This window comes from Thermithiobacillus tepidarius DSM 3134 (genome assembly GCF_000423825.1).
Lineage (GTDB): Bacteria > Pseudomonadota > Gammaproteobacteria > Acidithiobacillales > Thermithiobacillaceae > Thermithiobacillus > Thermithiobacillus tepidarius.
The window spans coordinates 1-52,217 of sequence record NZ_AUIS01000017.1; the positions used below are offsets into that span (position 1 = coordinate 1).

The following is a 52,217-nucleotide window of genomic DNA, read 5'->3' on the forward strand; positions in this document are numbered from 1 at the left end:
ACCGTGATCCGGTGCGCGCGCCCCAACGCCGCCCGCAGCTCATACGCCGCCGGCATCCCCCCCGTCCCCGCTCCGACAATGACTATGTGCGCCATGATTGTCCTCCTTTATGCGTTAAACGCTGAAAACCGGGATGCGCCTTGTCGCAGGCAATCGAAGGCCCCGGCGCCTTGGGTCGCGAGCCGATGGGCGTGCCTGGTCTGCATTCCCGCATGTTGTCTGCCTGATTGCGGCAGAGTGGGATAGCAAAGCGCGTGCCCATGGAAAACCCATTGATTTTGCAGTGATTCATGTTTTTGCCTGGCGGCGTGCTTGACAAGGATGTCAGTTGTTCATGACATTGTGGCAGACAACCCTGTCCGATAATGTCAATGCTTGCCCCGGGGGAGGAGAGCGCCATGAGCCCGCACTGGTCGCGCGTCATTCAGTCCATCATCGACGTGCAGGAAGATCCCTTCGTACTGATCGACGAGCAGTACCGCATCGTCGCTGCCAACGCGGCTTACAGCCGGGCCTATGGCGTGGCGCCGGCGCAGGTGGTCGGGCGGCATTGCCATGCCGTGTCCCACCACCTGGCCCACCCCTGCCACATGCATGGCGAGGACTGCCCGCACCAGCGGGTCTTCCAGCGGGGCGAGGCGTACCAGGCGTTGCACACCCACTATGACCAGCATGGCGAGGCGGAGCACGTGCGCATCAAGGGCCATCCCGTCCAGGGCCCGGATGGGCGCCTGCTGCTGGGTGAGTCGGTCCAGCAATTGGCCTCCGCCCAGGAACTCGATTGCGATGAGATGAGGCTGATCGGCCGTTCTCCTGTCTTCCTGGCGACCATCGAGCAGCTGGGCAAAGCAGCGGCAAGCAGCGTCAGCATTCTGCTGCACGGGGAGAGCGGCGTGGGCAAGGAGCTGGCAGCCCGCTACGTGCATCAGCGCAGCCGCCGCAGCCAAGGGCCCTTCCTGGCGGTCGATTGCGCCACCCTGAGCGAATCCCTGTTCGAAAGCGAGATTTTCGGCCATGAACGCGGCGCATTCACGGGCTGTACGGGCCGCAAGCAGGGATTGTTCGAGCTGGCGGACGGCGGGACCCTGTTCCTGGACGAACTCGGCGAAATTCCGCTGAGCGTGCAGGCCAAGCTGCTGCGGGTGCTGGAAACGGGCGAATTCCGGCGGCTCGGCGGACGCGAGCTGCTGCGCGCCGACGTGCGGATCGTAGCCGCCACCAACCGCGACCTGCCGCGGATGGTGGCCGAAGGCCGCTTTCGCGAGGACCTGTACTACCGCCTGGCCTGCCTGAGCGCGCGGCTGCCCGCTCTGCGCGAGCGGCGCAGCGATATTCCCGCCTTGGCGCAAATGCTGCTGGCGCGCATCAACCAGGCGAATGGCTCCCATGCCCGGCTGAGCGAGGCCGCGCTCCAGCGCCTCATGGGTCACGATTTCCCGGGCAACGTGCGCGAGCTGCGCAACGTCCTGCAGCGGGCGGCGGCGATGTGCAGCAATGGCCTCATCGGCGAGCCGGAGCTGGGGCTGCCGCCCGCGCCGGCGCTGCCGGCGACGGCAGTGCCCGGCGCCGGCCGCGCCCTGGATGCGCTGGAAAGGGATTACCTGCGCGAGTTGCTGGCGCGCTTCGGCGGCAATCGCAAGCAGGCAGCCGAGGTGATGGGCATCAGTGAGCGAACCGTGTACCGCAAACTCAAGCGCTACGGCCTGTCATGATCCGCAGCGGCCCAGCCGCGTTCCGCGGCATTCAATCCTGCCGGCGCGCGGTGCGGCGGTGCTGGAGCAGCATGATTTCCGCTTTCGCTCCCAGGAAGACGTAGACCCCAAGGCCGAGCAGCAGGCCGACGGCGGCGAAGATGAGCCACGCGGCATCGCGCAGGTGGTCCGGCTTGTCGATGGCGAACTTGAAGACCAGCATCAGGGCCTCGATGGAAATGGCGATGAGGATCGCCGCGATGAAGCGGGTCAGGGTCCGGCGCGTGGCGCTGTGCCGGCGCACGTCCTTGTGGATCAGCACCTCTTCCTCGAAGATGGTCTTGGCCAAATCGAAGATGGCCAGGGCCAGGGTGAGGAGGATGGTCGCCTGGAAAGGCGCGGCATAGGTGTTGGCATCGCTGAAGCTGCTCCACATGGCGCCCAGCGCCAGCAGCGCGTGGGCACCGAGAGCCAGGCTGATGACCAGCAGGCCCAGGGAGAAGAGGGCGTAGATCGCCTTGAAGACCGGCTCTAGGCGCCGCCGCCCGCGATCGCCCTCGAGCAGGGCCAAGGCGCGCTGGAAGTCCACGTCGGCCACCAGCACCCCGACGAGTCCGCCGTCGCGTCCGCGCACCGGGACGGCGGCGGTGACGCACATTTCCCGCGTGGCCGAGGACAGGTAGGGTGCGGTCAGGACGGCGCCGCCGTCGAGCGCCTGCCGGTAGTAGGCACGGTGGCTGCGGTCGGCGCCGGCGCCGGCAGCGGCGATGCGCTTGCGGTGGCGGGCGTGCACCACATTGTCGCAGACCTGCCGGCCCTCGCCGTCGAGGGCGTAGCACAGATCCAGAAAGGGGTATTTCCGCAGCAGGCAGCGGAGGGTTTCCGTCAATCGGGTCCGATCGGCGAAAAGCTCGGGCCTGCCCGCGCCTTCCAGGATCGCGCCCAGAAAAGTGGAGAGCTCCTGGCGTGCTTCGTAGAATCTTTCGAAAGGGTTCATGGGCGCCTGCTGTTGTTGTGATGTCGACAACTGAAGCAAGGCGCGTGCCTGGCGCCGAAGCACGGAAAAGCGCGGCCGATGGGCCGCAGGCCGCACCGACGGCGGGCAAGCGGGCTGTTCTGATGCAGGGCTTCGGGCAGGGCAGGGGGCGCGAGCCCGAGGAAAGGCCCGCGGCTGTCGTCAGCTGGCTTCCGGCAGGCTGTAGGGCAGGTCCAGCAGTTCCAGGAGCGGGCCCTTCTCGCTGCCGAGGCGCAGATCCTCCGTGGCATTGTCGATGCGCAGCACCGCCAGGCAGTCGTAGGTGCCCCGTCCGGTGGGCGCGCAATCGACGATCTGGCCGATGGCCTGACCCTCCAGCGTCGTGCCGACGATGGCGGTGCCGGGATCGGCGGCGATCGGACTTTCCAGGCGATAGGCACGGCTTTTCAAGCGGCCCAGATACTTGGTGCGGGCCACGATCTCCTGGCCGGGATAGCAGCCTTTCTTGAAGTTGATGCCGCCCAGGATCTCCAGGTTCAGCTCCTGCGGGATGAACTGCTCGGCGGTGGGCGCGCTGACGAGCCCGATGCCGGCGCGAATCCGCAGCAGGCGCCAGGGAGCCATGCCCGCGGCGTGCACGCCTTGCGCCTGCAACTGCTCCCACAGCGCCTGCAGGCGCTCCGCCGTGCCCATGACCAGGAAGGCCGGGGTGTTGCTCCAGGGCAGCCGGATGACGGTGCAATCGGCCTGGGACCGGCTGGCGTTGGCTTCCGGCGGGACCGCTTCGGCGCCCAGCGCCTGGGCCAGTGCGCTTTCGGCCTGCGGCCCGGCCACGCCGAGGCGCACCCACTGCGCGCCGGCTTCTTCCAGGTCCACCTTGGCCATCAGCCGGTACTTCTTCAGGCGCTCGACCAGGCCCTCGCTGAGATCGCCGGCAGGGTGCAGCCAGTAGGCGTCCTGCCAGCGGTGCACGAGGAAGTTGGCCAGCATGCGGCCCTTGGGATTGCTGTAGCTGCTCAGTTGCGCGCGGGCGTCGCTTACCTCGCGGATGTCATTGGAAAACTGGCCCTGCAGGAATTTCTCCGCGTCGGGACCGGCGACCCGGATGAGGCCGTAGCAGGACAGGTCGGACATGATGGTGCCGTGGGCGGCAGCCTCCAGCTCCCTTTGCGGTTGGCCGAAGTCCAGCACCTGGTCCTCGAGGTCAAAGCGTGCGTCTTGCTTCTCCAGAAAGTTGCGCCACACTGTGTGCATGGGTGGTCCTTTTTTGGCTGAGGAGTCAGACTTGATGGGCGAGGTGCAGGGGGGTAGGCGCAGTGCGGATCTGCCGCCGGAGATCAGCGGGCGCGGCCCGAATCGTAATGCCGGCGCCGCTCCCGAGCTCTCGCGCCCCGGCCCTCGTGCTTTTGACGTTCATCATACCCAAACGAATTACTCGGGAAAAGCGCAGGACTGGACCGACTTGCCTTTGTCGCCGGCGCGCTCGGCCTTGGCGGTGCTGCCGCCGGGGCTGCTGCTGATCAGCCTGTGCCTGCCGCCCTGGTGGGCGCACTGGCCCCTGGCTTTGGGGGTGGGCATGCCGGTGCTGCTCTGGGGAGGGTTGGTCTGGGCCTGCGCGGGCGTGCGCCCCTGTTCTCGCGCGGTGACGGCGCTGGCTTGGCTCGAAGCGGACCGCTTCGCCTTGGCCCTGGGCAGCGGGCGGCGTCTGCACGCCCGGCTGCTGCCGGGTGCCTTCGTGCATCCGCGCCTACTGGCCTTGCGCTTCCGCGGCGAGGATGGGCGCGTCTACCGGCTGCTCTACCCGGCCGCTAGCCGGGAGCGGCAGCGCTTGCGGCCGTTGCGGGTGCTGCTGCTGCATCGATCCCGACCAGCCGCGGCGCCGGCCAGTCCTTCTGCATGACCGTGTCCAGCGGCGGCAGGGCATTGGGAGCGTAGTCCAGCGAGAAGTGCAGGCCGCGCGACTCATGCCGGGCCTGGGCCGACTGGATGATCAGGTCGGCCACCAGCACCAGGTTGCGCAGCTCGATGAGGTCGTTGCTCAGGCGGAAATGCGAGTAGTACTCGTCGATTTCCGCCTTGAGGAGATCCACCCGGCGCTTGGCCCGCGCCAGGCGCTTGTTGCTGCGCACGATGCCCACGTAGTCCCACATGAAGCGGCGCAGCTCATCCCAGTTGTGGGACACCACCACCTCTTCGTCTGAGTCGGTCACGCGGCTCTCGTCCCAGGCCGGCAGGGCGGGCAGGGGCAGGCGCGAGAGATGGTCCCACTGGGCGCCGATGTCGGCGCACAGCGACTCGGCATAGACGACGCACTCCAACAGGGAGTTGCTGGCCAGGCGGTTGGCGCCGTGCAGACCGGTATGGGTGACTTCGCCGATGGCGTAGAGACGCGGCAGGTCCGTGCGTCCCTGCAGGTCCACCATGACGCCGCCGCAAGTGTAGTGGGCCGCCGGCACCACCGGAATTGGGCCTTTGGTCATATCCAGGCCCAATTGCAAACAGCGCTGGTATATATTGGGAAAATGGGTTTTGATAAACTCGGCTGGCTTGTGCGAAATGTCGAGGAGCACGTGATCGTCTCCCCGGCGCTTCATTTCCGCGTCGATCGCACGGGCGACGATGTCGCGGGGCGCCAGCTCTGCGCGCGGGTCGTAGCGCTGCATGAACGGCTCGCCGTTGATCAGCTTGAGCCGGCCGCCCTCGCCGCGCACCGCCTCCGTGATCAGGAATGACTTGGCCTGCGGGTGATACAGACAAGTGGGATGGAACTGGATGAACTCCATGTTGGAGATCCGGCAGCCCGCCCGGTAAGCCATGCTGATGCCATCGCCGGTCGCCACGTCCGGGTTGCTTGTGTACAGATACACCTTGCCCGCTCCGCCGGTCGCCAGGATGGTGACCTTGGCGGCAAAGGTCCTGACCTGCTGGCGCTGCTTGTCGAAGGCATAAGCACCCAGGCAAGCGGCATCAGGCAGGCCCAGCTTGGTGCCCGTGATCAGATCCACGGCCAGGTGCTGCTCAAAAATGCGAATGTTGGGGTGGCTCCGTGCCCGGCTCGCCAGGGAAATCTCGATGGCCCTGCCCGTGGCGTCGGCGGCATGGAGTACCCGCCGCTGGCTGTGGCCTCCTTCCCGTGTCAAGTGATAGGTGTCCCCCTCTTCGGCGAGGCCTTCGGCGTGCTCGCGGGTGAAGGCGACGCCTTGGCTGACCAGGCTGCGGATCGCCTGCGGGCCGTGCTGCACCACGTGGCTGACCACGTCCGCGTGGCACAGGCCCGCGCCGGCCACCAGCGTGTCCTGGATGTGCGCGGCAAAAGAGTCCGTATCCGCCATGACCGCCGCAATGCCGCCCTGGGCCCACAGGGTGGCCGTGTCGGTGAGGCCGCACTTGGCCAGTACCGCGACGCTGCCCAGTTCGGCCAGGCCGAGGGCGGCGGTCAGGCCGGCGACGCCGCTGCCGATCACGAGGAAGTCACTGGCGTATTGTGTCATCGAGTCATCCTGCTTCTCTTGCAAAGGTGCGAAGGTCTCTTGGTGATGCGTTCAATTTTGCTACTATACCCGCTACAACAACGAAAGGGCACTAGACAGCCTCTTGCTTGCGCCCCTACGGCTGACGGGCCCGTCAGCCCCTCCGGTGCTGCCCTACGAACCGAATGAGTGCACGAGGAATGCCGGCAATGGCCGAACACGAGAGCGATCGCCTTTTAGTCGAGCGCGTCCAAAAGGGCAACAAAGGGGCCTTCGACCTGCTCGTGCGCAAGTACCAGCACAAGGTCCTGTCCCTGGTCTCGCGCTATGTGCGCGATCCGGAGGAGGCCGAGGACGTGGCCCAGGAGGCGTTCATCAAGGCCTATCGTGCCCTGAAAACCTTCCGGGGCGAGAGCGCGTTCTATACTTGGCTCTACCGTATTGCGGTGAACACGGCCAAGAACTATCTGGTGGCTCAGGGGCGTCGTCCCCCCACGGCCGACTTTGAGTCGGAGGATGCGGAACAATTTGAGGGTGCCGATGCACTAAGGGAGTATGATACGCCCGAGGGTATGTTGCTGGAGCGCGAACTGGCTCAGCGTATCACCGAGGCATTGGATCATCTGCCTGCAGACTTGCGCGTGGCCATCACCCTGCGCGAGTTCGAGGGTTTGAGCTACGAGGAAATCGCCCAGGCCATGGATTGTCCCATCGGCACCGTGCGATCCAGAATATTTAGAGCCAGAGAGGCCATCAGTAGGGAGCTGGAACCGTTGCTGGAAAGAAAGGACATTTAATATGTCGATAAACAAGGAAGAGCTGTCTGCCTTTGTGGATGGAGAATTGACGGATGCCGAGGTTGAGCGCCTCTTCGAGCGGTTGATGCGAGACGAAACGCTCAGAAAGGATTGGTCCCGCCTCCATACCACCGCTTATCTGCTGCACTCCCGTCAATCTGCCACCCTGGCCAGTGCCGGCTTTGCCGACCGCGTTGCTGCGGCGGTCGAGCTGGAGCCCACCATACTGGCCCCGGCTGCCCTGGCACCCAAGCATGCCCCATTGCCTCTCTGGGGCAAGGTGGGGGCGGTTGCCGTGGCCGCCAGCGTAGGCGCCATCAGTTTCCTGCTGCTGCAGCCGCAGGACACGGCGACCACGCCGTTCACGACCAGCGTGTCGGCGCCGGTCGCCGGTCCCGTGCGCCTGCCGGACGGCATCAGTCCGGCAGCCGTGAACGACATCAGTACCTACGGCGCCCGCCAGTGGTCGCCTTTGCAGCTGCAGCCGGAGAACAGCCTGGAGGCGTACCTGGCACAGCAGCGGGCCCTGGAGGCGCATCTCCAGCAGTCGAGAAGCAAGCCGGTGGCTGCCGCTGAAGCCGTGCAGTAGCTGTTCCGGCAGTCGGCAGTCATGAGTGCGCAACTGCTCGAAGAAGAGGCCGAAGTTCTGCGTGTCGAAGGCGAGATCGCCTGGATCGATGCGCAGCGCCGGTCGACCTGCGGCAGCTGCGCCGTGCAGAAAGGTTGCGGTACCGGCGCCTTGGCCAAGGTGCTGGGCCAGCGCAAGCTTGAAATGAGCGCCCTCAATCGGGTGGGCGCCAAGCCGGGCGACCGCGTGGTGGTCGGCATCGCCGGTGCCGCGTTGCTGAAAGGCTCTCTGGCCGTCTATACGGTTCCTTTGCTGCTCTTCTTCGCCATGGCCTTGTTGGGCCAGACCATGGCGCACAATCTTCAGGCAAGCGCTGTCGAGGGCTGGGTCGTCCTGTTCGCGCTCGGCGGCCTGCTGCTCGGCTTTCTGTGGGTGCATCGCTTCGGTCAACGCATTCGTCACGATGTCCGCTATCAGCCCGTGATCCTGCGCGTCGTCCGCAGTGGGCAAGCGGTTCCCATTCGCCCGCTCTCCGAAGGTCCCCTCCCTTGAAAACAAAAAAGTCTTTTCGGCGGCAGCCGTTTGGGCCATATTTATAAGCTTCCAATCAAAAATTTGCTTCAACCATCCGATGCGAAGGAGTCCGACAGTGAACAACCGTGTAAAGGCGCTCTGGTTCCGGCCTTATGCTTTCCTTTTGGCCGCTTTCCTCACTTTGCTGCCGGCCGCGCAGGCGGCGGAGCTGCCGGACTTCGCGCGCTTGGTGGAGCAGTATGGCCCCGCCGTGGTGAACATCAGCACCACGCAGACGATCCGGGGACGGGTCATGGGCCCGGACATGGACCTGCCCGAAGGTACGCCTTTCGATGATTTTTTCCGCCACTTCTTCGGCATTCCCAACGGGGGCGCGCCACGGGAGTTCAAGGCCCAATCCCTGGGATCCGGTTTCATCATCAGTCCGGACGGCTATGTGGTCACCAACGCCCATGTGGTGAAGAACGCGGACAAGATCGTGGTGCGGCTGACCGATCGGCGCGAATTTGAAGCCAAAGTGATCGGCAAGGACGAGCGCACCGACATCGCCCTGCTCAAAATCCCCGGCCAAGCCCTGCCGGTGGTCAAGATCGGCGATCCGAGCCGGCTCAAGGTGGGAGCCTGGGTGGCGGCGATCGGTGCACCCTTCGGCTTCGAGAACAGCGTGACGGCCGGCATCGTGGGCGCCAAGGGACGCAGCCTGCCCAACGAGAGCTACGTGCCCTTCATCCAGACCGACGTGGCCATCAACCCCGGCAATTCCGGCGGCCCGCTCTTCAACATGGATGGCGAGGTGGTGGGGGTGAACTCGCAGATCTACAGCCGCACCGGCGGTTTCATGGGGCTGTCCTTCGCCATTCCCATCGACGTGGCCATGCAGGTGGTCAACCAGCTGCGCAGCACCGGCAAGGTCAGCCACGGCTGGCTGGGCGTGATGATCCAGGAGGTCACCCGGCCGCTGGCCGAGTCGTTCAAGATGAGCAACCCGAACGGCGCGCTGGTTGGCGACGTGGTGCCCAATGGCCCCGCCGCCAAGGCCGGCATCCGGCAGGGGGACGTGATCGTGGCCATCAATGGCAAGGCCATCAACACCTCCGGCGATCTGCCGCCCATCGTGGGCATGATGCCGGTGGGCAGCCGGGCCGAGCTGACCGTGATCCGGGATGGCAAGCCGGTGAAGGTGAACGTGGTCATCGAGGAGTTGCCCAAGGAGCCGGCGGCGCTGGCGAGCGGCAACCTGCAGTCGGATCGCTTGGGTTTGACCGTCGGTCCGTTGCCGCAGGCGCTGCGCCAGCGCCTGCGCGTGGAAGGCGGCGTGCAGGTGCTCAAGGTCACGGAAGGGCCGGCGGCCGACGCCGGTTTCCGGCCGGGCGACGTGATCCTCGCCATTGCGCAGCAGCCCGTCGCCGGTCTGGAGCAGTTCCGCCGCCTGGTCGCCAGCCTCCCCGTGGGTCAGCCCGTGCCGGTGCTGGTCAAGCGCGGGCCGGGCAGTCTGTACCTGGCCCTGCGGCTGGACAAGTGATGGCGGTGTCTGGTGCTGTCGCGCCGGTCACCCTGCGCCTGCTGGGCCGGCCGGAATGTCACCTGTGCACGGACATGTTGGCGCTCCTGCAGCCCTATCTGGCCGGCGGCCAGGTGCAATTGGAGCTGGTGGACGTGGACAGCGATCCGGCACTGGCCGCCCGGTACGGGCTGCTGATCCCGGTGCTGCTGGCCGGCGAGCAGGAGCTTGCCCGCTACGTGCTGGATCCGACGCGGCTCAGCGCCTTTTTGCAGGCTGCCGGCTGCGCGCCCGCCGCGAATGCGGCGATGCCTGAATGAGGGAACTTTGCTAAAATGATCGATCCCGTCGAGCAACGGAACGCCAGCCCTTGCCGCAGCCCGAACGAGGCGGCTTGAAGGCTTGTCAAAGTTTTTCACTTTTGCAAGAAAAGGGAGCGGATCGCTCCCTTTTCTTGTATTTTGCAGCGATGCCGCAGCTGTCATAAGATGGCGGCTCCCGGCACTTGGCAGATCCCGAGATGACTGATACCAGCAAGATTCGAAATTTTTCCATCATCGCCCATATCGACCACGGCAAGTCCACCCTGGCCGATCAGTTCATCCGCCTGTGCGGCGGCCTGAGCGAACGGGAGATGAGCAGTCAGGTGCTCGACTCCATGGACATCGAGCGGGAGCGCGGCATCACCATCAAGGCGCAGAGCGTGCGCCTGCATTACAAAGCGGCCGACGGCAACGTCTACACCCTGAATCTCATCGACACGCCGGGGCACGTGGACTTTTCCTACGAGGTGAGCCGCTCCCTGGCCGCCTGCGAGGGCGCGCTGCTGGTGGTGGATGCCTCCCAGGGCGTGGAGGCGCAAAGCGTGGCCAACTGCTACACCGCCTTGGAGCACAACCTGGAGATCCTGCCGGTCCTGAACAAGATCGATCTGCCGGCCGCCGATCCGGAACGGGTCAAGCAGGAGATCGAGGAGATCATCGGCCTGGACGCCGGCGATGCCGTACTGGCCAGCGCCAAGGAGGGGGTGGGCATCACCGACATCCTGGAGCGCATCATCGAGCGCGTGCCGCCGCCCGCCGGCAGCGCCGACGAGCCCCTGCAGGCGCTCATCATCGATTCCTGGTTCGACAACTACGTCGGCACCGTGGTGCTGGTGCGCGTTTTCAACGGCAGCCTGCGCGCCGGCCAGAAGATCCTGACCATGGCCGGCAAGCGCCAGTACCTGGTGGAAAAGGTGGGTGTCTTCACGCCCAAGCCGCTGGTGGTGGGAGAGCTGGGTCCCGGGGCGGTGGGCTTCGTCATCGCCGGGATCAAGACGGTGGACGGCGCCAAGGTGGGCGACACCCTGACCGAGGCCGCCCGTCCCGCCGCCGCGCCGTTGCCGGGCTTCAAGGAAGTCAAGCCGCAGGTCTTCGCCGGCCTGTATCCGGTGGAGTCCAGCGACTACGACGCCTTCCGCGATGCCCTGGAAAAGCTGCGCCTCAACGACGCGTCCCTGCATTTCGAGCCGGAGACCTCGCAGGCTCTGGGCTTCGGCTTCCGTTGCGGTTTCCTCGGCATGCTGCACATGGAGATCATCCAGGAGCGCCTGGAGCGCGAGTACGGCCTGAACCTGATCACCACCGCGCCGACCGTGGTATACCAGGTCGAAACCACGGACGGCAATGTGATCGAGGTGGAGAACCCGGCCAATCTGCCGCCGCCGCAAAAGATCGCCGAGATGCGCGAGCCCATCATCGAAGCCAACATTTTGGTGCCGGAAAAGTACCTGGGCGCGGTGATCGGTCTGTGCGAGGAAAAGCGCGGGGTGCAGAAGAACCTGCAGTTCATGGGCGGGCAGAGCATGCTGACCTATGAGCTGCCCTTGAACGAGGTGGTGCTCGATTTCTTCGACCGGCTGAAGTCGGTCAGCCGCGGCTATGCCTCGCTCGATTACGAGTTCAAGCGCTTCCAGCCCTCCAACCTCGTGAAGATGGACGTGCTTATCAACGGCGACAAGGTCGACGCCCTGTCCCTCATCGTCCACCGCGACCAGGCCAACTATCGGGGCCGCGAGCTGGTGGCGCGATTGCGCGAACTGATCCCCAGGCAGATGTTCGACGTGGCCATCCAGGCGGCCATCGGTTCGCAGATCGTGGCCCGCGAGACGGTCAAGGCGCTGCGCAAGAACGTCACCGCCAAGTGCTATGGCGGCGACATCACGCGCAAGCGCAAGCTGCTGGAAAAGCAGAAGGAAGGCAAGAAGCGCATGAAGCAGGTGGGCAGCGTGGAAATTCCCCAGGAAGCCTTCCTGGCGGTGCTCAAGGTGGAAAAATAAGCGCGCGGTCGGCGCACGCGCATGCCTGATTGGGAGCGGGACGCCGGACAGGATCGGCGTTTCCGGGCCGGCGGTTTTTCAAGGGGAAAAGAAGCATGGATTTCAGCTTGTTGATGTTCGTTTTGCTGCTGCTCACCGGTATGATCTGGCTGCTCGATATTGTGCTGCTGCGCCGGCACCGGGCTCCCGAGCGTCCTGAACCCTGGCCGGTGGAGTACGCCAAGAGCTTTTTCCCGGTCATCCTGGTGGTCTTCGTCATCCGCTCCTTCGTGGTCGAGCCCTTCAAGATCCCGTCTGGCTCCATGATTCCCACCCTGCTGGTGGGCGACTTCCTGCTCGTCAACAAGTTCACCTACGGCTTGCGCCTGCCCATCGTCAACCAGAAGGTCACCCAGGGCAGCCCGCTGCAACGCGGTGATGTGGTGGTGTTCCGCTACCCCGAAGACCCCAGCAAGGACTACATCAAGCGCGTGGTGGGTTTGCCCGGCGACACGGTCGCCTATATTAACAAGCAGATCGTCGTCAATGGCCAGCCGGTGCCCATGCAGTATATGGGCGACTACAGCTATGTGACCGAGCAGGGGTATATCCTGGATACCCAGAAATATCAGGAGTCCCTGGGCCATCATGTGCACGACGTGCTTATCGTGCCCAACAGCGGCATGAGCGAGATGGATCCGATCACGGTGCCCGCCGGCCAGTATTTCATGATGGGCGACAACCGGGACAACAGCAACGACAGCCGCTACTGGGGCTTCGTCCCCGATGACAAGATCGTTGGTAAGGCCATGTTGATCTGGTGGTCCTGGGACGGGCAGCGCAACCGGGTGCGCTGGGATCGCATGGGAGAGTGGATTCCATAACTATAATGAGGGGGAGGAGGAATGCAGCAGGTGGTTGGCATGACGGGGCCGATGGGAGAACGGGGCGCGACATTGATCGGCCTTCTGTTTTGGGCGGTGCTGCTGGTCTTGGTGGCCGTGCTCACCGCGAAGATTTTTCCGGTTTATTACGAGTACTGGTCCGTCATTACCGCGGTCCGCTCCCAGGCGCAAAGCACCGACAGCGTGGCCAGCGACAAGGACGTGCGCGATTCGCTGCTGAAGCGCTTCGAGGTGGCGGACGTGGACCACGTCGAACCCGAGGACATCCAGGTCGAACGGGATTCGGAAAACAACCTGGTCATTCGGGTGAACTACGGGCGCAAGGTGAAACTCTTCGGCAATATGAGCGCATGCTTCGATTTCAGTACTCAGGCAAGCACAAGGCAGGTGGACGGGACTTGAGTTTGGACAGCCTACAGCAAAAGCTCGGGTACGCATTCCGGGACCAGAATCTGCTGCGCCAGGCGCTGACCCATCGCAGCTCGCACGTGTTCAACAACGAGCGGCTGGAATTCCTGGGCGACGGCGTGCTGAATTTCGCCGTGGCGGAGATGCTGTACCGGCGCTTTCCGCAGGCATTGGAAGGCGATCTGTCGCGCATGCGGGCACGGCTGGTGCGCGAGGAGACCCTGGCCGAGGTGGCGCAGAGCCTCGATCTGGGCAAGCATCTGATTCTGGGCATCGGTGAGCAGCGCAGCGGCGGTTTTCGGCGTGCCTCGATCCTGGCGGACGCCCTGGAAGCGGTGCTGGGCGGCGTCTACCTGGACAGCGGTTTCGATGCCGTGCACGCGGTGATCCGCCGCCTCTTGGGCCATCATCTGTCCGACGAGCTGATCAAGGCGCAGCTGAAGGACCCCAAGACGCGCCTGCAGGAATATCTGCAGGCCCAGGGCAAGTCCCTGCCGCGCTACGAGCTGGTGCTGGAAAAGGGCGAGGCCCACAACAAGCGTTTCGTGGCGCGCTGCCATGTGCAGGGGCAGGAGCCGGTGGACGCCGAGGAGGGCAGCCGCCGCAAGGCCGAGCAGGCGGCGGCTGCCCTGATGCTGGAGCAAATGGGCAAGGTGGGCTGAGTGGACGAAACGACCCATAAAAGCGGCTATGTGGTGTTGGTGGGGCGGCCCAACGTGGGCAAGTCGACCCTGCTCAACCATCTGGTGGGCCAGAAGGTCAGCATCACGTCACGTCGACCGCAGACCACCCGTGACCGCATTCTGGGCATCAAGACCCGCCCCGACGCCCAACTGCTGTACGTGGACACCCCGGGCATCCACGTGGCCAAGTCCCAGCTCAACCGCTACATGATGCGCGTGGCCAAGAGCGCGCTGACCGACGTGGATGTGGTGGCGCTGGTGGTGGAGGCCGGGGTTTTCCGCGACGACGACCAGCGCGCCCTGGATTTGGCGCGCCAGGGCACGGCACCGGTCATCCTGGTGGTTAACAAGGTGGATCGGCTCAAGGACAAGGCGGCATTGCTGCCCTTCCTGGAAGCCATGGCCCAGCGGCACGACTTTGCCGAGATCGTGCCGCTGTCGGCGCGCCGGCCCGAGGACGTGCAGCGCCTGGAAGACCTGCTGGTCCGCTATCTGCCGATGGGCGAGCCCTTCTACGGCGAGGACGAGATCACCGACAAGTCCATGCGCTTCATGGCGGCGGAGCTCATCCGCGAGCAGGTCTTCCGCAGCTTTGGGCAGGAGGTGCCCTACGCCATGGCCGTCGCCATCGACGAGTTCAAGGAAGAGGGCCGCCTGACGCGCATCCATGCCACCATCTACGTGGAGCGGGAGGGGCAGAAGGCCATCCTGGTCGGCGCCGGCGGCGAGCGGCTCAAGCAGATCGGCCAGGCGGCCCGCCTGGAGCTGGAGAAGCTGTTGGACCGACGGGTGTTCCTGGGGCTTTGGGTCAAGGTCAAGAGCGGTTGGTCCACGGATGCCCGCGTGCTGCACAGTCTCGGCTATCATGACGGAGAGAGCTGATGACCGCGCCGGAGGCGGTACCCGCCTATGTGCTGCACCGCCATCCTTATCAGGAGAGCAGCCTGCTGGTGGAGTTGTTCACTGCCGAACACGGGCGCATCGGCGCCGTGGCGCGCGGCGCGCGGCGGCCGCGCAGCAGCTTGAGCCGTCTGCAGCCTTGGCAGAGATACCTGGTGAGCTGGCGGGGGCGCGGGGAGCTGGTGACCCTGACCCAGGCCGAGGAAAGCGGGCCCATCCTGGCCTTGTCCACCCTGCCGACCCTTTGCGGCTTCTACCTGAACGAACTGCTGCTGCGCCTGCTGGCCCGCTGGGATCCCCATCCGGCGCTTTTCACCGCCTACGAGACGGCCCTGGCCGATCTGGCCGCCGGCCGGGAGCCCGACTGGGTGCTGCGGCGCTTCGAGCTGGAGCTGCTGCAGGCCATCGGCTTCGGTCCCGATCTGACCCACTGCCGCAGCTGCGGCAAGACCCTCAATGACGCAGCGGGAAAATGGTACTATTTCCCGCAGGAAGGCCTGTATTGCGAGGAGCACGGCGCCGGCCGCTTCGGCGGCTTCGCCCTGAACGCGCCGACCCTCCTGCAGTTGCAGGGCGCGCCGGGGCTGCCCGACGCAGCCGAGCGGCGGATGGCCAAGCACTGGCTGCGCGGCGAGCTGGCCGCGCTCCTGGGCAGCCGGCCGCTGCAGAGCCAGGCCCTCTTGCGGGCCTACTGGCGCGGCCATCATGCCGCGGATGCTGCCGGCACGCGCAATCCCGACGGCGAACCGTCTTCCCTGGAGGCAGAGAACCCGGATGATTAAACTAGGCGTCAACATCGATCACATCGCCACCCTGCGCCAGGCGCGCGGCACCCGCTTCCCGGACCCGATCCAGGCCGCCTTCGAGGCGGAGCAGGGCGGCGCGGACAGCATCACCCTGCACCTGCGCGAGGACCGGCGCCACATCCAGGTGCGCGACGTGGAACTGCTGGCACAGACGGTGCAGACCCGCATCAATCTGGAAATGGCGGTCACCGAGGAAATGATCCAGACCGCCCTGCGCGTGCGTCCCGCCGACTGTTGCCTGGTGCCGGAGCGGCGCGAGGAACTGACTACCGAGGGCGGGCTGGACGTGGCCGGGCAGCTGCAGAAAGTCGGCAAGGCCTGCAAGCGCCTGAAGGAGGGCGGGGTGCGCGTGTCCCTGTTCGTGGACCCCGATCCCTTTCAGCTGGAGGCCGCCGCAGAGGCCGGCGCGCCGGTGGTGGAGATCCATACCGGCCGCTACGCCGATGCCGCCGACGCCCAGGCCCGCCAGGACGAGCTGGCGCTGATCGAAAGCGCCGTGGCCCTGGCCCAGTCGCTGGGCTTGCAGGTGAACGCCGGGCATGGCCTGAACTACCATAACGTGCAGGCGGTCGCCGCCATCCCCGGCATCGCCGAGCTGAACATCGGCCATGCCATCGTCTCGCGTGCGCTCTTCAGCGGCCTGCGCCAGGCGGTGCAGGAGATGAAGCGCCTGATGCGCGAGGCCGCCGCCCGTTGATCGTCGGCATCGGCACCGACCTGGTGGAAACCGCGCGCATGCAGGCTTTGCACGCGCGCTTCGGCAACCGGCTGGCGCAACGGCTGCTCGGCCCATTGGAACTGGCGGACTTCGTCGCGCACGCGCATCCAGCTTCCTTTCTGGCTCGCCGCTTTGCCGCCAAGGAGGCCGCCCTCAAGGCCCTGGGCACGGGCCTGCGCGACGGCATGCGCTGGCGGGACGTGCAGGTGACGCATACGAACCTGGGGCAGCCGCAGCTTCTGTGGGCGGGCCGCGCGCAGGCGCGGTTGCTGGCTTTCGGCGAGGGTATCAGGGCGCATTTGAGCATCTCCGACGAGCGGGGCCACGCCCTGGCCTTCGTAGTGCTGGAAATCGCCCCATGAGCGCCCCGGCGAACGGATCCGGCCGTCGATTTTCGTTGCAAGAAGGAACTGGAATGTCATCGTTTGCCGACAAGCTGCCGCCCCTGGCCAGCCTGGGCCGCGCCCGGGTGCTGGTGGCGGGCGACGTCATGCTCGACCGCTATTGGCACGGCGCCGTGGAGCGCATTTCCCCCGAGGCGCCGGTGCCCATCGTGCGCGTGCAACGGGAGGAGGAGCGGCCCGGCGGCGCCGCCAACGTGGCCATGAACATCGCCGCCCTGGGGGCGGGCGTGAACCTGCTGGCGCCGGTGGGGCTGGACGAGGCGGCCGGACGCCTGGAAGCGCTGCTGGCCGGGCAGGGCGTGTCTCACCAGTTGCTGCCCGATCGCGCCTGCCCGACCACGGTCAAGCTGCGCGTGATCAGCCAGCATCAGCAGTTGCTGCGCATGGATTTCGAAGACCAGCCGGCGCCGCATCACATCGACGGCCTGATGGAGGCGGTGCAGCAGGCCTGCGGCCAGGCGGACCTGCTGGTGCTGTCCGACTACGCCAAGGGCGCCCTGAGCGAGGCGCCGAGCCTGATCGCCCACGCCCGGCGACAGGGGTTGCGGGTGCTGGTGGACCCCAAGGGCCGGGACTTCGCCCGCTATCGCGGCGCTTATCTGCTGACGCCCAACCGCTTGGAATTCCAGACGGTGGTGGGCCCCTGGCGCGACGAGGCGGATTTCCTGGCCCGCGCCCTGGCCCTGATCGAGGATCTGCAGTTGCAGAGCCTGCTGGTGACCCTGGGCGAGGGGGGCATGACCCTGGTGCTGGCCAGCGGCGAGCACTTTCATCATCCGGCCCGGGCGCGCGAGGTCTTCGACGTGACCGGCGCCGGCGACACGGTGATCGCCACCCTGGCCGCCGCCCTGGCGGCGGGCTGGGCGCTGGACGACGCCGTCACCCTGGCCAACGAGGCGGCGGGGATCGTGGTCGGCAAGCTGGGCGCCGCCGCCGTCAGCCCGGCGGAGCTGGCGCAGGCGCTGGGACGGACGGAGTAGGCGCGGCGGCACGGCGCATCGGGAATCACAAGCAAGCGGGAAACGGCATGTATATCGTAACGGGTGGTGCAGGCTTCATCGGAGCCAATATCGTCAAGGGGCTGAACGCGCGCGGCGAGCGCGACATCCTGGTGGTGGACAATCTGAGCAGCGGAGACAAGTTCCGCAACCTGGTAGACTGCGAGATCGCCGACTACCTGGACAAGGAGCTCTTCCTGCAGACGCTGCAGCAGGGCAAGCTGCCCAAGGCCGCGGCCGTGTTCCACGAGGGCGCCTGCTCCGACACCATGGAGCCGGACGGCCGCTACATGATGCAGAACAATTACGAATACTCGAAGGCTTTGCTGGCCTGGTGCCAGGACCAGCGCGTGCCGCTGCTCTACGCCTCCAGCGCCTCCGTCTACGGCGCCGGCCGGGTCTTCGAGGAAAGGCGCGAGTTCGAAGCCCCCCTCAACGTCTACGGCTACAGCAAATTCCAGTTCGACCAGTTCGTGCGCCGCGTCCTGCCCGCGGCCAGCGCGCCCATCGTCGGCTTCCGCTACTTCAACGTCTATGGGCCGCGCGAGCAGCACAAGGGCCGCATGGCCTCGGTGGCCTTCCACTTCTTCAACCAGTACCGCGAGCACGGCTACGTGCGGCTGTTCGAGGGCAGCGACGGCTATGCCCACGGCGAGCAGCGCCGCGACTTCGTTTTCGTGGACGACGTGGTCGAGATCAACTTCCACTTCCTGGATCATCCCGGGCAGGGCATCTTCAATCTGGGCACCGGCCAGGCGCAGAGCTTCAACGAGGTGGCGGTGGCGGTCGTCAACGCCGTCGACGCCCTCCGGGATCCGCAGCACCGACCCCGCGACCTGCAGACCCTGCAGCGGGAGAACGTCATCCAGTACATCCCCATGCCCGCCGCCCTGCACGGCAAGTATCAGAGCTACACCGAGGCCAACATCGCCGCCCTGCGCCGGGCCGGCTATGGGGCCCCCCTGCAGCGGGTGGAGGAAGGCGTGGGCAACTACGTCCGCTGGCTGGCCGCGCGGCAGGAGGGCTGAGCATGCCGCGCAAGGTGCTGGTAACGGGCGCGGCCGGCTTCATCGGCTATCATTTGAGCCAGCGCCTGCTGGCCCGCGGCGACGCGGTGGTCGGCATCGACAACCTGAATGATTATTACGAGGTGGGCCTGAAGCAGGCGCGCCTGGCGCGGCTGGAGGGGCAGGCGGGCTTCCGTTTCCGGCGCCTGGATCTGGCCGACCGGGCCGCCGTGGCCGAACTCTTCGCCGAGGGCGGCTTCGACGTGGTGGTGAATCTGGCCGCGCAGGCCGGCGTGCGTTATTCCCTGGAGAACCCCGCCGCCTACATCGACAGCAACCTGGTGGGCTTCGGCAACGTGCTGGAGGGGTGCCGCCAGGGCGGCGTCAAGCACCTGGTTTATGCCTCCAGCAGCTCCGTCTATGGCGCCAACACCCGCATGCCCTTCAGCACCCATGACAACGTGGATCATCCCGTGTCCCTCTATGCCGCCAGCAAGAAGGCCAACGAGCTGATGGCGCACAGCTACAGCCACCTCTTCGGCCTGCCCTGCACCGGCCTGCGCTTCTTCACCGTCTACGGGCCCTGGGGCCGGCCGGACATGGCCTACTTCAGCTTCACCCGCAAGATCCTGGCCGGCGAGCCCATCCCGGTCTTCAACCACGGGCAGATGCAGCGGGACTTCACCTACATCGACGACATCGTCGAGGGGATCGTGCGGGTGATGGAGCACATCCCGTCGCCCGATCCGGTGTGGTCGGGCGACGCCCCCGACCCGGCGAGCAGCTACGCGCCCTACCGGGTGTACAACATCGGCAACAACCAGCCGGTGGCACTGCTGCATTTCATCGAGACCCTGGAGCAGGCTCTGGGCCGCAAGGCGCAGCTGGAGCTCCTGCCGTTCCAGCCCGGCGACGTGCAGGCGACCTACGCCGACATCAATGATCTGGAGCAGGCCGTCGGCTTCCGGCCGGCCACCCCCCTGGCCGACGGCCTGGCCCGCTTCGTCGCCTGGTACCGCGACTACTACCGCTGACAGCACGGCGGGAATTCGCCCAGGACCGACCATGCCCGCCAGCTCCCGCTCTCCCGCAGAACTCGCCCGTCAGACCCTCACGCGGCTGGCGGCGCTGCGCCTGCCCCCGACCCCGGCGCACTATGCGCGCATTTACGCCGAGGTGGCCGGCGAGCCGGCGCCGCCGGCCGGGCCGGAGCCGGCCGCCCTGCTCGGTGAGATGCTGCGCGACGCCGCCGCCCGCCATCCGGAGCTGGCGGGCGTGCTCCAGGAACTGGAGCAGTGGCGCAGCACGGCCAATTGGCAGCCGCTGCTGGAGCGGCTCCTGCAGGGGCTGGCCTTCAGCGCCGGACCGGCCGGCGTCTGGGGCGATCTGTGCAAGCGCCTGGTCCGGGAGTGGGAGCGGCGCCAGGCTGGGCTGACCTATCTGCAAAAGCAGGAGGCCTTGGATCGGCTGGTGAGCAGCCGGGGGGCAGATCCCCAGGGCTTTGCCCTGGCGCTCGCCACCCTGCTGCAGCAGTGGGCCGCCCTGCCGGAGCGCTCGCCGGCCGTGTTCCCGCCGACGCCGTCCGAGGTGTCCGAAGCGGCGGCTGGGCCGGGGGGGCGTTTGCGCCGCCTGCTGCCGTATGGACCGCAAGCGTCGCCCGCAGCGCAGGTGGAAGCTTTCCAGCAGTGGCGGGAAGTGCTGGTGCAGGCGCTGCGCTTCGGCGTCGTCCCGCGTCTGGGGTGCTGGCCGCACCTGCAGAGCGAGGCCGAACGCCTGCTCCGCGCCGCCGAGCGGGTGGATGACGGCGCCGCGCTGGCGGCCTTCGCCCGCGAACTCAAGCAATTCTGGATCCGGATCGAGCTGCAGGGCAACGTCGATGCCCAGCTGCAGGAGGGCCTCATCGCGCTCTTGCGCCTCTTCACCGAAAACATCACCGAGCTGCTCATCGAGGACCAGTGGCTGGCCGGGCAGATGGCCAGCATCCAGGGCCTGATCCAGCCCCCGCTGGATCTGTCGGCGCTCAAGCGGGTGGAGGAGCAGTTCAAGGAAGTCATCTACAAGCAGGGCTTCCTGAAGCAGTCCATCCTGGAGGCCCGCGAGGCCCTGAAGTCCATGGCCGGGCTGGTGATCGGCAGCATCGAGCAGGTGTCCCTGGCCACGGGCGAATACTATCAGCTGGTCCAGGCATGGGCGGCCGAGCTGGAGCGCACCGAGGACCTGAACGAGATCAACCGCATCCTGCGCGACATCCTTCAGCAAAGCAAGGGCATCGAGGAGCAGACCCGGCGCCTGCACACGGAGCTCCTGGCCGCGCGTCAGCAGGTGGAAAGCGCCGAGGGCCGTATCCGCAGCCTGGAGCAGGAGCTGGAGGAGGTCAGCCAGCTCATCCAGGAAGATCCCCTGACTGGCGTGCTCAACCGTCGCGGCATGGCATCGGCCTTCGCCCGCGAGTTCAGCCGGGCCCAGCGACTGCGCACGCCGCTGAGCGTGGCCCTGCTGGACATCGACCACTTCAAGAGCCTGAACGACAGTTACGGCCACGACTTGGGCGATCAGGTGCTCAAGCACTTGGTCAAGGTCTTCGGTGGCGCGCTGCGGCCTACCGACATCCTGGCGCGCTCGGGAGGCGAGGAGTTCGTGATCCTGCTGCCCGACACGGATCTGGATCGGGCTGAGCAGGTGCTGACCCGCCTGCAGCAGGTCCTGGCGCGTGCGCCGTTTCCGCACAACGGCAGCCCGTTGCCCATCACCTTCAGCGCCGGCATCGCCCGCTGGCACGCGCCGGAAAGTATGGAAAGCCTGCTGGAGCGGGCTGACCAGGCCATGTACCAAGCCAAGAAGGCCGGGCGCAATCGGGTAATGGCGGCCAACCAGGCCGGGCCCTTATCCGCTGGCAGCTCTTGAAATGGCCGTGCCCTGACCCCAACTAAGCAAGTGGAAAAGCAACATGATCCGTCAACCACTTGATGAACAGGAGGTTATCATGGCTAACATCACCCAGAGACCCGCAGGCCGGCAGGTGGCGCGTGGCATGGCCGATCCCTTCGATCAGATTTTCGAGAGCATGATGCCGGCCTTCTTCCGTCCGGTGCGCATGACCGAGCTCATGGGCGAAGGCGTGGGACGCGCGCCCAGCATCGACATCGTCGACCGCGACAACGAAATCGTGGTCAAGGCCGACATTCCCGGCATCAAGAAGGAGGATCTGGACATCCAGGTGCAGGGCAATCAGGTCTTCATCAGCGGTCAGGTGCAGGACGAAAGCGAGCAGGAGCAGGGCAATTACCTTTATCGCGAGCGCCGCTTCGGCAGCTTCTCCCGCAGCATCCAACTGCCCGAGGAAGTGGACAGCAACCAGGCCAAGGCCACCTGCCACGACGGCATCCTGGAGCTGGTGCTGCCCAAGGCGGAGTCGGCCAAGCGCAAGAAGATCGAGATCCAGTAAGCGCGCGCCCTCCCGCGGCAAAACCCGGCTTCGGCCGGGTTTTCTTTTATAGATAAAGGAGATAGCTCATGCCGACGGCGATGACGATGAACAGCACGGACATGATGCCGCCCGCGCGCATGAAGTCGGCGTTGCGATAGCCGCCCGGCCCCATGAGCAGGGCATTGACTTGGTGAGTGGGCAGGAAGAAGGAGTTGGAAGCGCAGATGCCCACCAGCAGCGCCAGCGCGCGCGGGTCGATGCCGGCCATCTGGCCCATGCTGATGACCAGCGGCACCAGCAGCACCGTCGCCGCCACGTTGGACATGAACAAGGAGAAGAGGGTGGCCAGCACGGCTACCGCCAGAAGGAGCAGCAGCACGTGGGCGCCGTGCAGCCAGCTCATCAGCTGGGTGGCCACATAGACGGCGGCCCCGGATTTTTCCATGGCCAGCCCGAGCGGAATCAGCCCGGCCAGCAGGAAGACCGTGCGCCAGTCCACCGCCTTGTAGGCCTCATCCATGGGCAGGACCCGCAACAGCACCATCGCCAGGGCGCCGCTCATGAGCGCCAGGGACAGCTGTACGCCCGCCAGCGCCAAGCCGATGGCGCCGGCGAAGCAGAGCAGGGCCAGGTTGGCCTTGGACTCGTCCATCAGCTCCGCCTGCACCGGGGTCACCGGCACGAAATTCTGCTCGTCAGCCAGGCCCTTGATCCGCTCCCAGCGCCCATAGACGATGAGCGCATCGCCCGCTTGCAGGGGCTCGTCGGAGAAATCACCACGCACCTGCTCGCCGCGGCGGACCAGCACCAGCGGTTCCACACCGTAGTGGCGGCGCAGGGCGATCTCCTCCAGGGTCTGGCCGATGAGCGGCGCCCGCGGCGCGACCACCACCTCGGCGAAGCCGGCGGCATGGGCGCCGAGGCGCTCTTCGAAGGTTTCCGGGGCGGCGCGCAGCTCCAGGCCGAAGTCGCTGGCAAAGCGCCGCGCATCCGCCTCGTCGCCGATCACCGCCAGCACCTGCCCGCGCGCGAAATGGGCGTGCCGCCAGGGAGCGTAGAGCACTTCGCCGCCATCCTCCAAGGCTACCAGTGACAAATGGTAGCGCCCATGCATGCCGACCTCCTCGCGGGTCTTGCCGATCAGCGGGCTGCCGGCGGCCACGCGCAGCTCGAAGAGGGTGCCCGGCAGCTGATAGCTCTGCATGAGGGCCTGCTGCAGCTGGGTGCTGCTGCTGGTGCCGCCGGCGGCCGGCAGCACCAGCTTGCCGAAGAGCACGAAGTACAGGATGCCGGCGGCCAGCAGCGCCAGCCCGATGGGCGTGACGGCGAAGAGCCCGAAGGTTTCCTGGCCCCCGCTGCGCATGAGATCGTTGAGGATGATGAGCGGGCTCGAGCCCACCATGCTCAAGGTGCCGCCCAGGATGGCGGCGAAGCCCATGGGCATGAGCAGGCGCGAGGCGGGAATGCCGCTTTGCCGGGAGATGCGCATGAGCGCCGGCAGGAAGAGGGCGGCGGCGCCCACGTTCTGCATGAAGGCGGAGATGCCGCCCACGGTGGCGGAGACCAGCGCCGTCAGGCGCGACTCCCGCCCGCCGGCCAGCCGCAGGATGGGTCGGGTCACCCGCTGCATGACGCCGGTGCGGTCCACGCCGTAGCCGAGGATCATCACGGCGACGATGGAGATCACGGCGTTGCTCGCGAAGCCGGAAAACACTTCCTGCGGGCTGACCAGGCCCAGCCAGCCCAAGGCCAGCATCACCAGCACCGCCACCACGTCGACGCGCAGCAACTCAGTCACGAAGAGCAGGATGGTCACGGCGAGCACGCCGAGAACGAGCATGATTTCAGGCGTCATGGAAAGGGTGGCTCCGGATCGTGAAGCGGCTGCGGATGCCGCGTTACGCAACGGCGCATCGCTTGCAAAGAAACAAGCTTGCTTATATTGTTATTAGATAATTCAGGTGTGCCCATCCGCTAGCCGTGAGTATAATTATAAGGCATTTTCTCGAGCTTCATTTTTCAAGGAGACTTAGATGGCTGACAAACTGTTGATGATGATGGTGAACACGGATCCCTCCAACCCCCAGGAGCTGGGCGCGCCTTTCTTCCAGGCGACCGTGGCCGCCGCGATGGACTACGAAGTCGAAGTCATTCTGACCGCCCGCGCCGGCGAGCTGGCCAAGAAGGGCGTCGCCGAGAAACTGTTTGTCATGCCGGGCAGCCCCAAGAGCGTGTACGATTTCATCAAGGACGCCCATGAGGCCGGCGTGAAGTTCTACGCCTGCACGCCCACCTTGGAGCTGTGGAGCGCCACCAAGGAAGACCTGATCCCCGAAATCGAGGACGTGGTCGGCGGCGCTTACGTCATCGAACAGGCCATGGACGACGACGTCGTTACCTTTACCTATTAAGTAAAGGCCTGCATGGACAAGTCAACCCTGCCGGGCCCGGTATCCATCATCCACAGCCCGGCAGCCGTTGACGCAGCGGTGCGCGACATTGCTGCACGCATCAACGCCGACCTGGCGGCACTGGCGCCGGTCGAGCCTCCTCTGGTCATCTGTGTGCTTACGGGTGCCATCGTTTTCACGGGCATGCTGCTGCCCCATCTCGCCTTTCCCCTGGAACTCGATTACCTCCACGCGACGCGCTACGGCAGCGCCACGGTGGGCGGCGAGCTGCGCTGGATCGCCCGTCCCCGCAACAGCCTGAAGGACCGGGTGGTGATCCTCGTCGACGACATCCTCGACGAAGGCGTGACCTTGCACCAGATCCAGGCCCACTGCCGGGCCGAGGGCGCCAGCCGGGTGCTGACGGCGGTGCTCATCAACAAGGTTCGCCCACGCAGCCTGACGGTGCCGGTCGACTACATGGGGCTGAACGTGCCCGACGTGTACGTGTTCGGCTACGGGATGGACTGCAGCGGCCTATGGCGCAATGCCCCCGGGGTCTTTGCCCTGCACGAGGGCATCTCCGCCGAGGTAAATACATGAGTTTAGTCGGCATCATAGGCGGCAGCGGCCTGACCAAGCTGAAGAACCTGGAAATCGTTCACCGCCGCATCGTCCGCACACCCTACGGCGAGCCCTCCGGCCCGCTGACTTTCGGGCGTCTGGGCCACACGGAAGTGGTGTTTCTGGCGCGGCACGGCTACGGCCACACCATCCCGCCGCACCAGGTCAACTATCGGGCCAACATCTGGGCCCTGCACTACGTGGGCGTGCGCCAGATCATCGCCGTCGCCGCCGTGGGCGGCATCGCGGAGGCGATGCAGGCGGGCGTCATCGCCTGTCCGGACCAGTTGATCGACTACACCCACGGCCGCCATCACACCTTCTTTGAAGGCGGCGACAAGCAGGTGGTCCACATCGATTTCAGCTTTCCCTACTGCGAGCGGCTGCGCCTCGACTACCGGGCGGCGGCGGAGCAGCTCGGCAAGCCGCTGCTCATGGCCGGCGTCTACGCCGCCACCCAGGGCCCGCGCCTGGAGACGGCCGCAGAAATCCGCCGCATCGAGCGCGACGGCGGCGACATGGTCGGCATGACCGGTTCGCCCGAGGCGCAGCTGGCCCGCGAACTGGGCCTGTGCTACGCCCCCATTTGCCTGGTGGTCAACCCGGCGGCGGGCAAGACCGAGGGCGTGATCAGTCTGGAGAGCCTGCAGGAGGTCATGGTCGAGGGCATGGGGCGGGTGCGCCAATTGCTGGAAACCATCGTGCCCCTGACCAGCCACCACGAGGGTCCCTGCCAGTATTGCGCGCCCTCGGCCGCCCAGGCGATGAGCATGCAGACCCAGCAGACGGGCAGCGAAGAGGTGCTCGATTCCTACAGCAGCGGCAACAGCAGCATACCGAATTGACGGGGCGCGGTTGCGCTGGATTGAGCCGGGGCGGTGGGCGTGCAGTCGTGGCTTGGGCTGAGCGGCGCGAAGCCCAACGGGGTTAGGAGCGGGTTGTGCCCGCGGGTTGGGTGTCGGGGGTTGCCCGACGGCAACCTGCTTTGCCACTCCCGCTGGTCGCTCTCGCTGCGCTCGCGAAAACGGGCAGGGCCCGTTTCCTGAGGCGCCATAGGCGCCGACAGCGCTGCGGTAAACTCCCTTGGTCGTTTTGCCGATCACTGCGTTCGCTTTCGCTACGCTCACGAAACTTCGCTGCGCTCGTTTTGCCGCTCCCGTTTTCCCGCCCCGCGCAGGCGCGGGGTGCCCGGCGCGACTTGCGGGACAACGGGGTGGAAAACCCAGAACCTCGGAACCCACTGCACGGTGCAGCAGCATCGCGTGGGCCTGCCCCAATACCCTCTCCATTTGAGAGCGGGCAGGATGAGGGCTGTAGGAGCGAGCTTGCTCGCGATTTCATCTACCGGCAGAGCGGCTCGCGAGCAAGCTCGCTCCTACAGCCCGTGAACCAACGCGGCCAGGCACGCTGCCGGAGCATTGATGGCGCGGCGCTCGCCTGCCACGAACACCCTCTCCCTCGGTGAGAGGCCGGGATGAGGGGGCGGTGCGGCGAACGCCCCCAGGGCCATGCGGCTGGACCGGACATGGGCGCGAGCTGACTCGCGCTTCCCTGCCGGGCGCTCCAATCCATCGCGAGCCAGCCCACGCCTGTATACCCTCACTTGGCATTCGCCGCATACCCGCTCCCCAGCCTGGACTCCCGTTCAGCATTCTGCGCCTGCTCCATCCCCCATCAGCGCCAGCACGCCGTCCAGGCCCGTGTGCTGGATGCTGTAGTCGGCCTGGGCGCGGACCACGGGTTTGGCGCGGTAGGCGATGCCGAGGCCGGCTTTCTGCAGCATGGGCAGGTCGTTGGCGCCGTCGCCCATGGCGATGCAGCGGCTCAGCGCCAGGCCATTTTCCCGGGCCAGGGCTTCCAGGATGCGGGCCTTGCCCTGGGCGTCCACGATTTCGCCCAGGACGCGGCCGGTCAGCTTGCCGCCCTTGATTTCCAGCGTATTGGCGAAGGCGTAATCCAGCCCCAGCCGCGCCTTCAGCCGGTCGGTGAAGAAGGTGAAGCCGCCGGACACCACGCCCACCCGGCAACCCTGGGCGCGCAGGCCGGCCACCAGCCGTTCGGCGCCGGGATTCAGCCGCAGGCGTTCCTGATAAACCCGCTCCAGCATGCTCTCCGGCAGGCCTGCAAGCAGGGCCACGCGCGCCTTGAGGCTGGCGGCGAAGTCCAACTCGCCCTGCATGGCCCGCTCGGTGATGGCGGCCACCTGCGGCTTCAGTCCGGCCATGTCGGCCAGTTCGTCGATGCATTCGATGCTGATGAGGGTGGAGTCCATGTCCGTGAGCAGCAGGCCGAAATGGCCGGGCTGCCAGTCGGCGGGACAAACGGCGGCATCCACGCTCAGGTCGGCCACGGCTTCCGCCAGGCGATGGTTGAGCAGACGCAGGTCGGCGGCCGCGCCCGCCACATTGATCTGCAGGACTGCGGCGCCGTTGGCGCGCAGCGGCCCGGCGGCGGCGAAGCCGGCCAGGTGCAGCGCATCCAGTGCGCGGCGCAGCACGCGGCCGTCCAGCTGCGGGCCTTGCAGCACCAAGCGCGCCGCCGCGGGGGCCTCTTCCAGGAGCAGGCCACGAAAGATCTGGTCGGTGGCGGCCTGTTGCTGGCTCGCCTGCTCCAGCCAGTTCCGGGCGGCGTCCAGGGAAGCGGCGTCGGCTTCCATCTGCCAGGCGCGCAGGCGCAGGCCGGCCCATTGCTGCGCGGCGAGATCGTCGAGACGCAGGCCGGCGGGCAGGGCGGGCAGCGCCAGGGGGGCGGCATCCTGGGGAGCGAGGCAATTGAGGAGCAGGCGCGGCATGCTTCAATCCTTGAGTGTGCGAATGAGGTCGATCATGGCTTGGCAGCGGGCCAGGCCCTCGGGCAGCGCCTGGGTGAGGCGCAGCTTGTCCTGGCCTTCCAGGCGATAGTGTTGCTGCCGGGTCTGGATGAGCTGGATGATGGTTTCGGGTTTGACCTTGGGCTCGGGCCCGAAGTGGATGCGCCCGCCCGCCGGGCCGGCGTCGATGCGCAGGATGCCGGTGGCCGCGGCCAGCAGCTTGAGCTCCGCCTGGCAGAACAGGGTCTTGACCGGCTCGGGCAGCAGGCCGAAGCGGTCGATCATCTCCACCCGCAGCTCATCGAGCTGGTGCTGGTCCTCCGCCTGCGCGATGCGCTTGTACATCTGCAGGCGCAGGTGCACGTCCGGCAGGTAGTCGGCCGGGATCAGGGCGGGCACGTTCAGGTTGATCTCCGGACCGGTCTCCCGGCTATCGCTCAGGGCCTGCGGGTCGCGGCCGGCGCGGATGGCTTCCACCGCCTCGCTCAGCAGTTCGGAGTAGAGGGTGAAGCCTACTTCGTCGATGCGCCCGCTCTGCTCCTCGCCCAGGATCTCGCCGGCGCCGCGGATCTCCAGGTCGTGGCTGGCCAGGGCGAAGCCGATGCCGAGGTCCTCCAGGGACTGGATGGCCTCCAGGCGCTTCTGGGCGTCGCTGCTCATGGCCCCCGGCTCGGGCGTGATGAGATAGGCGTAAGCGCGGTGGTGGGAGCGGCCCACCCGGCCGCGCAACTGGTGCAGCTGCGCCAGCCCCAGCTTGTCGGCGCGGTTGATGACGATGGTGTTGGCCTGCGGGTTGTCGATGCCCGACTCGATGATGGTGGTGCAGAGCAGCAGGTTGAAGCGCTGGTGGTAGAAGTCCAGCATGACCGCTTCCAGCTCGTGCTCGCCCATCTGCCCGTGGGCGATGCGGATGCTGGCCTCGGGCAGGAGATTGGCGAGCTTGTGGCCCATGCGCTCGATGCTCTGCACCTCGTTGTGCAGGAAGTACACCTGACCGCCGCGGCGGATCTCGCGCAGGCAGGCTTCGCGGACCAGGGTATCGTCCCAGACGTTGACGAAAGTCTTGACCGGCAGGCGCCGCTCGGGCGGGGTGCTGATGATGGACAGGTCGCGCAGGCCGGCCAGGGACAGGTTGAGGGTGCGCGGGATCGGCGTGGCGGTGAGGGTCAGGATGTCCACCTCGGCGCGCAGTTCCTTGACCCGATCCTTCTGGCGTACCCCGAAGCGGTGCTCCTCGTCGAGGATGAGCAGGCCGAGATCCTTGAATTTCACGTCCTTTTGCAGCAGCCGGTGGGTGCCGATGACGACGTCAACCGCGCCGGCCGCCAAGCCCTCCAGTACCGCCTTCTGCTCCTTGGCGCTGCGAAAGCGCGACAGCAGCTCCACCCGCACGGCGCTCTCGGCAAAGCGGTCGCGGAAGTTCTCGAAGTGCTGCTGGGCCAGCAGGGTGGTGGGCACCAGCACTGCCACTTGGGCGCCGCCGTGCACGGCCATGAAGGCGGCGCGCAGGGCCACCTCGGTCTTGCCGAAGCCTACGTCGCCGCAGACCAGGCGGTCCATGGGTTGCGGCGAGTTCATGTCGGCGATGACGGCATCGATGGCGGCCTGCTGATCCGGCGTCTCCTCGAAGGGAAAGCCGGAAACGAAGTCCCAGTAGGCGTCGTCCGGCGCCGGGAAGGTGCGGCCCTGGCGTGCGGCGCGCCGGGCATAGATGTCCAGCAGCTCGGCGGCGGCATCGATGGCCTTGGCCCGGGCGCGGGCCTTGGCCTTGCTCCACTGGTCGCTGCCCAGCTTGGACAGGGCCGGCAGCTCGGTGACGTTGCCCACGTAGCGGCTGATGCGATCGAGGGCGGCGATGGGCACGTAGAGCAGGTCGTTGTCGGCGTACTCGAGCATGACGTACTCGTTGACGTCGCCGCGCTCGGCAAAGGGCATGGCCAGTCCCTTGAAAAGGCCGATGCCGTAGTCCTCGTGCACCACCGGATCGTCGAGGTTGAGCTCGCCCAGATCGCGGATCACCGCTTCCAGGCTGTGCTTCTGCTGCGCCCGCTGGCGACGCTGGGCGAAGACCCGGTTGCCGAAGAGCTGGGCCTCGGAAACGAGCGCGAACTCCGCCACATCGCCCGCGGCGGCGAGTTGCAGGAGGCCGCGCTCCAGCGGCGCGGTGACCAGCGCCAGGCGAACGTCGCCGGCCAGGAATTCGGCCCAGTCCTTGACCGTCACCGGCACATGCTGGCGCACGCGCAGGCTCTCGTGCAGGGCCTCGCGCCGGCCCTTGGATTCGGCGGCGATGAGCACGCGCGCCTCGGCGGGCAGGGCGTCGACCAGGGCGAGCAGCTTGGCGAAGGGGTCCTGGCCATGGCTGGCCGCCAGATCCGGCGGCGGGGCGAAGGCGGCGTCTAGGCTGGTGGGCGGCGTCTGTTCGACCGCGCGGGTTTCGAGCTGCACCAGCGCTTGCCGATCGAGGGTTTCCTGCCAGGCCGCCAGGGGCAGGCACAGCCGTTCGGGTGCGAGCACCGGGCGGTTGCGGTCGTGCTGGCGGTCGGCATATCGGGCCTGCCATTCGTGCCAAACTTCCTGATAGGCCTGCTCCCAGCTTGGTTCCAGCACCACGGCGCTGCCCGCGGGCAGGTAGTCGAAGAGTGAGGCGGTCGTGTCGAAGAAGAAGGGCAGGTAGGCTTCGATGCCGGCCGGCAGCAGCCCGCGGCTGACGTCCTTGTAAATGCTGCTGCGCTGCGGGTCGCCGGCGAATTCGGCGCGGAAGTTGGCGCGGAAGCGCTGCACGGCCTCCTCGTCGCTGGGCACCTCGCGCGCGGGCAGGAGCGCCACGCGCTCGACCTTGTCGCTGGACAGCTGGGTTTCGGGATCGAAGCGGCGGATGCTGTCGACTTCGTTGTCGAAGAGGTCGATGCGATAGGGCGTGGCACTGCCCGTGGGGAAGAGATCCAGAATGCCGCCGCGCCAGGCGACTTCCCCCGCCTCGCCCACCTGGCCGACTTGCCGGTAGCCGGCGTTGACCAGGCGCAGGCGGAAGGCTTCCGGATCGAGCAGTTCTCCGCGCGACAGCATGAAGGCGCGCTGCTCCAGGTAGCTGGGCGGCGGCAGTTGCTGAATGGCCGCCGACAGCACGGTCAGGACGATGCCCTGGCCGAGGCCGCGCATGGCATAGAGGGTACCCAGGCGCTGCGCGGTCAGGTCCGCCGGCGGCGAGAAGAGGTCGTAAGGCAGCACTTCCCGGTCAGGAAAGTAGAGCAGCGGCAGATCCTCGCCGCCGGCACCGAAAAAGCGCAGCTCGGTTTCCAGTTGCCGCAGCGTGGTCGCCGAGTTGGCGATCACCAGAAGCGGGCGGCGCCAGGTCCGGGCTGCCGCCACCAGGACCGGTGCCGGCGCGCAGCCGTGCAGGCTGCCGATGACGAGCGGCAGGCCGGCGGCGGGCGGGGAGGGGGGCAGGGCGGGCAGTGCGGGTATCATGGAATTCGTGTCATCGCTTCTCGGTTTGGGCGCCAATATTAGCCCGATCGACCGCCTTTGACTATGCGCCGCGGATGCAGGAAGATGCGCGGATTGTCGATCGGAGTGGCACGTCGTTATGACATTGGATTCTTCGCAAGCGGAGCGGGCCTGGGCGCTGGTGCCCGCCGCCGGCGCGGGCAGCCGCATGGGCGCCCCGCTGCCCAAGCAATACCTGACCTTGGCCGGGCGGCCGGTGCTGGCGCATACCCTGGCCCGGCTGTGCCGGCACCCCCGCGTTGCCGGGGTGCAGGTGATGCTCGCGCCCGCCGACGCACATTGGGCCGGCGTTGCCGAGCACTTGGACGCCGCCACCCGAAGAAAGTTGCTGCCCATCGCGGTCGGCGGCGCGACGCGGGCGGCATCGGTCCTGAACGGCCTGCGGGCGCTCGGCACGCAGGCCGCGCCGGGCGATTGGGTGCTGGTGCATGACGCGGCGCGTCCCTGTCTGCGCCGGCGCGATCTGGACAGCCTGTTCGCGGCCCTGGATGCGGGCGCGGCGGGGGCCATCCTGGGCGTGCCGGTGGCGGACACCATAAAGCGCGTGCGCGACGGCGAGATTCTGGAAACCGTGGACCGCAGCCGCCTGTGGCGCGCCTTCACGCCCCAGGCCTTCCGCCTGGAAGTGCTGCTCGACGCCCTGCAGCGGGCCCTGGATGCCGGCATCGAGGTGACGGACGAGGCCAGCGCCGTGGAGTGGGCGGGTGGGCGGCCGCGCATGGTGGCGGGCCACGCAGACAACATCAAGGTGACGCTGCCCGAGGACATGGCGCTGGCGGCGCAGATCCTGGCGGGCCGGGACGAGGAGGAGCGATGATGCGCATTGGACAAGGCTTCGACGTGCACGCCCTGGTCGGCGGGCGGCCCCTGATCCTGGGCGGTGTCCAGATCCCCTACGAGCGCGGGCTGGCCGGCCATTCCGACGCCGACGTGCTGCTGCATGCCGTCTGCGATGCCCTGCTGGGCGCGGCGGCCCTGGGAGACATCGGCCGCCATTTCCCCGACACCGACGCCACCTTCGCCGGCATCGACTCCCGCATCCTGCTGCGCGACGTCATGGACAAGGTGCGCCGGCAGGGCTGGCGTCTGGGCAACCTGGACGCCACGGTGATCTGCCAGCGGCCGCGCCTGGCGCCGCACATCCCCCACATGGTCGCCAACATCGCCAGCGACCTTCAGGTCGAGGAGCGCCTGGTCAACGTCAAGGCCACCACCACCGAGCATCTGGGTTTCGCCGGGCGCGGCGAGGGCATCGCCGCGCAGGCGGTGGTGCTGCTCCAAGCCCTGTGAGCACCTACGCCTTTCCGGGGCCGGCGCTGGGCGCCCGCATCCGCGAAGCGCCCGCCGACTTCCAGGTGGAGGAGGTCCTGCCCTTTGGCCCTGACGGCGCCGGACAGCACATCTGGCTCGCCGTGCGCAAGACGGGGCTCAACACCCATGAGGTGGCGCGCCGGCTCGCCCGGCTGGCGGGCGTGCGGGAGCGCGACGTGGGCTATGCGGGGATGAAGGACCGCCACGCCGTCACCACTCAGACCTTCACGCTGGATCTGGCCGGCAGGCCGGAGCCGGACTGGAGCGCGTTGGAGGACGGGCAACTCCAATTGCTGCAGGTGGCCCGGCATTCACGCAAGCTGCGGCGCGGCGCCCTGACCGGCAACCGCTTTGCCCTGCGCCTGCGCGCGCTGCAGGGCGATCCGGCGGTGCTGGCCGAGCGCCTGGATCTGATCCGCGCGCATGGCTTTCCCAATTACTTCGGCGAACAGCGCTTCGGCCTGGCCGGCGGCAACCTGGACAGGGCCGCCGCCCTGCTGGCGGGCCGCTTCCGTCCCCGGGACCGCCATCTGGCCGGCATTTATCTGTCCGCCGCCCGGGCCGCGCTCTTCAATGCGGTGCTGGCGGCGCGCGTCGAGGCCGGCACCTGGAACCAAGTGCTGTCCGGCGAGCTGGTGATGCTGGCCGGCAGCCGCAGCCTGTTTCCGGCCCGGCCGGAGGAGCTGATGGACCTGCAGGCGCGGGCGGCGGCCCTGGACCTGCATCCCACCGGCCCGCTTTGCGGGCGCGGCGGGCTGCAGCCGCAAGGCGAGGCGGCGGACGCGGAGCGGGCGGCGCTGGCCCGCTGGCGCGGCCCGGAGCCCCTGGCGGCGAGCGGCCTGGACTGGGCCGCCGCCTTGGACGCCCAGGGGCTGGAGGCGGACCGCCGCCCGCTGCGCGCGCTGGCCGGTGAGCTCACGTGGGCGGCGGCGGAGGATGGCGGCTGGCTGCGCTTCACCCTGCCGGCCGGCAGCTATGCCACCAGCCTGCTCGACGCGCTGCTGCAGAGCGGCCAGCCGCTGCCGGCGGACTAGGCGGCGCGCCTAATCCTCCAGGATGTGGGTCGGCAGGCCGTCGATGCTGCGCTGATTCTTCTCCCGCCAGTAGTCGCGGATGCCCTGTTCACCTTTTTTTTCCGCCCAGCGCGCCAGCGTCTCGCGCTCGCCCACGTAGTCGTACAGCGGCACGCCATAGCCGCAAGAGGTCTGCACCGTCTGCACGTCGACGACGATGATCTGCCGCTCCGCGGGCAGGGCATCGAAATGGGCATGAAACTGCGCCCATTCGGGATCGCGCGGCCGGATCACCCGGCCCTGGCCGTAGAGGCGCAGGATCAGCGGCTTGTCGGCGAAGCTGCAGAACATGAGCGTGATGCGGCCGTTCTCCCGCAGATGGGCGGCGGTCTCGTTGCCGCTGCCGGTGAGGTCCAGGTACGCCACCGTGCGCTCGTCCAGGCAGCGGAAGCTGTTCAGCCCCTTGGGCGACAGATTGACCCGTCCCGATGCCGGGGCGGTAGCGGTGAAAAAGATCTGCTGCTGCGCAATGAATTCACGCACGGTATCCGTCAGCGCATCGTAGAATTTCGCCATGGCGGCATGCTTCTCCTATGGAATGGGCAATTGTGGAAGGTTCGCACGGATTCGCAGCTTGCCGCCTGCCGGATGGCCACGACAAGGGTGGCGCTCAGCTTTGCTGGCGCGCCAGCAGCACCACCACCGCGCCGCTGCCGCCCTCCGTCGGCCGCGCCTGGGCGAAGGCCAGGACCTCCTCCCGCTGCATGAGCCAGCCGCGCACCTTGCCTTTCAGGACCGGCTCACGGTTGGGCGAACTCAAGCCCTTGCCGTGGATGATGCGCACGCAGCGCAATCCCTGGCGCTGCACCTGCGCCAGGAAGATCCCGAGGGCTTCCTTGGCCTCGGGCACCGTCAGGCCGTGCAGATCGAAGCTCGCCTGGATGGCGAAGTGGCCGCGGCGCAGGCGGCGCAGCAGATTGTGCTGCAGCCCCGGGCGCAAAAAGAGCAGTTCCTCGCCGGTTTCGAGGCTGTCCAGGTCGACGGCGTGGGTGAGCAGGCTGTCCAGGACGTCGCGCTCGTCCCGATGGCTTTGCTTGGGAATGGGCGGGGGCGGGGGCGCCTTGGCAATGGCCCGCACCGGCCGCTTGAGCGGCTGTACGTCCTTGACGGCCTCGCGAAATTCGCTCTGTTCCTCCAGGCTGAGGGCCGCGCGCCGGCGGGATCTTTTCTGCTGCGCGTGCGGCGGGCCGGCCCTGCTGCTTTGCCGGGAGGCGGCCCGCTTCTTCACTGCCTATTCCAGGGTTTCCAGATAGCGGTCGGCGTCCAGGGCGGCCATGCAGCCGCTGCCCGCCGAGGTGACCGCCTGGCGGTAGATGTGATCCTGCACGTCGCCGGCGGCGAAGACGCCGGGAATGTTGGTGGCGGTGGCGTTGCCGCTGTTGCCGCCCTGGGTCTTGATGTAGCCGCGCTCGTCCATCTCGATCTGGCCATCGAAGATGGCGGTGTTGGGATGGTGGCCGATGGCGATGAATACGCCCTGCACGCTGAGCTCCTGGGTGCTGCCGTCCTCCACGTGCTTGATACGCACGCCGGTGACGCCGTTGTCGTCGCCCAGAATCTCGTCGACCGCGTGATTCCAGATTACTTTGATGTTGTCCTTCTCGAAGAGCTTCTGCTGCAGGATCTTCTCGCTGCGGAAGCTGTCGCGGCGGTGCACGACGGTAACCTGGCGGGCGATGTTGGACAGATAAAGTGCTTCCTCGACCGCCGTGTTGCCGCCGCCGATCACCGCCACGTCCTGGCCCCGGTAGAAGAAGCCGTCGCAGGTGGCGCAGGCGGACACGCCCTTGCCCGCGAATTTTTCCTCGCTGGGCAGGCCCAGGTACTTGGCCGAGGCGCCGGTGGCGATGATCAGCGCGTCGCAGGTGTAGGTGCCGTTGTCGCCGACCAGCCGGAACGGCCGGCTCTGCAGTTCGGCCGTGTGGATGTGGTCGAAGAGGATCTCGGTATCGAAGCGCCGGGCCTGGCGCTCCAGTTTCTCCATCAGGTCGGGGCCCAGGATGCCGTCGGGTTCGCCCGGCCAATTGTCCACGTCCGTCGTGGTCATGAGCTGGCCGCCAGGCTGGATGCCCTGGATCAACAACGGCTTCAGATTGGCCCGGGCGGCGTAGATGGCGGCGGTGTAGCCGGCGGGACCGGAGCCGAGGATCAAAAGGCGGGCGTGCTTTTCAGTCATTGGCGTCTCCATCGTTATCTGGCGTTGTTTGGGCTAATATACTACGGAATGGTGCCCACGGCGAACTGGCGCCGGCCCGCGGTTGACAGTGCGGCGAGGCTGGCGTAGCTTGGGCCAAACCGCTTGTCGGCCCGGCCGCCAACCCTGTCCGCCGGGAGCGGCAAAGCCCGCGTATAAGGCAAAAGAAGCACCCGCATGAGAAAAAACGCAGTCCCGCTACGCAACGAGCGAATCACGCCTCCCCGGCAGAACGGGCCCGCCGACGCGAGTGCCCCCTTACGCGAAACCGCTCTCTTCCTCCTCATCGCGCTGGCCCTGTATCTGGCCTTGTCGCTGCTGAGCTTCAACAAGGACGATCCCAGCTGGTCGCACAGCGGTCCCGGCGAAGGCGTGGAGAACCTGGGCGGCATCGTGGGCGCCTATGTGGCGGACATCGGCATGCAGCTGCTGGGCGCCTTTGCCATGGCGCTGCCCGTGGCCTTGGGCATCCTGGCCCTGTCCTGGTACCGCCGCCTGACCGGCAGCGCAGAACCCGTGCGCTTGGCCAGCCGGCTCTTCGGCCTTGTCCTGGTCGCTTCGGCCGGCGGCGCCCTGGCGACCTATTACTGGCCCGCCGACTGGTGGATGCTGCCGACCACCGGCGCGGGCGGCCTGTGGGGGCGCTGGCTGGCGGGCCGCGCGGCCGGCTTCCTGAATCAAGCCGGCGCCAGCCTGTTCTTCTTCGCCCTGCTGCTGACCGGCGTTTCCCTGCTGAGCAATCGCTCCTGGCGCGAGATTTTCGGCTGGCTGGGGGAGGGCGCCGGCACCCTGGGCGGACTGGGACAGCGCGGCGGCGCGGTCGTCGGCCGTCTGTTGCAAGCGCTGCGTGACCGGCGGGGCGAGCGTGCCGCGGCTCAGCGCCGGGCCCGGCAGGCCGAGCCGGCTCCGCGGATGGTTCAATCCCGGCCGCCGGCACCCGCGGCGCCGCGGCCCGCGCTGCTGGACGAGAACGATTGGGTTGCCGAGGCACCGGCGGCCGCGCCGCCCCGGCCGCCGGTGCTGCGCCCGGCCCCAGCGCCGGCGCCCAAGGTGTCGCCGGTGCAGGAGAGCTTTTCCGAGCTGGGCCTGCCTGCCTTGAGCGAGCTGGATGAGCCGGAGCCGCCGGCGGCGGCGGAATCCGAAAGCGCGCTGGCGCAGCGCTCCCGGCTCCTGGAGGAGAAGCTGGCCAACTTCGGCGTGTCGGCGGAAGTGGTGGCGGTGCACCCCGGTCCGGTCATCACCCGCTACGAGATCGAGCCCGGTCCCGGCGTCAAGGTCAGCCAGGTCGCCAATCTCTCCAAGGATCTGGCCCGCTCCCTGTCGGCCATCAGCGTGCGCGTGGTGGAGACCATTCCCGGCAAGTCGGTGATGGGCATCGAGATCCCCAATGCCCGGCGCAGCATGGTGCGGCTGCGCGAGCTCCTGGCCAGTCCGGCCTTCACCGGCATGGAAAGCCTGGTGGCCCTGGCCCTGGGCAAGGACATCGGCGGCAATCCGGTGGTGGCGGATCTGGCGCGCATGCCGCATCTGCTGGTGGCCGGCACCACCGGCTCCGGCAAGTCGGTCGGCGTCAACGCCATGATCCTGAGCATGCTCTACAAGGCGCGCCCGGAAGAAGTGCGCTTCATCATGGTCGATCCCAAGATGCTGGAGCTGTCGGTCTACGAAGGCATCCCCCATCTGCTGGCGCCGGTGGTCACCGACATGAAGGAGGCGGCCAACGCCCTGCGCTGGTGCGTGGCGGAGATGGAGCGCCGCTACAAGCTGATGGCGGGCGTCGGCGTGCGCAACCTGGCCGGCTTCAACAAGAAGGTGCGCGACGCCGCGACTGCCGGCGAGCCGCTCTACGAAGCCAAGCCGCAGATCGGCGTGGAGACCGCGCCGCCTTTGGAACCGCTGCCCATGATCGTGGTGGTCATCGACGAGCTGGCCGATCTCATGATGGTGGTGGGCAAGCAGGTGGAAGACCTCATCACCCGCCTGGCGCAGAAGGCGCGCGCCGCCGGCATCCACCTCATCATGGCCACCCAGCGGCCTTCGGTGGACGTGATCACCGGCCTGATCAAGGCCAATGTGCCTACCCGCATCGCCTTCCAGGTGTCATCCAAAATCGACTCCCGAACGATATTGGACCAAGGCGGCGCCGAGCAGTTGCTGGGACACGGCGACATGCTCTACCTGCCGCCGGGTACGGGCCATCCGCTGCGGGTGCACGGCGCCTTCGTGGGCGACGACGAGATTCACCGGGTGGTGGCCTTCCTGAAACAGCAGGGGACGCCCGACTACATCGAGGCCATCCTCAGGTCCGCCGACGGCGATGGTCCGGAGAGCGACGGCGAGGAGGGCGGCGGCGAGGCCGACCCGCTCTACGATGCCGCGGTGGCCATCGTCACCGAATCCCGGCGCGCCAGCATCTCCATGGTGCAGCGCAAGCTGCGCGTCGGCTACAATCGCGCGGCGCGCATGATCGAGGAAATGGAACGCGCCGGCATCGTCGGACCCCTGCAGAGCAACGGCAGCCGCGAGGTGTACGCGCCGCCGCCGATCCCCGATTAAAGGAGTCCCATGAACAAGCTCAAGCGTTGCATCCCGGTCTTTTGCCTCGGCCTGGCGCTCGGCGCCCCGGCCCTGGCCGTGAGCCAGCCGGCCGCCGCCGCAGTCGCCCAGCCCGACAAGACGAGCATTGCGCTCATGAACCGTTTCTTCAATTCGGTCAAGACCCTGGAAGCGGATTTTCAGCAGGAGGTGGAGAACGACAAGGGCCGCATCACCAAGCGGGCCAGCGGCGAGATCGCCCTGTCGCGGCCGGGCAAGTTCCGCTGGGTCTATGCCGATCCCGAGCCGCAGGAGATCATCGGCGACGGCGAAAAGCTGTGGGTCTACGACAAGGATCTGGCCCAGGTCTCGGTGCGGCCGCTCAATTCCGCCCTGGGCAACACCCCGGCGGCGCTGATCGCCGGGCGCAACGTGGTGGCCCAGCACTATCAGGTGCGCTCGCTCGGCCGGCGCGGCGATCTCTACTGGGTGGAACTCATTCCCAAGAGCGAGAACTACGGCTTCCGCCGTGTGCTGATGGGGCTGGCCGATGACGCGGGGCTGCTGCACAGCCTGGAACTCTACGACAACTTCGGCCAGACTACGCGCCTGCACTTCAGCAACATGCAGGTCAACAAGCCGGTGAGCGGCCAGCAGTTCAGCTTTGCGCCGCCCGCCGGCGTGGACGTGTTGCAGCAATAAAATCAAACAGCTGGAACCCCGCCTGGCCGCTGCCGGCGCCACCGGCAGCGGCCAGGCGCTTTCACAAGGAGAAGCATCTATGCGTTTGCACACCCTGTCCTGGGGCATCGCCCTGGCCCTGCTGAGCCAAGGCGCCCAGGCTTCCGGTTTTCGCCTGCCCGAAATGTCGGTGGCGGGCATGGGGCAGGCCAATGCCATGGTGGCCGATGACGAGCCGGTCAGCGCCTACGGCTACAACATCGCCGGCATGGGCTTCCACCCCGGCACCCGCGCCAGCCTGGAAATGGTGGGCATCAAGCCCAGCTTCAAGGTGAGCAACGCCAACGGCAGCTTCGACAGCGAGAACGGCTCGGAGTACCTGCCGGCCCTCTACGTGACGCACCGGCTCAAAAGCCAGCCCCTGGCCTTCGGCCTGGGAGTGAACACGCCCTACGGCCTGAAGACCGACTGGCCGGCGGGGACCTTCACGGCACCCGGCGCGCTGCAGGCCTTCGTGCCCACCTTGAGCGAAATCCGCATGGTCAACGTGAACCCCAGCGTCGCCTATCTGCTGCGCCCCAACCTGAGCGTGGCGGTGGGCCTGAACTATTACAACGTCTTCTCGGCCAAGCTGGACAGCGTGGGCGGCGAGCTGAACGGCTCCGGCAGCGGCTTCGGCGCCAGCCTCGGCGTCCTCTACACCACCGAGCGCTTCAACCTCGGCCTGCAGTACCGTTCGCGCGTCAAGGTGGACCTGGACGGCGATTCCAGCAGCGGCCCGGCGACCACCCAAGTCACCTTCCCGGACACCCTGCAGGCCGGCATCCTGTACCGTTTCACGCCCAAGTGGTCGACGGAGTTCGACGTGGACTGGACCGGCTGGTCCAGCTTCGATCGCCTGGACATCAGCACATCGAACGGCACCCTGAGCAGCTCGAATCAGTGGAAGAGCGCCATGGCCTACCGGCTCGGCACCACCTACCGGGTGAACGACGCGCTGCGCCTGCGCGCCGGCTACGCCTTCGACCAGACCGGCCAGCAGGACGCGCACTTCTCGCCGCGCATTCCCGACGCTGACCGCCATCTGATCGGCCTGGGCGCGGGCCTGCAGGCGGGCGCCTGGACCTGGGATCTGGGCGCCAACTACGTCTACGCCGCCAGCCGGACCATCGACAACAGCACCCCGCCGAGCGGGCCGGATCTGAACGGCACTTCCGTGTATAATGGCACCTACGAGTCCAGTGCGCTGCTCTACGGCGTCTCGCTGTCCCGCAGCTTCTAGGTGCTTTGGGAGAAGTGTCATCGGTGGACCTCTTTGCGGATGAGTCCAATCTGGAAGGGCAGCCTCTGGCCGCCCGCATGCGCCCCCGTGCCCTGGACGAGTACATCGGCCAGGCGCAGCTCCTGGGGGCGCATGGGCCGCTGCGTCGGGCGATCGAGGCCGACCGCCTGCATTCCATCATCCTGTGGGGGCCGCCCGGCACCGGCAAGACCACCCTTGCCCAGCTGATCGCCCGCCACACCCAAGCTCTGTTCCTGTCGCTCTCCGCCGCCTTCTCCGGCGTCAAGGAGATCCGCGCCGCCATGGAGGAGGCCGGGGTCGCCCGCGCCCAGGGCCGGCGCGTCATCCTCTTCGTGGACGAGGTGCACCGCTTCAACAAGACCCAGCAGGACGCCTTCCTGCCCTTCGTGGAGAACGGCACGGTGATCTTCATCGGCGCCACCACGGAAAACCCCAGCTTCGAACTCAACAACGCGCTCCTGTCGCGGGCCCGGGTCTACGTGCTGAAGCCCCTGCAGCCTGATGACCTGCGCACGCTCATCGATCGGGCCCTGGCGGACGAGGCGCGCGGCCTCGGGCGCGAGCGCATCCACTTCCCGGCGCCGCTGCGCGACGTGCTGGCCCAGGCCGCCGACGGCGATGCCCGGCGCGCCCTCAACCTGCTGGAAGTGGCGGTGCAGTTGGCCGACCGTGACGATGCCGGCGTACTGCAGGTGGACGAGGCCACGCTGCAGGCGGCCCTGGGCGCCTCCCTGCGCCGCTTCGACAAGGGCGGCGAGGACTTCTACGACCAGATTTCGGCGCTGCACAAGTCGGTGCGCGGCTCCGACCCGGACGGCGCCCTGTACTGGCTGGCGCGCATGCTGGACGGCGGCGCCGATCCGCTCTACGTCGGCCGGCGTCTGGTGCGCATGGCCAGCGAGGACATCGGCAACGCCGATCCCCGCGCCCTGGAAATCGCCCTGGCGGCCAAGGACGCCTACGACTACCTGGGCTCGCCGGAAGGTGAGCTGGCCTTGGCGCAGGCCATCGTCTACCTGGCCACGGCGCCCAAGAGCAATGCCGTCTATACCGCCTGGAAGGCGGCCGTCGCCGACGCCCGCCAGTCCGGCAGCCTGGAGGTGCCCCTGCACCTGCGCAATGCGCCCACCCGCCTGATGCGCGAGCTGGGCTACGGCAAGGCCTACCGCTACGATCACGATTACCCGAACGCGGTGGCGCCCGGCCAAAGCTACCTGCCCGACGAGCTGCGCGGCCGGCGCTACTACCAGCCCGCCGGGCGCGGCTACGAGCAGCGCATCCGCGAGCGCATGGATTGGGTGACCTCGCTGCGGAACGAGGAGGCGTCCTGATGCTGCCGGTGCTCGCGGCGGTGGCGGCGGGCGGCGCCCTGGGCAGCGTCCTGCGCTATCTGGCCACGCTCGCGGTGCAGGGCTGGTTGGGCCGTGCCTTTCCCTATGCTACCCTGCTCATCAACGTGTCCGGCTCCTTTTTGATGGGTTTTCTCTTCATTCTGACCCTGGAGCGGCTCAGCCTGGATCCGGCGCTGCGAACCGGCCTGCTGACCGGGGTGCTGGGCGGCTACACCACCTTCTCCACCTTCTCCATGGAAAGCCTCCTGCTGCTGGAGGAGGGGGCGTGGCTGCGCGCCGGGCTCTATGTGCTGCTCAGCACCGGCCTGGGTCTGCTGGCGGCTTGGTTCGGCGCGAGCCTGGCGCGCCAGCTCTGAATCTGGCACATTGGCGAGGGCGGTCCCATGAACAAGGCGATTCGGGTGGTGCGCATCTACATCAGCGAAACCGACCACGGCCCCAACGGCAACCTGAAGGATTTCATCTTCCGGCGCCTGCGCGAGGAGCACCAGGTCCACGGCCTGACCATCTTCCGCGGCATCGCCGGCTTCGGCAGCAGCGGCGAGGCCCATGCTGCCGATCTTCTGACCCTGCGCGCCGACCTGCCGCTGGTCATCGAATTTTTCGACACGCCCGAGCGGGTGGCCGCTGCCCTCGACGCGTTGGAGGGATTGGTTCCGCCCGGCCATCTGATCACCTGGGACGCGACCTGCAACTGCTAACCGAGAAAAAGGAAAGACCGTGCTTGATCCGCAACTTTTGCGCGCCGACCCGGAGCATGTAGCCGAACAGCTGAAGCGCCGCGGCGTGGACTTCGATCCGGCCGCCGCCCTGGCTTTGGACCAGCGGCGCAAGGCCCTGCAGATGGAACTGGAGACCCTGCAGGCCAAGCGCAACAGCACCGCCAAGGCCATCGGCCAGGCCAAGGCGCGCGGCGAGGACGCCGGCCCCATCCTGGCCGAGGCCGCTGGGCTGGGCGACGAGATCAAGGCCCGCCAGGATGCCCTGGAGGGAGTGCTGCGGGAGTGGGATGCCCTGCTGCTGAACCTGCCCAATCTGCCGCACGCCAGCGTGCCCGAGGGGCGCAACGATGACGACAACGTCGAGATCCGGCGCTGGGGCACGCCGCCCGCCTTCGATTTCGCGCCGCGCGACCACGTGGACATCGGCGAGCAGCTCGGCATCCTCGATTTCCAGGCCGGCGCCAAGCTGGCCGGCGCGCGCTTTACCGTGCTGCGCGGCATCGGCGCGCGCCTGGAGCGGGCCCTGACCCAGTTCATGCTCGACCTACACACCCAGGAACACGGCTACACCGAGATCGCACCGCCTTATCTCGCCAACGCCGACAGCCTGCGCGGCACCGGGCAGCTGCCCAAGTTCGAGGAGGATCTCTTCGCCCTGCGCGACGATCCCTATTACCTCATCCCTACGGCGGAAGTGCCGGTGACCAATCTGCTGCGCGGCGAGATTGTCGAGGCCGGGACGTTGCCGCTCAAGTACGTGGCCTACACCCCGTGCTTCCGGCGCGAGGCCGGCTCTTACGGCCGCGACACGCGCGGCATGATCCGCCAGCATCAGTTCGACAAGGTGGAGCTGGTGCAGCTCGTGGAGCCGGAGACCTCCTATGCGGCTTTGGAAAGCCTGCTGCAGCACGCCGAAACGGTGCTGCAGCGCCTGGCCCTGCCGTACCGGGTGATGGCGCTGTGCGCCGGCGACCTGGGCTTTTCCGCGGCCAAGACCTACGACCTCGAGGTGTGGCTGCCGGGGCAGGGGAAGTACCGGGAGATCAGCAGCGTCTCCAACTTCGAGGCCTTCCAGGCGCGCCGCATGCAGGCCCGCTACCGCGCGCCCGACGGCAAACCGGCCCTGCTGCACACCCTGAACGGCTCCGGCCTGGCGGTGGGGCGCACCCTGGTGGCGCTGCTGGAAAACCATCAGCAGGCCGACGGCAGTGTGCTGATCCCGCCGGCCCTGCAGCCCTATCTGGGCGGCCTGGAGCGGATCGCGTGAACCCGCCCTACGAGCCGGTGAGCTGCGTTTTCCATGAGCAGCTGGAAATGGCCGCCCGGCGGCGCCGGCCGGTCGGCCTGCGCCTCAAGAGCGGCGAGACGCTGCACGGCGTGATCGAGGACGTCTGGACCGAGGCCGGCGCCGAATATCTGCGGCTGGCGGATCAGCAGGGACGGGCGTCCACCTGGCGCCTGGATGCGCTGGATGCCCTGTGGGAGGACGACGACCGCGGCGCCTGACGCCGCCTGTCACATCACTGTCACATGCCTGTGCCACAATGAGGATTCCGATAACGATAAGGCACAGCCATGGGAGTCCCGCAAGTCGGCAGTCTGCTGCATGACGTCCTGGAAACAGGCGCGCTGCGCACGGTATTTCAACCCATCGTCTGCATGAACAGCCGGCTGGCCTACGGGGTCGAAGGCTTTCTCCGCGGCCCGCCCGGCCATCCTCTGGAGTCGCCGCTGGCCCTCTTCGCGGAGGCGGAACGCGAAGGCTTGCTGATGCCGCTGGAAGCCCAGGCCCGCACTGCCACGCTGGCGGCCTTTGCGGGCCTGGGCTTTCCGGGCAAGCTCTTCATGAACGTCAATCCGTCCTGCCTGCTGGACCCGCGTTTCCAGGCCGACGCCCTGCTCGCCGCCCTGGGGCAGGCCCATCTGGCGCCCCAGCAGGTGGTGCTGGAGCTGACCGAACACCACCCTATCGATGATTTCGCCAGCCTGCACGCGGTGGCGGAGGATTTCCGCCGGCAGGGGGTGGGCATCGCCATCGACGACCTGGGGGCCGGTCACGCCAGCATGCGCCTGCTCTGCGAGCTGCGTCCCGATTTCCTGAAAATCGACAAGTTCTTCGTGACCCGCCTCGACCATGACCCGGTCAAGCGCAAGGTGGTGCGCGGCATCCTGGGCATGGCGCGGGCGGTCGGGGCGCGGGTGGTGGCGGAAGGCGTCGAGCGCTTCGAGGAGCTGCGCGTGCTCATGGACATGGGGGTGGATCAGGCCCAGGGCTATCTGTTCGCCCGGCCGCAGGCGATCCCTGATCCGGCCGCCCTGGCCCGCTTCTCCTGGCCCGAGCTGGCAGCCGCGCCCGTGTCCAGCGAGCTGACCTTCGGCACCGCCGCCTTGCTGCTGCAGCATGCTCCTGCCTTTCCGCACGACATGCGGGCGGCGGAGCTGCTGGATTACCTGGGCCGGGAGGGGCAGGCGATGACCGCGATTCCGGTGGTGCGGGATGATCGCCCGCTCGGCCTGATTTCGCGCCCGGAGTTCCAGGAGCGCATGGCCCGGCTCTACGCGCGCGAGCTGCTCGGTCGCGAGCCCATTGCCAATTTCGTGGTGCCGGACTCCCTGATCGTGGACAAGAACGAGCCGCTGGACCTGATCAGCCATGACCTGACGCGCCAGCACGAGACCGCGCAGACACGCTACCCGCTGGACTATTTCCTGATCACTTCGCACGGCCGCTATGCCGGCGTGGGCAGCGCCCTGAGCCTGCTGCGCCGGATCACCGATGCGCAGATGGATCTGGCCCGCCATGCCAATCCGCTGTCCGGGCTGCCGGGCAACATTCCCATCCAGCGCCGCCTGGAGGGGTTGCTGAAGCAGCAGGTGCCGTTCACCGTCGGCTACTGCGACATCGACAACTTCAAGCCCTTCAACGACGTCTACGGCTACGCCCGCGGCGACGAGATGCTGCGCGAGCTGGCCCAGATCCTGGTGCGCAGCACCGGCATCGAGACCGGCTCCCTGCATCAGGATCTGCTCGACCACTTCGTCGGTCACGTGGGCGGGGACGACTTCGTGGTGATCCTGGCGGGGCTGGATCAGGAGCACATCTGGGCCGACATCCTCGACCGCTTCGCCCAGGTGGCGCCCATCTTCTACGATCCCGAGGACCAGGCGGCAGGCGGCATCCACACCCGGGACCGGCGCGGCCAGACTCAGTTCTTTCCTGTCTCCAGCCTGTCCATCGGCGTGGTGCCCTGCCCGGTGGGGCGCTTCACCCACCCCCAGGAGATCGCCCACGCCGCCAGCATGGTCAAGGCGCAGGCCAAGCAGCGGCCGGGCAACCAGCTCTTCGTCGATCGCCGCCAGTGATCCCGTTCAGCTTGCATCGGCGGCGGGCGGCGTGGCGGGGAAGACATCCCGGAAGGCGGCGAAGCTGCTGGTGAACATGAGCGGGGCCAGCAGCAGCCAGCCGAGGCCGAAGGTCAAGGTGGCCAGCATGGCAAAAATGAGGTACAGCAGCACATAGACGAGAAAGGCCGGCCAATTGGCCAGCACGGCATTGAAGCTGAGGCGCAGGGCGCCGATGGCGTCGCGGCCCGCCAGGGCGATCAGGGGCGTGGCAAAGAAAAACGCCATGGCCAGCGGCACGATCAGGAGCAGGAAAAGCAGCCCCGCCGCCGCGCCGGCACCCAGGACCGCCGCCACCGGATCCAGCTCCGCGCCGCCCGCCGACCAGGCCATGCCGCCGGCGCCGAGCAGGCTCCCGCCGATGGCCATGAGCACCAGCATCGCCAGGACCATCTGGGCGGCGAGCAGGATCAGGCCGAGGATGACGAGGTCCTTGAACTGGCGTCGGAAGCCCTCGAAGAGCAGCTCGAAGGGCGCCTCGTCTCCCGTTTCGAGTCGCTGCAGGGTGTAATAGACGCCGGCTACGAGCACCGGACCGAAGAGCATGGCCGCCAGATGGCCCAGCAGGGGCACCAGGCCGGCCAGCAGCATCAGCACGAAGATGACCAGTACTTGGCTGAAGATGAGCAGAGGCGCCCGCATCAGCCAGCTCCAGCCTTCCTGGTACCAGTCCCAGCCCCGTCCCGCTTCGATCTTGCGGTAAGCCATATCTTCCCCTTTGTGCGAAACGCCTCCTGTGCAGTGTAGCCGCTGCCGCGCGGCCATACCAAACCAGGCGGTGGGGCGTGGGCAATTGGTCCGATTCCCGTGTCCGGCAAATTCCATTTCAATCCTCTGCCATACATCTAATGAAAAAGTGGGAGGAGTCATGGCCACCGGCGTTCGCATCATCCGCGGTCAGCTTGCGCCGTCCGATTGGCAGGGTTTCCAGCCGCCGACCGTCTTTCAGCGGCCCGAATCCATGCGGGCATGGACGCATACCTTCGGAGCCGCACGCAATCCGGTCCTCCTGCTGGCGGAGAACGCCCAGGGTCGTGCGCTCCTGCCGCTGGCGGTGGACGCGGCGGCGCCTTGGCCGGGCACCTCGGGCGTCTCACTCTTCCACAGGCTCCATCCCGGCCGGCGCTATGAGCTGGCCATGGCCGGCGCTCGGCTCTGGGGACGCCTGGGCGGTATCCTCCGGGGCACGCACTGCCATGTGCTGGGTGCCGGTCCTTGCGAGGAGCAGGACATGCTGGTGGCGGGGAAAGTGCCGGCGGCCGAGATCGCGGCAGGTCTGGATCGCCTGCGCTGCCGCCGCCTGACGGTCGCTTCGATCGCCGGCGACAGCCCGCTGACGACCTTGCTGCCGCAACTGTTCAGCGACGTCAGCATGCGCCAGTGCGATGTCATGCCCGTATTGCACACGGGCCGCCAGGCCCTGGCGTCCTTCCGCAAGCTGCATCCGAACGATGCCTACAAGCACCGGCGCCTGCTGCGGCGGGGCGGGCGCATCGAGCACGTCACGGATACGGATGAGGCGCGCCGCATCCTGGCGCGTGCCTTCGAGCTCAAGCGAAGCAACTGCCTGCAGGAAGGGAAATTCAATCTTTTCGCCGATCGCCGCTATGAGCACTGGCTGGACCAGCTGGTGACAGGGCGCCTGGGCGATTTCGTACACCTGGATGCCCTCTTTATCGGCACTGACCTGGCGGCCTGTGTCGTGTATTTCACCGCGCCAAACGTGTGGAGCATGTATTTCGTCGTCTACGACAAGGCCTTTGCCAAGCAGTCGCCTGGTACGGTGCTGCTCTGGGATCTGCTGGAGCGCGCGGTCGCCGCGCAGGTGCCGGTCTTCAGCTTTCTCGCCGGCGATGAGCACTACAAGGAGCGCTGGGCGGACGACGTGATTCCGCTGCTCACCATCGAGGCGGCAGGCCTGTTGCACCCCAGCCAAGTGCCGGCCACCCTGCAGGCCAGCCCGGAAACGCCTGCCGGATAAGGCGCCGCGCTGCCCGCCGGGCCGTTTGCCTTGCCGGCGCGCCCTGTGGCATCCTACTTCGCGCAAAGCCGCGCCTGAACGGCTGTTTCCGCCCGGGAACCAAAGCACGGAGAGGTGGCAGAGCGGTTGATTGCGGCGGTCTTGAAAACCGTTGACGGCTGATACCCGTCCGTGGGTTCGAATCCCACCCTCTCCGCCAACCCAGGCATCTTTGCCCGCTTTCCTGAGCACCGCCTGATTTCCCGTGCCCGCGGGACCTTCGGCAGGAGGAAGCCAACGCCATGTCCGCATCCCTCGATCCCCAAGAGCTCAGCCGCTTCGTCGAGGCGTTCTGGGAAGACGCCATCCTGCCGCAGCTTGTCGAGTACATCCGCGTTCCCAACAAGTCCCCCCATTTCGATGCCCAGTGGCAGGCGCACGGCTACATGGACGACGCCGTGGGACTGGCCGAGCACTGGTGCCGCGGCCAGCCCATCGCCGGCATGCAGGTGGAGGTGCTGCGCCTGCCGGGGCGCACGCCGCTGCTGTACCTCGACATTCCCGGCCAGTCCGACGATTGTGTGCTGCTCTACGGCCATCTGGACAAGCAGCCGGAGATGTCGGGCTGGCGCGAGGGGCTGGGGCCGTGGACGCCGGTGCGCGAGGGCGAGCGGCTCTACGGCCGCGGCGGGGCGGACGACGGCTATGCCGTCTTCGCCTCGCTGGCGGCGATCCGCGCCCTGCAGGAGCAGGGGGTGCCGCATGGCCGCTGCGTGCTGCTCATCGAGTGCTGCGAGGAGAGCGGCAGCTATGACCTGCCGCACTATATCGAGGCGCTGGCCGGGCGCATCGGCAGCCCGCGGCTGGTAATCTGCCTGGATTCCGGCTGCGGCAACTACGAGCAGCTCTGGTGCACCACCTCGCTGCGCGGGCTGCTCGAAGGCCGGCTGACGGTCGAGGTGCTCAGCGAGGGTGTGCACTCCGGCGGCGCCGGCGGCGTGGTGCCGTCGAGCTTCCGCATCGCGCGCCAACTGCTGAGCCGGCTGGAGGACGAGGCCAGCGGCATCATCGCCGATCCGGCCTTCAACACGGCGATCCCGGCCGAGCGCGTCGAGCAGGCGCGGACGGTGGCCGGGATCCTGGACGGGGAGATCGCCCGCGCCTTTCCGCTGGTCGCCGGCATGCGCCCGCAAAGCGACGACCCGGTCGAGCTCATCCTCAACCGCACCTGGCGGCCGGCGCTGGCCGTGACCGGCGCGGACGGGCTGCCGGCCATCGCCGATGCCGGCAACGTGCTGCGCCCCCTCACCCGGCTCAAGCTGGCGCTGCGCCTGCCGCCCGAGGTGGATGCCGAGCAGGCCGGATCACGGCTCAAGGCGCTGCTGGAGCAGGACCCGCCCTACGGCGCGCGGGTGCACTTCGAGCTCGGCCAGGCGGCCAGCGGCTGGAATGCGCCGCCCCTGCAGCCGTGGCTGGCGGCGGCGGTGCAGCGCGCTTCCCAGGACTACTTCGGCCGGGCGGCGCTCTTCATGGGCGAGGGCGGGACCATTCCCTTCATGGCCATGCTGGGCGCGCGTTTTCCCGAGGCCCAGTTCCTCATCACCGGCGTGCTCGGCCCGCAGTCCAATGCCCACGGCCCCAACGAATTCCTGCACATCCCCACCGGCAAGCGCCTGACCTGCTGCGTGGCGCAGGTGCTGGCGGATTTTCACGATCAGACTTGTCAGTGACGCGCCCGGCCAGGCCGCGCTTCCGTCCTTGGTAGGATGGACTTCGCCCGCCGATCCCCGTTAGATGGAAAGCAAAGAACAAGAAATTACTATAGAAACGGGTGGGGAGGATGGCCATGTCCAGCAATCTCGTTTATCTGTGGGAACATCGTGAGCGTCCCAAAGTCCTGTCCCCGGCCTGGAGCAAGTCGTGGGCCAAGCGGGTGCTGCACCTGCGCGCGCTGCTGCGCGCCAACTGGCGGCGGGCGAAACTGGAAGCCGCCGGCGTGCAATTGGGCCCCATGACCGAAATCGGCGAGCTGAAGCTGAACGGGCCGGGCCGGAATCTTTTCATCGGCGCGGAATGCGCCATCGTCGGCGAGGTGCGCATCGCCCTGCACGCGCCGGTGCGCATCGGCGATCGGGTGGTCATCAACGACGGCGTGCGCATCCTGACGGGAGAGCATGACGTCTGCGATCCCGCTTGGCGCATGACCGCTGCGCCCATCCGCATCGAGGACTACGCCTGGGTGGCCGAGGGCGCCATCATCCTGCCGGGCGTGCGCATCGGCAAGGGGGCGGTGGTGGGGGCCGGCGCGGTGGTCACGAAGGATGTGCCGGACTTCGCCATTGCCGTGGACAACCCCGCCCGCATTCTCGACAAGAAGCGCTGCACCCGCTTCCGCTACAGCCCGGTGCGCTTCCTGGCCACCTACGAGGCGTGGCTGGGCCACTGAGCCCGATGGCGTGGCCGGCCGGGGCGTGGTGCGGTCGCGCGTGACGGACCATCCTGCGCAGCCTCTGGCGCCGGCCCATCCCGCCTGATCTTTGTGCCGCGGCAGCGGAAATTCTCCGGTATCCGAGGACGTTGTGCATGAAAGGATGGAAAATGATCATGCTGGCTCTGGGTGTTCCCGTCGTCTCGACCCTGCTCTGGCTGGCTGCGGCCCCGGACCCGGACAACATATCGTTGACTGCGCCGGCGGCCGTGACGGCCGAAGCCAGCCCGCCCACGCAGCTGGCGGCGCTGTCGGTGGCCGGCAAGCCGCTCTTTGCCGGCCGCGCCGAGCGGGACGAGGACCGGGCGCATTTCCTGCCGGTCAGCGACAGGGCCGATCTGCAGAAGGCCCTGGACCGCTATCGCGTGCTGCGTCTGGAGCCGGGCGATTACACCGTGGGCGGCGTGTCGGCCCTGCACTTGCGCAGCGGTCAGCGGCTCTACGGCATGCCCGGCAGCAAGATCCCGCGGGTGATCGTCGAGGGCGGCACCCAGGGCGCGGTGCTGTCCACGGTGCAGACGCCGGTGATCGAGTTTCCGCCCTCGCCGCGGGTGACCCGCGCCAACCGCTTCGAGCGGATCGAGGGACGGCTCGAAGTGCAGGGCGCCAAGCTGGAGCGCAACCTCTTTCTCGATCTCGCCGAAACCCAGATCACCGTCGACACCCGCAGCCAGGGCTACCTCAAGGACAACCGCTTCATCCGCGTGATGACCCACTCGCGCTATCCCGCCATCCAGATCCGCGGCGATCGCCGCCGCCAGTCCTCGGGCAACGTGTTCCTGTGGACCAACCTCCTGACCCCCCATGGCGACGCCATTTACATCGACAACCAGGCGGACATCACCTTCGTCGGCCTGGATGTGGAATCCTGGAACTGGAGCCGCAAGGCCCGCTACCCGGCCATGTTCACCACCGGGCCCATGGGCACCCTGCGGGTGATCATGGCCAACGGCGGCCAGCATCTGCCGGATGAGAACAAGACCGGGATCTTCAACGTTGCCGCCGACCGTTTCGAGCTGCTCGGCCTGAGCATCGACCGGGCCGCGCAGCCCGGCATCGTCCTGCAGCCCGCCAACCAGCTGTCGGTGCTGGTCAATACCGGTTCCTGGCGCATTGCCAAGGCGCCGGGAACGGGCCCGCTCCTGTCGGCTTTCACGGCCGAGGTGGAAAGAGAGGCCACGAATGCCGATGCTCCGGCGCGGCCGGCCGCCAAGGTCAAGCCGCAAAGCCTGGCCCGCCTCTTTGCCTCCGGCGCAGCACCCCTATGGGAGCGGCCCGTCTTCCATGCCATCCCGGATCCGGCGGGCCCGGACTGGGACCGGGATCTGGCGGAAAAGAAGGATTCCGCGAGCTACATCCAAAATCTGGTCGACAGCCAGGGCGTGGCCCGCTTGCCGGCCGGCATCTACTACATCTCCCGGCCGATCAAGCTCAAGCGCGGCCAGGGCATCATCGGGGCCGGCGCGGACAAGACCGCCATCATCGCCAAGAGCCCGGATATCGATCTCATCGTCAGCGATGCCCGCCTGACCCAGAAGTACAGCACGACCCGCTTCGCCTTGGCCGACCTGACCCTGCAGGGCGGGCGCAACGGCATCCATCATGAGCCCAACGGCGCCGGCGGCGGCGCGCAGTTCAACAAGATCTTCCTGTCCCACGTGACCATCCGCGACATGCGCGAGGCCGGCATCTTCATCGACCGCATCATGGCGTGGGACAACAACTTCATCGATCATGTGAACTTCTTCCGCAACGGCGTGGGCATCAAGCA

The 52,217-nt window shown here is 67.4% G+C and carries 49 protein-coding genes and 1 tRNA gene; 40 read left to right on the forward strand and 10 right to left on the reverse strand.

What is annotated here, in order from left to right:
- Nucleotides 1–398 precede the first annotated feature (398 nt).
- The gene (locus tag G579_RS0109185) at nucleotides 399–1,712 is read left to right on the forward strand and encodes a sigma-54 interaction domain-containing protein (RefSeq protein WP_028989948.1); all 1,314 of its coding nucleotides are present in this window, start codon (nucleotides 399–401) and stop codon (nucleotides 1,710–1,712) included.
- 31 nt (nucleotides 1,713–1,743) lie between these two features.
- On the opposite strand, the gene G579_RS0109190 is transcribed toward G579_RS0109185, so the two are convergent.
- Together G579_RS0109190 and ygfZ are read right to left on the reverse strand one after the other, a co-directional pair.
- Nucleotides 1,744–2,688 carry a PDC sensor domain-containing protein gene (locus G579_RS0109190; RefSeq protein WP_028989949.1) on the reverse strand — a complete coding sequence of 315 codons (945 nt, stop codon included), beginning with the start codon at nucleotides 2,686–2,688 and terminating at the stop codon, nucleotides 1,744–1,746.
- A gap of 180 nt (nucleotides 2,689–2,868) precedes the next feature.
- Nucleotides 2,869–3,921, reverse strand: a complete 1,053-nt coding sequence (gene ygfZ, locus G579_RS0109195; protein WP_028989950.1) for a CAF17-like 4Fe-4S cluster assembly/insertion protein YgfZ — start codon at nucleotides 3,919–3,921, stop codon at nucleotides 2,869–2,871.
- 208 nt (nucleotides 3,922–4,129) lie between these two features.
- On the opposite strand from ygfZ, the gene G579_RS0109200 reads away from it, so the two are divergent.
- On the forward strand, nucleotides 4,130–4,567 hold the full coding sequence (locus tag G579_RS0109200; protein WP_038019209.1) for a hypothetical protein: 438 nt from the start codon (nucleotides 4,130–4,132) through the stop codon (nucleotides 4,565–4,567).
- Here the strand turns inward: G579_RS0109200 and nadB are convergent.
- Entirely contained in the window at nucleotides 4,476–6,158 is a 1,683-nt protein-coding gene (nadB, locus tag G579_RS16810; protein WP_081662698.1) for an L-aspartate oxidase, read from the reverse strand. The two genes, G579_RS0109200 and nadB, sit on opposite strands and share 92 nt — an antisense overlap.
- 188 nt (nucleotides 6,159–6,346) lie before the next feature.
- On the opposite strand from nadB, the gene rpoE reads away from it, so the two are divergent.
- From rpoE to G579_RS0109295, 18 genes are all read left to right on the forward strand, one after another.
- A complete protein-coding gene (rpoE, locus tag G579_RS0109210; protein WP_028989952.1) occupies nucleotides 6,347–6,934 on the forward strand; it encodes an RNA polymerase sigma factor RpoE in 588 nt (195 codons plus the stop codon).
- A gap of 1 nt (nucleotide 6,935) precedes the next feature.
- Complete coding sequence (locus G579_RS18300) at nucleotides 6,936–7,523, forward strand: sigma-E factor negative regulatory protein (RefSeq protein WP_051181307.1); 588 nt, start codon at nucleotides 6,936–6,938, stop codon at nucleotides 7,521–7,523.
- A gap of 21 nt (nucleotides 7,524–7,544) precedes the next feature.
- Nucleotides 7,545–8,054 carry a SoxR reducing system RseC family protein gene (locus tag G579_RS0109220; RefSeq protein ID WP_211218706.1) on the forward strand — a complete coding sequence of 170 codons (510 nt, stop codon included), beginning with the start codon at nucleotides 7,545–7,547 and terminating at the stop codon, nucleotides 8,052–8,054.
- Nucleotides 8,055–8,151: 97 nt separating this feature from the next.
- A complete protein-coding gene (locus tag G579_RS0109225) occupies nucleotides 8,152–9,558 on the forward strand; it encodes a DegQ family serine endoprotease (protein ID WP_028989954.1) in 1,407 nt (468 codons plus the stop codon).
- Entirely contained in the window at nucleotides 9,558–9,857 is a 300-nt protein-coding gene (locus G579_RS0109230; RefSeq protein ID WP_028989955.1) for a glutaredoxin family protein, read from the forward strand. The genes G579_RS0109225 and G579_RS0109230 overlap by 1 nt, the downstream gene beginning before the upstream one ends.
- Before the next feature lie 200 nt (nucleotides 9,858–10,057).
- Nucleotides 10,058–11,857 carry a translation elongation factor 4 gene (gene lepA / locus G579_RS0109235; RefSeq protein ID WP_028989956.1) on the forward strand — a complete coding sequence of 600 codons (1,800 nt, stop codon included), beginning with the start codon at nucleotides 10,058–10,060 and terminating at the stop codon, nucleotides 11,855–11,857.
- Between the two features lie 95 nt (nucleotides 11,858–11,952).
- Complete coding sequence (gene lepB / locus G579_RS0109240) at nucleotides 11,953–12,720, forward strand: signal peptidase I (RefSeq protein WP_028989957.1); 768 nt, start codon at nucleotides 11,953–11,955, stop codon at nucleotides 12,718–12,720.
- Between the two features lie 21 nt (nucleotides 12,721–12,741).
- Nucleotides 12,742–13,143 carry a DUF4845 domain-containing protein gene (locus G579_RS0109245; protein ID WP_051181311.1) on the forward strand — a complete coding sequence of 134 codons (402 nt, stop codon included), beginning with the start codon at nucleotides 12,742–12,744 and terminating at the stop codon, nucleotides 13,141–13,143.
- Nucleotides 13,140–13,811, forward strand: coding sequence for a ribonuclease III (rnc, locus tag G579_RS0109250; protein WP_028989959.1), 672 nt, complete (start codon nucleotides 13,140–13,142; stop codon nucleotides 13,809–13,811). Before G579_RS0109245 ends, rnc begins: the two co-directional genes overlap by 4 nt.
- Nucleotides 13,812–14,714 (forward strand): GTPase Era, encoded by a 903-nt coding sequence (gene era, locus G579_RS0109255; protein WP_028989960.1) that lies wholly within the window; start codon nucleotides 13,812–13,814, stop codon nucleotides 14,712–14,714.
- The gene (gene recO, locus G579_RS16820) at nucleotides 14,714–15,514 is read left to right on the forward strand and encodes a DNA repair protein RecO (RefSeq protein ID WP_051181316.1); all 801 of its coding nucleotides are present in this window, start codon (nucleotides 14,714–14,716) and stop codon (nucleotides 15,512–15,514) included. The genes era and recO overlap by 1 nt, the downstream gene beginning before the upstream one ends.
- Nucleotides 15,507–16,235 (forward strand): pyridoxine 5'-phosphate synthase, encoded by a 729-nt coding sequence (gene pdxJ, locus G579_RS0109265; protein WP_028989961.1) that lies wholly within the window; start codon nucleotides 15,507–15,509, stop codon nucleotides 16,233–16,235. Before recO ends, pdxJ begins: the two co-directional genes overlap by 8 nt.
- Nucleotides 16,232–16,618 (forward strand): holo-ACP synthase, encoded by a 387-nt coding sequence (acpS, locus tag G579_RS0109270; protein WP_028989962.1) that lies wholly within the window; start codon nucleotides 16,232–16,234, stop codon nucleotides 16,616–16,618. Before pdxJ ends, acpS begins: the two co-directional genes overlap by 4 nt.
- Nucleotides 16,619–16,671: 53 nt before the next feature.
- Entirely contained in the window at nucleotides 16,672–17,640 is a 969-nt protein-coding gene (gene rfaE1, locus G579_RS16825) for a D-glycero-beta-D-manno-heptose-7-phosphate kinase (RefSeq protein ID WP_051181318.1), read from the forward strand.
- A 47-nt stretch (nucleotides 17,641–17,687) separates the two neighbouring features.
- Nucleotides 17,688–18,686, forward strand: coding sequence for an ADP-glyceromanno-heptose 6-epimerase (gene rfaD / locus G579_RS0109280; protein ID WP_028989963.1), 999 nt, complete (start codon nucleotides 17,688–17,690; stop codon nucleotides 18,684–18,686).
- 2 nt (nucleotides 18,687–18,688) lie between these two features.
- The gene (locus G579_RS0109285; protein ID WP_038019214.1) at nucleotides 18,689–19,699 is read left to right on the forward strand and encodes an NAD-dependent epimerase; all 1,011 of its coding nucleotides are present in this window, start codon (nucleotides 18,689–18,691) and stop codon (nucleotides 19,697–19,699) included.
- 31 nt (nucleotides 19,700–19,730) lie between these two features.
- Nucleotides 19,731–21,569 (forward strand): GGDEF domain-containing protein, encoded by a 1,839-nt coding sequence (locus G579_RS0109290; RefSeq protein ID WP_028989964.1) that lies wholly within the window; start codon nucleotides 19,731–19,733, stop codon nucleotides 21,567–21,569.
- Between the two features lie 79 nt (nucleotides 21,570–21,648).
- Nucleotides 21,649–22,110 (forward strand): Hsp20/alpha crystallin family protein, encoded by a 462-nt coding sequence (locus tag G579_RS0109295; RefSeq protein WP_038019217.1) that lies wholly within the window; start codon nucleotides 21,649–21,651, stop codon nucleotides 22,108–22,110.
- A gap of 46 nt (nucleotides 22,111–22,156) precedes the next feature.
- Here the strand turns inward: G579_RS0109295 and G579_RS0109300 are convergent, their stop codons facing one another.
- On the reverse strand, nucleotides 22,157–23,947 hold the full coding sequence (locus G579_RS0109300; RefSeq protein WP_028989966.1) for an SLC13 family permease: 1,791 nt from the start codon (nucleotides 23,945–23,947) through the stop codon (nucleotides 22,157–22,159).
- Between the two features lie 178 nt (nucleotides 23,948–24,125).
- On the opposite strand from G579_RS0109300, the gene G579_RS0109305 reads away from it, so the two are divergent.
- The 3 genes from G579_RS0109305 to G579_RS16830 are packed head-to-tail and all read left to right on the forward strand — an operon-like array spanning nucleotide 24,126 to nucleotide 25,951.
- Complete coding sequence (locus G579_RS0109305) at nucleotides 24,126–24,503, forward strand: DsrE/DsrF/DrsH-like family protein (RefSeq protein ID WP_028989967.1); 378 nt, start codon at nucleotides 24,126–24,128, stop codon at nucleotides 24,501–24,503.
- A gap of 12 nt (nucleotides 24,504–24,515) precedes the next feature.
- Nucleotides 24,516–25,085 (forward strand): hypoxanthine-guanine phosphoribosyltransferase, encoded by a 570-nt coding sequence (locus G579_RS0109310; protein ID WP_028989968.1) that lies wholly within the window; start codon nucleotides 24,516–24,518, stop codon nucleotides 25,083–25,085.
- Entirely contained in the window at nucleotides 25,082–25,951 is an 870-nt protein-coding gene (locus G579_RS16830) for an S-methyl-5'-thioinosine phosphorylase (protein ID WP_081662699.1), read from the forward strand. Before G579_RS0109310 ends, G579_RS16830 begins: the two co-directional genes overlap by 4 nt.
- A gap of 800 nt (nucleotides 25,952–26,751) precedes the next feature.
- On the opposite strand, the gene serB is transcribed toward G579_RS16830, so the two are convergent.
- Nucleotides 26,752–27,897 (reverse strand): phosphoserine phosphatase SerB, encoded by a 1,146-nt coding sequence (serB, locus tag G579_RS0109320; RefSeq protein ID WP_028989969.1) that lies wholly within the window; start codon nucleotides 27,895–27,897, stop codon nucleotides 26,752–26,754.
- Nucleotides 27,898–27,900: 3 nt separating this feature from the next.
- Nucleotides 27,901–31,386, reverse strand: a complete 3,486-nt coding sequence (mfd, locus tag G579_RS0109325) for a transcription-repair coupling factor (RefSeq protein WP_028989970.1) — start codon at nucleotides 31,384–31,386, stop codon at nucleotides 27,901–27,903.
- 118 nt (nucleotides 31,387–31,504) lie between these two features.
- On the opposite strand from mfd, the gene ispD reads away from it, so the two are divergent.
- The 3 genes from ispD to truD are packed head-to-tail and all read left to right on the forward strand — an operon-like array spanning nucleotide 31,505 to nucleotide 33,770.
- Nucleotides 31,505–32,242, forward strand: a complete 738-nt coding sequence (gene ispD, locus G579_RS0109330; protein WP_028989971.1) for a 2-C-methyl-D-erythritol 4-phosphate cytidylyltransferase — start codon at nucleotides 31,505–31,507, stop codon at nucleotides 32,240–32,242.
- Nucleotides 32,239–32,715, forward strand: coding sequence for a 2-C-methyl-D-erythritol 2,4-cyclodiphosphate synthase (gene ispF / locus G579_RS0109335; protein WP_155989795.1), 477 nt, complete (start codon nucleotides 32,239–32,241; stop codon nucleotides 32,713–32,715). Before ispD ends, ispF begins: the two co-directional genes overlap by 4 nt.
- Nucleotides 32,712–33,770 carry a tRNA pseudouridine(13) synthase TruD gene (truD, locus tag G579_RS0109340; protein ID WP_028989973.1) on the forward strand — a complete coding sequence of 353 codons (1,059 nt, stop codon included), beginning with the start codon at nucleotides 32,712–32,714 and terminating at the stop codon, nucleotides 33,768–33,770. The genes ispF and truD overlap by 4 nt, the downstream gene beginning before the upstream one ends.
- Nucleotides 33,771–33,779: 9 nt before the next feature.
- Here truD and G579_RS0109345 read toward each other — a convergent pair whose 3' ends face one another.
- The 3 genes from G579_RS0109345 to trxB form a co-directional block, all read right to left on the reverse strand.
- Nucleotides 33,780–34,325 carry a pyridoxamine 5'-phosphate oxidase family protein gene (locus tag G579_RS0109345; protein ID WP_028989974.1) on the reverse strand — a complete coding sequence of 182 codons (546 nt, stop codon included), beginning with the start codon at nucleotides 34,323–34,325 and terminating at the stop codon, nucleotides 33,780–33,782.
- 94 nt (nucleotides 34,326–34,419) lie between these two features.
- Nucleotides 34,420–35,037, reverse strand: a complete 618-nt coding sequence (locus G579_RS0109350; RefSeq protein WP_230973833.1) for a Smr/MutS family protein — start codon at nucleotides 35,035–35,037, stop codon at nucleotides 34,420–34,422.
- Nucleotides 35,038–35,040: 3 nt separating this feature from the next.
- Entirely contained in the window at nucleotides 35,041–35,985 is a 945-nt protein-coding gene (trxB, locus tag G579_RS0109355; protein WP_028989976.1) for a thioredoxin-disulfide reductase, read from the reverse strand.
- Nucleotides 35,986–36,180: 195 nt separating this feature from the next.
- On the opposite strand from trxB, the gene G579_RS16835 reads away from it, so the two are divergent.
- From G579_RS16835 to G579_RS16845, 9 genes are all read left to right on the forward strand, one after another.
- Entirely contained in the window at nucleotides 36,181–38,559 is a 2,379-nt protein-coding gene (locus tag G579_RS16835; protein WP_081662701.1) for a DNA translocase FtsK, read from the forward strand.
- A gap of 9 nt (nucleotides 38,560–38,568) precedes the next feature.
- Nucleotides 38,569–39,240 carry an outer membrane lipoprotein chaperone LolA gene (gene lolA / locus G579_RS16840; RefSeq protein ID WP_051181321.1) on the forward strand — a complete coding sequence of 224 codons (672 nt, stop codon included), beginning with the start codon at nucleotides 38,569–38,571 and terminating at the stop codon, nucleotides 39,238–39,240.
- A gap of 79 nt (nucleotides 39,241–39,319) precedes the next feature.
- The gene (locus G579_RS0109370) at nucleotides 39,320–40,501 is read left to right on the forward strand and encodes an OmpP1/FadL family transporter (protein WP_028989977.1); all 1,182 of its coding nucleotides are present in this window, start codon (nucleotides 39,320–39,322) and stop codon (nucleotides 40,499–40,501) included.
- A gap of 23 nt (nucleotides 40,502–40,524) precedes the next feature.
- The gene (locus tag G579_RS0109375; RefSeq protein ID WP_028989978.1) at nucleotides 40,525–41,853 is read left to right on the forward strand and encodes a replication-associated recombination protein A; all 1,329 of its coding nucleotides are present in this window, start codon (nucleotides 40,525–40,527) and stop codon (nucleotides 41,851–41,853) included.
- On the forward strand, nucleotides 41,853–42,230 hold the full coding sequence (gene crcB / locus G579_RS0109380) for a fluoride efflux transporter CrcB (RefSeq protein WP_028989979.1): 378 nt from the start codon (nucleotides 41,853–41,855) through the stop codon (nucleotides 42,228–42,230). Before G579_RS0109375 ends, crcB begins: the two co-directional genes overlap by 1 nt.
- Before the next feature lie 27 nt (nucleotides 42,231–42,257).
- Complete coding sequence (locus tag G579_RS0109385) at nucleotides 42,258–42,575, forward strand: DUF190 domain-containing protein (RefSeq protein WP_028989980.1); 318 nt, start codon at nucleotides 42,258–42,260, stop codon at nucleotides 42,573–42,575.
- A gap of 19 nt (nucleotides 42,576–42,594) precedes the next feature.
- Complete coding sequence (gene serS / locus G579_RS0109390) at nucleotides 42,595–43,863, forward strand: serine--tRNA ligase (RefSeq protein WP_028989981.1); 1,269 nt, start codon at nucleotides 42,595–42,597, stop codon at nucleotides 43,861–43,863.
- Nucleotides 43,860–44,102, forward strand: coding sequence for a Rho-binding antiterminator (locus tag G579_RS19350; RefSeq protein ID WP_028989982.1), 243 nt, complete (start codon nucleotides 43,860–43,862; stop codon nucleotides 44,100–44,102). Before serS ends, G579_RS19350 begins: the two co-directional genes overlap by 4 nt.
- A 69-nt stretch (nucleotides 44,103–44,171) precedes the next feature.
- Entirely contained in the window at nucleotides 44,172–45,959 is a 1,788-nt protein-coding gene (locus G579_RS16845; RefSeq protein WP_038019240.1) for a bifunctional diguanylate cyclase/phosphodiesterase, read from the forward strand.
- Between the two features lie 6 nt (nucleotides 45,960–45,965).
- Here the strand turns inward: G579_RS16845 and G579_RS0109405 are convergent, their stop codons facing one another.
- Nucleotides 45,966–46,706 (reverse strand): BPSS1780 family membrane protein, encoded by a 741-nt coding sequence (locus G579_RS0109405; RefSeq protein WP_028989983.1) that lies wholly within the window; start codon nucleotides 46,704–46,706, stop codon nucleotides 45,966–45,968.
- Between the two features lie 160 nt (nucleotides 46,707–46,866).
- Here G579_RS0109405 and G579_RS0109410 point away from each other — a divergent pair, with 160 nt between their 5' ends.
- The 5 genes from G579_RS0109410 to G579_RS0109430 all read left to right on the forward strand — a co-directional run.
- The gene (locus tag G579_RS0109410) at nucleotides 46,867–47,979 is read left to right on the forward strand and encodes a GNAT family N-acetyltransferase (RefSeq protein ID WP_028989984.1); all 1,113 of its coding nucleotides are present in this window, start codon (nucleotides 46,867–46,869) and stop codon (nucleotides 47,977–47,979) included.
- A gap of 108 nt (nucleotides 47,980–48,087) precedes the next feature.
- Nucleotides 48,088–48,178, forward strand: a tRNA-Ser gene (locus tag G579_RS0109415).
- Between the two features lie 82 nt (nucleotides 48,179–48,260).
- A complete protein-coding gene (locus G579_RS0109420; RefSeq protein ID WP_028989985.1) occupies nucleotides 48,261–49,688 on the forward strand; it encodes a M20 family metallopeptidase in 1,428 nt (475 codons plus the stop codon).
- A 116-nt stretch (nucleotides 49,689–49,804) separates the two neighbouring features.
- Nucleotides 49,805–50,404, forward strand: a complete 600-nt coding sequence (locus G579_RS19655; protein WP_028989986.1) for an acyltransferase — start codon at nucleotides 49,805–49,807, stop codon at nucleotides 50,402–50,404.
- 137 nt (nucleotides 50,405–50,541) lie between these two features.
- A partial coding sequence (locus G579_RS0109430) for a hypothetical protein (RefSeq protein ID WP_155989796.1) occupies nucleotides 50,542–52,217 on the forward strand: 1,676 nt, incomplete at its 3' end.

What these genes read in the sequence shown, in the direction of transcription:
- G579_RS0109185 (WP_028989948.1), top strand. Translation starts at nt 399, where the DNA reads ATGAGCCCGCACTGGTCGCGCGTCATTCAGTCCATCATCGACGTGCAG.
- G579_RS0109190 (WP_028989949.1), bottom strand. Translation starts at nt 2,688, where the DNA reads ATGAACCCTTTCGAAAGATTCTACGAAGCACGCCAGGAGCTCTCCACT.
- ygfZ (WP_028989950.1), bottom strand. Translation starts at nt 3,921, where the DNA reads ATGCACACAGTGTGGCGCAACTTTCTGGAGAAGCAAGACGCACGCTTT.
- nadB (WP_081662698.1), bottom strand. Translation starts at nt 6,158, where the DNA reads ATGACACAATACGCCAGTGACTTCCTCGTGATCGGCAGCGGCGTCGCC.
- rpoE (WP_028989952.1), top strand. Translation starts at nt 6,347, where the DNA reads ATGGCCGAACACGAGAGCGATCGCCTTTTAGTCGAGCGCGTCCAAAAG.
- G579_RS18300 (WP_051181307.1), top strand. Translation starts at nt 6,936, where the DNA reads ATGTCGATAAACAAGGAAGAGCTGTCTGCCTTTGTGGATGGAGAATTG.
- G579_RS0109220 (WP_211218706.1), top strand. Translation starts at nt 7,545, where the DNA reads ATGAGTGCGCAACTGCTCGAAGAAGAGGCCGAAGTTCTGCGTGTCGAA.
- G579_RS0109230 (WP_028989955.1), top strand. Translation starts at nt 9,558, where the DNA reads ATGGCGGTGTCTGGTGCTGTCGCGCCGGTCACCCTGCGCCTGCTGGGC.
- lepA (WP_028989956.1), top strand. Translation starts at nt 10,058, where the DNA reads ATGACTGATACCAGCAAGATTCGAAATTTTTCCATCATCGCCCATATC.
- lepB (WP_028989957.1), top strand. Translation starts at nt 11,953, where the DNA reads ATGGATTTCAGCTTGTTGATGTTCGTTTTGCTGCTGCTCACCGGTATG.
- G579_RS0109245 (WP_051181311.1), top strand. Translation starts at nt 12,742, where the DNA reads ATGCAGCAGGTGGTTGGCATGACGGGGCCGATGGGAGAACGGGGCGCG.
- recO (WP_051181316.1), top strand. Translation starts at nt 14,714, where the DNA reads ATGACCGCGCCGGAGGCGGTACCCGCCTATGTGCTGCACCGCCATCCT.
- pdxJ (WP_028989961.1), top strand. Translation starts at nt 15,507, where the DNA reads ATGATTAAACTAGGCGTCAACATCGATCACATCGCCACCCTGCGCCAG.
- rfaE1 (WP_051181318.1), top strand. Translation starts at nt 16,672, where the DNA reads ATGTCATCGTTTGCCGACAAGCTGCCGCCCCTGGCCAGCCTGGGCCGC.
- rfaD (WP_028989963.1), top strand. Translation starts at nt 17,688, where the DNA reads ATGTATATCGTAACGGGTGGTGCAGGCTTCATCGGAGCCAATATCGTC.
- G579_RS0109285 (WP_038019214.1), top strand. Translation starts at nt 18,689, where the DNA reads ATGCCGCGCAAGGTGCTGGTAACGGGCGCGGCCGGCTTCATCGGCTAT.
- G579_RS0109290 (WP_028989964.1), top strand. Translation starts at nt 19,731, where the DNA reads ATGCCCGCCAGCTCCCGCTCTCCCGCAGAACTCGCCCGTCAGACCCTC.
- G579_RS0109295 (WP_038019217.1), top strand. Translation starts at nt 21,649, where the DNA reads ATGGCTAACATCACCCAGAGACCCGCAGGCCGGCAGGTGGCGCGTGGC.
- G579_RS0109300 (WP_028989966.1), bottom strand. Translation starts at nt 23,947, where the DNA reads ATGACGCCTGAAATCATGCTCGTTCTCGGCGTGCTCGCCGTGACCATC.
- G579_RS0109305 (WP_028989967.1), top strand. Translation starts at nt 24,126, where the DNA reads ATGGCTGACAAACTGTTGATGATGATGGTGAACACGGATCCCTCCAAC.
- G579_RS0109310 (WP_028989968.1), top strand. Translation starts at nt 24,516, where the DNA reads ATGGACAAGTCAACCCTGCCGGGCCCGGTATCCATCATCCACAGCCCG.
- G579_RS16830 (WP_081662699.1), top strand. Translation starts at nt 25,082, where the DNA reads ATGAGTTTAGTCGGCATCATAGGCGGCAGCGGCCTGACCAAGCTGAAG.
- serB (WP_028989969.1), bottom strand. Translation starts at nt 27,897, where the DNA reads ATGCCGCGCCTGCTCCTCAATTGCCTCGCTCCCCAGGATGCCGCCCCC.
- mfd (WP_028989970.1), bottom strand. Translation starts at nt 31,386, where the DNA reads ATGATACCCGCACTGCCCGCCCTGCCCCCCTCCCCGCCCGCCGCCGGC.
- ispD (WP_028989971.1), top strand. Translation starts at nt 31,505, where the DNA reads ATGACATTGGATTCTTCGCAAGCGGAGCGGGCCTGGGCGCTGGTGCCC.
- ispF (WP_155989795.1), top strand. Translation starts at nt 32,239, where the DNA reads ATGATGCGCATTGGACAAGGCTTCGACGTGCACGCCCTGGTCGGCGGG.
- G579_RS0109345 (WP_028989974.1), bottom strand. Translation starts at nt 34,325, where the DNA reads ATGGCGAAATTCTACGATGCGCTGACGGATACCGTGCGTGAATTCATT.
- trxB (WP_028989976.1), bottom strand. Translation starts at nt 35,985, where the DNA reads ATGACTGAAAAGCACGCCCGCCTTTTGATCCTCGGCTCCGGTCCCGCC.
- G579_RS16835 (WP_081662701.1), top strand. Translation starts at nt 36,181, where the DNA reads ATGAGAAAAAACGCAGTCCCGCTACGCAACGAGCGAATCACGCCTCCC.
- lolA (WP_051181321.1), top strand. Translation starts at nt 38,569, where the DNA reads ATGAACAAGCTCAAGCGTTGCATCCCGGTCTTTTGCCTCGGCCTGGCG.
- G579_RS0109370 (WP_028989977.1), top strand. Translation starts at nt 39,320, where the DNA reads ATGCGTTTGCACACCCTGTCCTGGGGCATCGCCCTGGCCCTGCTGAGC.
- crcB (WP_028989979.1), top strand. Translation starts at nt 41,853, where the DNA reads ATGCTGCCGGTGCTCGCGGCGGTGGCGGCGGGCGGCGCCCTGGGCAGC.
- G579_RS0109385 (WP_028989980.1), top strand. Translation starts at nt 42,258, where the DNA reads ATGAACAAGGCGATTCGGGTGGTGCGCATCTACATCAGCGAAACCGAC.
- G579_RS16845 (WP_038019240.1), top strand. Translation starts at nt 44,172, where the DNA reads ATGGGAGTCCCGCAAGTCGGCAGTCTGCTGCATGACGTCCTGGAAACA.
- G579_RS0109405 (WP_028989983.1), bottom strand. Translation starts at nt 46,706, where the DNA reads ATGGCTTACCGCAAGATCGAAGCGGGACGGGGCTGGGACTGGTACCAG.
- G579_RS0109410 (WP_028989984.1), top strand. Translation starts at nt 46,867, where the DNA reads ATGGCCACCGGCGTTCGCATCATCCGCGGTCAGCTTGCGCCGTCCGAT.
- G579_RS0109420 (WP_028989985.1), top strand. Translation starts at nt 48,261, where the DNA reads ATGTCCGCATCCCTCGATCCCCAAGAGCTCAGCCGCTTCGTCGAGGCG.
- G579_RS19655 (WP_028989986.1), top strand. Translation starts at nt 49,805, where the DNA reads ATGTCCAGCAATCTCGTTTATCTGTGGGAACATCGTGAGCGTCCCAAA.